This is a genomic window from Eubacterium sp. OM08-24 (assembly GCF_003438075.1).
Taxonomy (GTDB): Bacteria; Bacillota; Clostridia; order Oscillospirales; family Acutalibacteraceae; genus Ruminococcoides.
On record NZ_QSTA01000001.1, the window covers coordinates 230,686 to 288,356 of the forward strand.

The window sequence follows — 57,671 nt, forward strand, 5'->3', positions numbered from 1 at the left end:
TAGTTTAGAAAAACCTTTAGATTTTTGGGCGAATAAAATAATAGAGGCAGCACAAATTGAGAAAAAAGACACATATGATGAAATTGTAGCTTCCGGATTTGATATTAAAAATAATGCAAATAAACTGCAAAACTTTTACACTTCGTTTTGTTATGGAGAATGAAAATGGCAACTTTAACCGTATTTACCCCCTTATATAACAGAATAAATACACTCAAAAGAACTTATGAGAGCTTAAAACGCCAAACATGCAAGGATTTTATTTGGCTTATAGTTGATGATGGTTCAACTGATAATCCATATGATGTAATAAAAAAATGGCTTGAAAAAGATAACGGTTTTGAAATAAAGTATGTTTACAAAGAAAACGGCGGTATGCATACAGCACATAACACAGCTTACGAAAATATTGATACGGAGCTTAATGTTTGTGTAGATTCGGATGATTATATGCCGGATAATGCGGTGCAATTGATTATTGATTGTTGGAATAAAAACAAAAATAAAGGTTATGCCGGTATAATTGCACTCGATTTTGCCGATTCAACAAAAAAAGTAATTGGCAAAGAATTGCCAACTGACAAAGAAAGCACAACCCTTATGGGATATTATAATAACGGTGGCTTTGGTGACAAAAAGTTGATTTACAGAACCGATATAATCAAGGCTACTCCGCCTTATCCTGTTTTTGACAATGAAAAATATGTTGCTCTTGCTTATAAGTATCATTTAATAGATGAAAAATACGAATTGAAAATACTCAACGAATGTGTTTGTATTGTCGATTATCAGATGGACGGTTCGAGCACAAATATGTATAGACAATATGCTCGCAATCCAAAAGGCTTTGCGTTTTGGAGAAAGGAGCAGATGAAACATAGTATAAATATTAAGCAAAAATTCAAAGCCTGTATACACTATGTTTCAAGTTCATTGATTGCTAAAAACAAGCATTTTGTTAAGGAATCGCCTGAAAAGTTTTTAACGGTATTAAGCATTCCTATTGGGTATATTTTAAAGATAATTGTTATGAAAAAATCAAAATCTTCGTATATGAAGGTTGAAGGGATTTAGTGAATGAATGTTTTTGTATATACAACAGTATTAGTATTAATATTGTTTTATATTGGCAGAAAACCGCTTGATAAAAATATTACAATTGAAACCGAAAAGACTAAGATAAGAGATACAAATACATTATTTTTTATTTTAGGAACATTGTTATTAGTGTATGTAACAGGGCAAAGATTTGATTTTGGCGATACTATAGCATATTGGGAAGGCTTTACTAAAGCTATGCCAATTGATGAGTGCATATCCTCCTTTTCAATTGGAAACGAATGGTTGTTTCAGTTTTATATGTCGTTCATACATACTTATATATCTACTGACCCGAGAGTTTTTATTGAAATTACTTCATTAATAACTATTTTCCCTTTAATGTATTTTTTATATAATTATAGCGGTGATTTAAAATTTGCTTTTTATATTTTTATAATGTCCGGCTGTTGGGAACATTCAATGAATGGACTGAGACAGTATTTGGCTACTGCAATAATAGTTGCGGGATTTCAACTTTTAGCGAACAGAAAATGGTATTTGTTTTTACCGTTAGTATTTATTGTTGCTCAAATACATACATCGGCATATATTTTTTTGCTTTTGTATTTTATAACAAATACAGAAGCTTGCGGTAAAATGACAAAATTTATTTTAGCTATTTCAATATTAATTGTAATTACATCCCCATTGACAGGAGGATTTGTTGATAACCTGTTATCGGGATTGGATTATGGTGATAGATATTCCGGACAAGAATGGAATTCCAGCATAAATATCTTCAGAGTATTGGTAAGTGTTGTGCCGATTGTTTTAGCTTTTTTCAATAAAGATCTAATGAAAAATAAATATAAATATTACAACACTGTATTTAATATGGCTCTGTTTTTCACTGTATTTACAATGGCAGGAGTGTTTTCATCTGTGTATGCCAGATTTAATATATATTTCGAAGTATTTTCTGTATTGCTATTGGTATGGAATGTTAACGAGATGGTAGTTAATTCAAAAATTCCGTGGATAAAAAATGCGGCATATATCTGCTATACATTATATTTTATATATCAAATCGTATTTACTTATGGTATGGGATGGCATACTAATTACCAATTTTTTACTAACAGCTATGGACAAGTATCTTGGATATAAATTTTTAAAAGGTGCAGCTTATGAATGAGATTTTTAAATATGATTACTATAGAATGACAGGTAATAGCTATTCTTTTTCTTTTAAAGCTAAATTTAGTTTATTTTTATATCATCAACTTAAATTTATGTATTTATGGAGAAAATTAAAAGTAAAAAATAACTGTATTAACAGAGCAAGATTATATAGATTAACTAAAAAATATGGTTTAGAAATTTCACTGTCAGCCACAATTGGAAAAGGGTTATATTTAGGACATCCATACAATATTACTGTGGCATCAGATGTTATAAGCGGTGATAATGTTAATTTACATAAAGGATGTACTATAGGCAGAGAAAATAGAGGAGATAGATCAGGTGTTCCTAAAATTGGTAATAATGTGTCGGTTGGTATAAATTCTACTATTGTCGGTAAAGTCAATATAGGAAATGATGTTATGATTGCACCAAACAGCTTTATTAATTTTGATGTACCTGATCATTCGGTAGTATTGGGAAATCCTGCAAAAATTCATTCAAAGGAATATGCTACAAAATGTTATGTGAACTTTTTAGTTTAGTGTTTTAATACAAATGGAGAGTAAAATGATACCTAAAAAAATACATTATTGTTGGTTTGGCAGAGGAGAGAAATCAAAAAAAATCAAAAAATGCATTGAAAGTTGGAGAAAATATTGTCCGGACTATGAAATTGTCGAATGGAATGAAGATAACTTTGATGTGTATCAAAACGCTTATACTAAATATTGCTATGATAATAAGAAATATGCGTTTTTGAGCGATTATGCCAGATTGTTGATTGTATATTATGAAGGCGGTATCTATTATGATACTGATGTTGAGGTAATAAAACCAATTAACGATTTATTAAAAAATAAAGCTTTTGTCGGCTTTGAAGTTAATGAATATATTAATACCGGTATTGGCTTTGGAGCAGAGAAAGACAGTTCTGCAATAAAATTAATGATAAACGAATATGATAAACTTTTGGATGGAAAAAGCGGTACAGTAGGTTGTCCTATTTTAAATACAGAAGCTATAAAAAAGTTAGGATTGCAGCTTAATGGAAAAACTCAATATTTAAATGGTATAACCGTATATGCTTCGGACTATTTTAATCCTTATGATGCTCCCACAGGAATATTAGAAAAAACAAGTAATACTTATTCGATTCATTGGTTTTCGGCTTCTTGGATGAGTAAAGGAAAAAGATTAAGATGCGCTGTTATGAAGCCTATACATAGATTGTTATCAAGGGAAAAATAAAAATGAAACCATATATCAGATTTATTGTTAATAAGATAAGATTTTCTTTCATAAAGCTGTTCAAATGTCATGATTTAAAAACTAAGGGATTACAATTATTCTCTTTAAATTCAAAATTTATAATTGATAAAAATTCCTCTGTTTCTTTAGGTGACAGAATTATTAATGACGGAAGATTTACGGCTATTGTCGATGATAATGCAGAACTGTATATTGGTAACAATGTCTATTTTAATGAAGGAAATATGATTAGTGCAAAATCGTTTGTGAAAATCGGTGAAGGCTGTCAGTTTGGTCCGAATGTAAAAATTTTTGATAATAATCATAACTTCAATGCCATAGAAGGTGTTTTGTTAACCCATAATTCATCTCCTATTGAAATAGGCAAGAATTGTTGGATCGGAACTAACTGTGTTATATTAAAAGGCACTCGCATTGGAGATAATTGTGTTATTGCAGCTGGTTGCATAATAAAAGGAACAATTCCTGACAGCTCAATAGTTTCTTCAAATGTTAGTTTAAACATAAAACCTATTGAGGATAGAAAATGAAGAAAAAAATATTGTTTATAATGCCTTCTATGTTTATAGGTGGGGCAGAAAGAAGTCTTTTGGGACTACTTGATTCAATTGATTATAGTTTATATGATGTAGATTTATTTCTGTATAGACATGAAGGAGAATTTTTAAAATATATAAATTACAATGTAAATATTATACCAAATATAAAGAAATATAATACGTTTGATGTTTCAATTAAAAAATTATTACCCGGCAGATTGTTTTTATTTGGCGTTTCAAGAATTTTTGGTAAAATAGCTTTGAAATTCCATTGTATGTTTTCTAAGGAACATGAAGGTGTTTGGATGAATATGCAGTATCTTTCCAAATATCTACAATGGCTGTTACCTGAAATTTCCGGCAACTATGATTGCGCAGTGTCATTCTTAGGTATTCCTGATGTTTTGGTTAATAAAGTTGATTCACGCATTAAAATTTCTTGGAATCATACAGATTATACCGTTATTAATCCTTGCAGGAAATATGATTTAAAAATTTATTCAAAAATTGATTATATTTCAAGTGTTTCGGATGTATGCACAAAGCAATTTCTGCAGGTTTATCCCGATTTAAAGAATAAAGCAATTACATTGGAAAATATACTCAGTAAAAAGTTCTTAACCGAGCAAGCTGATGAAGATGTAAATGATTTTGAGTACAGTGGAATTAAACTTCTGTCAGTAGGTAGATTTAGCGACGCAAAAAACTTTGATAATGTTCCCGAAATTTGCAAATTTATAAGAGAAAAAGGCTTAGATGTTAAATGGTATTTAATCGGATATGGTACAGATGAAGAGCTTATAAAAAGTAAGATTAAAGAGCTTGGCATGGAAGATTATGTAATTGTTCTTGGAAAAAAAATAAATCCATATCCATACATAAAAAATTGTGATTTGTATGTGCAACCGTCGAGGTATGAAGGAAAAGCTGTAACCGTTCGTGAAGCTCAAATGCTTTGCAAACCGGTTGTTATTACAAAATTCGCTACATCATCAAGTCAATTGAAAGACGGTTATGATGGTATTATAGTTCCTATGGATAATCAAGGATGTGCAGATGGCATAGCAAAGTTATTAAATAATAAAGTACTTATGCAGCAGCTTTCTGAAAATTGTGCTGAAAATGATTATTCAAATTCTCAAGAAATAAATAAAATATATGAAATTATTGAAAATAGTTAATTATGTGTTAGGATATTTTTATGAATAAAGTTAAAGTTAGTGTTGTAGTTCCTGTATACAAAGTTGAAAAATATTTAGAGAGATGTGTTAATTCTATTATTAAGCAATCTCTCAGTGAACTTGAAATAATTTTAGTAGATGATGGTTCTCCTGATAATTGCGGAATAATGTGCGATTCATTTGCTGATAAAGATAATAGAATTAAAGTTGTACATAAAGCAAATGGTGGTTTAAGCAGTGCAAGAAATGCAGGCTTGAAGATAGCTACAGGTGAATATATAGGTTTTGTGGACTCTGATGATGATATTGAAACTGATATGTATGAAAAAATGTATAATGCAGCGCTTAAATATAAAGTTGACTTTGTTATGTGCGATTATCAAAGAATTAATAGTAACAGTACTAATTTCAACAAAACACTTGATATTGATTTCGGTTTTTATGATAAAGAAAAAATCAGAAGCGATATTTTTCCTGCGTTGATTATGGGAAGTAATATTGACTATGGACCATTACTTTCGGTTTGCCTTTGTCTATATAAGCGTCAGTTTTTGACTGATAATTCTATTACTTTCGCAAATGATGTAAAATGGTCAGAAGATAATTTGTTTAGTGCTATTGTCGGATATAAATGTAATAGCTTTTATTATTTAAAAACCGAATATTTATATCATTATTATTCCAATCCGGGAACTATCACAACTTCATATAGAGCGGGAGCATGGAATGTTTACTGCAAAATGAATGAGTATTTACATAATTTTTTTGATCAAATTTCTGATTATGATTTTTCTGAACAACTTAAAATCCATATGCTATATTATGCATGTAATTGTTTAGGTATGGCTTCTAAGTTGTCTGAAGAAGATGCTTTATATGAAATGAATATGATATTAAATTCACAAGAGTTAAAAACAGCTTTTAAAAATTTGCACTTATCAGATATTTCCATAAAATTAAGATTTCAATTATATCTAATGAAACATAAGAAAACCAAAGTATTATATAAAATATATAATAAAAAAGGATGAAAAAATGACTTTACTTTCGATTATTATGCCTGTATATAATAAAGAGAAATATATAGAAAGGGCTATACAATCAATTGTTAATCAAACTTTTAAGGATTGGGAATTAATAATTGTAGATGACGGTTCAATAGATAAGTCGCTTAGCTTATGTAAAAAGTATGAAAATGAAAAAATAAAAGTTATAAGTATTGAAAATAACGGTGTTTCTAATGCAAGAAACATTGGTTTGAATATGTCTTGTGGCGATTTTGTAACTTTTATTGATGCTGATGATTATGTAGCAAGTGATTATTTGGAAAATTTGTATCAGCCACAGTATGATTTTATAATTTCAGGTTTATCAAAAGTAAGTAAGAACAGTGAACTGATAGATACAATTAAACCTCTTAACAATGGTGTAATCAAAATAGATGATATATGTAAAAATTTTTATAAAGAACAGATGGACACCGGTATTTATGGATTTGTGGCAGGTAAATGTATTAGAAAAAGTATTATAACTGATAATAGTATTTCATTTGACAAAAGTATAAACTTAGCAGAGGATTATGATTTTTTCCTTAAAATTTATAATAAATTAGATAGTATACTATTTTTAGATTATTCCGGATATTTTTATTTAATCGGTACAGACAATTCCGCCATTGGTATGTCTGATAAAAAAATTGATTTTATAAAGCAAATTGAAATACAAAATAAAACAAGAATTTTTTTGGAAAATCACAACTCTTTTGGAGAAAATGAAAAAAATCTATATATGAAAAGAGTTGCCGGATACATATACACAATATTAATTAATTGTAACTGTAATTCATATAAATCATATTTATCTGATTATAAACGATTAAAAAATACTATCCAAAGAGTTAATCCCAAAGAAGTAAATTCAATATTAATAAAAGTTATTTTATGTTTATATAATAAAAACAAATATAGTCTTATTTTTATCTTATTAAAAATAAGAAGAAAACTGGGTAGATAATATGAAAGTAGTAATGTATGTTCATGGTGGAAGTGAAAACCACGGCTGTGAAGCTATAATAAGATCAACTGCAAGGTTACTTGACTTAGATTCAAAGCAGTCTGTACTTTTATCGTATAATCAATCTGAAGATTTGCATTATGGCTTAGATTCGGTTGTAAGTATTAATCAAGAAATAAATGCTATTAATAAAAAATCGTTTGATTTTATTAAGGCATATTTTATGCAGAAATTTTTTAACAAGCATTATTATGTAGATGCCTTGTTACATAAACTATCAATTAACTCAATTAATAATATGGATTTTGGCTTGTTTGTCGGTGGAGATAATTATTGCTATTCTGATGCTGAAGTTTATCCTGTTGTAAATAAATTAATTAGAAAGAAAGTAAAAAAACTTGTTTTATGGGGTACTTCTGTTGAACCTTCTGTTTTGGAAAAGAGAAGTATAAAAAAAGATATTAAAAAATTTGATTTAATTGTAGCTCGAGAAAGTATATCATACGAGGCTTTAAAAAAAGTTAATTCTCATACATTATTATTACCTGATCCTGCTTTTTTTCTTAACATTGAGAGAACGGAATTACCGAAAAATTTTATAAAGGGCAACACAATAGGTATCAATATTAGTCCGATGATTCTTGAATATGAAAAAAATCAAGGTAAAACTATTGAAAATTATGAATATTTAATTAATTATATCATAGAACAAACAGATTATAATATAGCTTTAATTCCGCATGTTGTATGGGATTCAAATGATGATAGAAAAGTCTTGCGTATGTTATATGATAAAATATCTCGTAAAGATAGAATTTGCATTGTAGATGATCATAATTGTATGCAGCAAAAGTATATTATAAGCCAATGTTCTTACTTTATTGGAGCAAGAACTCATGCGACAATTGCTGCGTATTCCACCTGTGTTCCAACATTAGTAGTTGGATATTCCGTAAAAGCCAAGGGTATTGCAAAGGACTTATTTGGAACATATGAAAACTATGTTATTCCTGTGCAAGAACTAAAAGAACAAAGCGATTTGCTGAATCCTTTTTTATGGTTGAGAAAAAACAGTGAAAGAATTAAAAATGAGCTAAAAAATAAGACCAAAGAGTATTCCGCCCTAAAAAATGAGTATTTGAAAGGATTAGTTAATGATTAAAGCTGAAAAATCAAATTCACTTATAACTGTAATAATACCTGTTTATAATGTAGAAAATAATATTTCTCATTGCATAGAATCAGTATTGAAACAGACTTATAAAAACCTCTAAGTATTAATCATAGATGACGGGTCAACTGATAATAGCTATAACATATGTCAAAAATATGCTGATAAAGACAAGAGAATAAAAGTGATACACCAGACTAATCAAGGTATTGCCACTGTTCGTAATGCAGGAGTTAAATTAGCTAAGGGTGATTATTTATTTTGGATTGACAGTGATGATTATATAAAAGAAAATATAATAGAAAGATTATATGAAAATTTGGTTGCTTATGATGCAGATATTTCTATATGCGATTTTATAAAAGGCAGTGAAATAAATTATATCTTTCCTGAGGAAAATAATTTCACTGTTGAATGTTTTAGTAACCAGCATGGATTAGAACTAATTTATAAAAATGCTCACTATTCATTTATTATGGCTGCCTCTTGGGCTAAGCTTATTAAAAAGGATTTATATAACGGATTACAATATCCTGACGGTAAAATTTTTGAAGATATTTATATGAGTCATCATCTAATTAATAAATGTAAGAAAATTGTATTTACAAATGAAGTGATGTACTATTATTATCAGTGGCCGGAAAGCATTCTCGGAAAACAATTCAGTTATGGAGTATGAGCTTAATTCAAATGCTGCTTTTGAATATAAGACAGTTTTAAATAAATTATATTATGGTGAAACATACCCGCTGAATCGTAAAAAGCTAATTAAGTAAATACATAAAAGTGGCAGAAATACTAATCCATTAAAGATATTTTTTAACTCGGTATTAAGGAGACTGCATAATGAAAGTTAATCAACTTCGTGTGGGTGCGTTACTATCGTACGTCAATCTTGCAATAGGTAGTATTATACCTATGATATATACCCCAATTATGTTAAGAATACTTGGTCAAGCTGAGTATGGCTTATACAGTTTGTCAAACTCTATTGTTGGATATTTATCATTATTGAATTTTGGATTTGGCAGTACAATTATTAGATATATATGTAAGTATAGAGCCGAAGGCAAGAAAGAACAAGTAAGAAGCATATTTGGTTTATTTTTGATAATATACGGGATAGTATCTGTTTTAGTATTTATCGGCGGATTTATATTAATGTTATGTACTGATTCATGTTTTTCTAAGGGTCTTACGCAACAGGAGGTAGATAAACTTAAAATATTGATTGTTATGATGGCATTTAACACAGCCATTGCCTTTCCAATTAGTGTATTTTCATCAATTATTACTGCATATGAAAGATTCATATTTAGAAGAGTTATTGATATTTTTTCTACAGTTTTAGCTCCAGTTGCTAACATTATACTATTATATTGTGGATTTGGCTCAATCGGTATGACATTCTCAGGACTCCTACTTAATTTTATTGCCTGCCCTGTCAATATATACTATTGCTTTAAGGTTTTAAAAATAATACCAAAATTTGTACGATTTGAAAGTGTATTTATTAAAGAACTGCTCGTATTTTCAGTGTACATGTTTATAGGAACTTTGGTAGATATGCTGTTTTGGACCACAGATAAGGTTATTTTAGGTGCGTTGGTAGGAACTGCAGTTGTTGCAATTTATAATGTTGGCTCGACATTTAATAATATATTGATGCAGTTGTCGCAAGCTGTATCCGGTGTAATTGGTCCTAAAATCAATTCAATGGTTACTTTGGATGGAGAAAATACTCAAGCTTTGTCCGAGGTTTTTATTAGAGTCGGAAGATTAGAGTATCTTTTATTGGCATTAGTAGTTTCGAGTTTTATAGCTTTAGGTCACCCATTTTTAATTATGTGGGCAGGTGAAAATTATGGAGAATCTTACTATATAGCACTGGTAACAATGATACCTTTGGTAATTCCGTATATTCAAAATACCGGACTAACAATTGTAATAGCTCAAAATAAGCATAAATTTCGTTCTTTGGTTTATTTAGCAATAGCCATATTAAATGCAGTATCCACATATTTTATAGTACCTTATTTGGGTGGTATCGGAGCTGCACTGTGTTCTTGTGTATCCTATATTTTAGGTCAAGGAATAATAATGAATATATATTATTACAAAGTTACTAAAATCAATATTCCTTTGTTTTGGAAGAATATTTTATGTATGTCATGGATTCCTACACTATTATGTGTAATGACATTTATAGTGTCAAATTTTGTGAATTTTTATTCCTGGAGTGTATTTTTATTTACTGTTTTGATATATGTAGTATTATATTCAGTTGGTAGTTGGTTCTTCTCCATGAATGATTATGAGAAGGATGTTATTCGTGTGCCAATTAATAACCTACTGAATAAATTAAAAAAGCGAAAGGCGTAATTATAATGAAAACAGCTGTAGCCGGAACATGATATGTTGGCTTATCTATTGCCACTTTGCTTGCTCAACACAATGAAGTTATTGCTGTTGATATTATTCACAAAAAAGTTAAACTGATCAATGACATATTATCTCCGATAAAAGATGAATATATTAAAAAATATTTTAAGAAAGAAAACTTAAATCTATATGCTACCTTAGATTATGAAAATGCATACAAGGATGTTGATTTTGTTGTAATAGCAACACCAACAAACTATGATTCTGATAAAAACTATTTTGATACATCAGCTGTTGAAGATGTTATCAAACAAGTAATAAAAATCAAATCTAAAGCTATCATTGTTATTAAATCAACAGTACCTGTTGGTAATACTAAGTATATAAGAGAAAAGTTAGGCTTTGATAATATAACCCTCATCACGGAAAAATGTGGGATAATCAAAAGTAAATATTGAAAAAGAACATAGGAAGCTCCAAAATTGTAGTTGACAAGACAAACAATGGAATTATAAATTCTGATAAAGTACAGGTTTATACAGGCAGCGGTTCTCTTTTTCCTACTCACGCATTGGATTTGGAAGTATTTAATAAAGAAGTAATATTAAATTTATGTCCATATGCTGATGATTTATGGCTTACTTTTATGGCTTATAGAAATAAAACAAAAATTTCTTCTTTGAGTAAATGGAGAAGTTTTCCTATTACAATATACAATACTGAAAAAACAGTTTATGGTATATTAATTCTGAAGGCGGTCAGAATGACAAGCAATGGTCTAATCTTTTAAACCGATATAACAAAGAGGCATTATGAGTTTAGTAAATAAAATAAAATTCTTTAATCAAATTTCATTATCAAAATATATTTATTACAATTATTTTTGCAGTAATGTAAATCGAAAAGGCAATGGTCGTATAATACCCTATAAAGGCGCTGTGGTAGACATTTCAAAAAATGCAGTAATCAACCTTTTTGACGGAGATTTAGAAATAGGTTGTAATAAATTAAAAAAATCAAAGGCAGAAACTTATTTAAGGCTGCGAAGTAACGCTGTTTGGAATGTATTTAAAAGTTGTTGTATTTCATATGGCAGCACAATAGAATTACTTAATGCGGCTACAATTAATTCAAAATATTTTACAGTTAATAGCAATTCTGTGATAGTTATATCTAAACAACTTACTATTGAAAATGATGTAATGATTGGTCGAAATGTTACTGTATATGACAGTGATTTTCATTCAATAAACAATAATACATCTGACAATTATTCATCTCCGATTTATATTGGAAATCATGTTTGGATTGCATCAAACTGTACAGTTTTGAAAGGTGTAAAATTACATGATGGTTGTGTTATTGCTGCAAATTCTATTCTATTAAATGATGTTTATGAAAAACAACTTGTCGGAAATAATATTGAGCAAAAAGTAATTAAAGAAAATATTGAGTGGAAAAGGTAGTTATTTTATGATAAAAAATGTAATAAGAAAAATTGTTTATAGTTTAGGCATAAAAAATTCCTAAACTATCTAAAGTTGAGGAATGTAGAGATAGAGGAGTTAAAATTGGTAACAATGTTGATCTTGTAAATGCTTAAATCGACTTTTGTTTTGGTCATTTAGTCAGTATAGGTGACAATGTTACAATAACAAATTCTGTAGTTTTGGTCCATGATGCAAGCACAAAGAAAGAATTAGGTTATAGCAAGGTTGGTTGTGTGAAAATAGGAAGTAATGTTTTTATTGGTTATGGTTCTATTTTTTCCGTTATAAATTCTTGGATGCTTTGCAAAATAATCCTACAATAATTTTTCCGCAAACAATTTATTTTACAGACGATAAAAATGGTGAAAAAGCCATTAATGATTCATTATCGCATTACAATAGTCATAAAAATCTGTCAATAGTTGCAAGAGAAAAATATTCTTATGAATTGCTAAACAAACTATACCAAGTTCCTAAAAAGTTGTTGGTTCCGGATATTGTTTTATCAACTAATATGCAGGATTATGGAGTAAAAGAAACTAATCGCAACGGTGTTTTGCTAGTGTTTCGCTCTGATTTGGAAAAATCAATGTTAGATAAAGACAGAGAATTTATCAAAGAGTACTTAAATTCGCATAGCCTTAACTATAATGTTACTGATATGCACTCAGAAATAAAAATTGACAAAAACAATAGACTTGAGTGCGTAAGGAATAAAATGCAGGAATTTGTTTCGTCAGAGTTAATTATCACTGATAGACTGCATGGTATGGTTTTTGCGGCAATAACTGAAACTCCGTGTATTGTATTTAGCAATAATCATTATAAAGTTAAGGGAACATATGAATGGATAAAATATTTGCCGTATATTAAATATGTTGAAAATACTGATCAAGCAATAAAATTAATTCCTGAATTATTATCAATGAAAAATTGTAAATTCGATAATAAACCATTATCTAAATACTATGATAAACTTGCAGAGGTAGTAAAAAGAAATGTTAATTAGTGTAATAGTACCGGTATACAAGGTAGAAGAATACATATATCGATGTGTTGACAGTATTTTGGCTCAGTCATTTAAAGATTTTGAACTAATCTTGGTTGATGATGGCTCTCCCGATAATTGTGGCAAAATATGTGACGAGTATGCTCAAAAAGATAAGAGAATAACTGTTATTCATAAAGAAAATGGCGGATTGTCTGATGCAAGAAATACCGGCATAGACTGGGCACTAAAGAACAGTAACAGTAATTGGATTACTTTCATTGATAGTGACGATTGGGTACATACCGATTATCTCAAAAACTTATATAATGCCGTTAAAGAAAATAATGTAGATATTAGTGTATGTGGATATGTCAATACTACGGGTGAAGATGATTTGCATACTAAAAATTCGGAGATAAATACTTTGTTATGCACCCCAGAGGACTTTTTTATTAATAATAATATTAACGCTGTTGTAGCATGGGGAAAACTCTATAAAAAAGTTTATGGAATGACATAAGATACCCATACGGCAAAATTCATGAAGATGAATTTACTACTCATAAACTTTTATTTAAATGTTCTCAAATAGCTTTTGTTGATGCAGTTTTATATTATTACTATACTAATTTCAATGGTATTATGGGCAAAAGATGGACACCAAAGAGATTAGAGGCTTTGGATGCTATTGAAAGCAGAATGTTGTTTTTTAAAGATAACGGATTTGAAAAAGCTTATCAATGGAATGTAAACACATTGGTTATGTTTTATTATGGTAATTATATAAAAATACTAAATAATAATGAAATTCCTAATAAAAAAAGTATCTTAATAATATAAAAAACGCTTTTTAAAAATATTTTACCAATATAAGAATGAAAGTTTTATTGATAAAGACAAACTTGAGTTTGTATTAAATACTTTTTCTCCTTTTTAGATGTAAGATATACGTATATAAAAAGAAATTATTAAAAAAGCAACTTAAATAATAAAGCTATAACCAAAAATGCAACCAAAATCCTCTTTGGTTGCATTTTAATTTGTATTATTAATTCAAGCTATAAAATATTTTAATTTTCTTTCCTACTTAACCTTCCCACAAGCAAGCTGCTGAGGAATGCCGCAAGCAAAATCCATGGGAGGATTCTTGCATCAAAGCAGAGGAGGAGAAGTACGGTTACTGCAAGAGGTTTTCGCATTGTAACTCCAAGGAGTGCGGCGGTGATTACGGCGGCGCAAAATGCGGTGTCAAGTCCCATAAGTAGAGCCACACCAAAGCCGATGCTTACTCCGCAGAAGATGACGGGGAAGAAGTGACCGCCTTTCCAGCCTGACTTTATGCAAACATTTGTAAGAACAAGTTTTAAAAGTCCCGAAAAAATCAGTACCCAAGGCGCAAATTCGCCGATGTTTTTGCTTACCTCGCTTATGCTCTCTTCACCTGAGAACATTACAAGCGGCAGATATGTGCCGCAAATACCGAGAACCAATCCGCCGAGTGTGGTGCTCACAATAATTCCAAAACTGCTCTGAATTTTACCGAAAAATTTTGTGAGCAGTTTTTCTGATATTACAAACAAAAGTCCTGCCAATGTGCCGAGCAGGGCGAGTGGAATACCCCATAATCGCTCGGTATTTGTAATGTCGTATTCGCCTATTCTCGGCAATCCCGTACTGCCGCCAAAGGATTGATTGAGCAGAAATATTGTGCCCGTTGCAAACAACACCGCTACTACATTTGAAATCAGTTTGTTTGTGCGAATATCGGTTGCTGTGTCCTCGGTGTCAAGCTGTTCCTCGTTTGTGGCGGCAAGACCGAAAAGCGGAGCGTAGAAAATCGCCGTCAGAGTTGCGCTGACACCCGTTTGCATAAGTTCGGGAATTTTGCTCTTTGCGTTTTTCATATGACTGCCTGCCCAATAGCAAAGTCCCACGATTACGCCTGTAAGTCCTGCCTCTGGGCCGATACTTCCGCCGAAAAGCAGGGGGATAAGCGCTGAAATGCAGAGCAAGAGCACCTTGTTGTACGGATAAAATTTATCTCGCTTAACCTTTTTCATCACTTCGTCAAGCTCATCGGGTACAGCCTTTGTAATCTTCTGATAAATTCCAAGCAAAATACCACCGATTGTACACACCAAAATCGGATAGTAGGTGAAATTAAAATAAGAGGGTACAGTGTTCCAAATCAAGCCAATGCCAAAGCTCATAAGCCTAAGAAATAGCCAAACTATGCAGGCGATTACCGCACCGCTGAATCCGCAGAAAAGATAGTAGATAAGATTATTTGCAAGCGTATTTTTTTTCATATAATATTTTCCCTTTCCGTAATCAGCTCTTTTTTGCAGTGTTGTAAGTGGCTATTGCGTCTATGTTGTCGAGTATAAATTGCTGAGCGTTGCTGTTGTATAGCACCACCTTGTATGTGCCGTACATACCCAACCGCTCTTGAGTTAATATGCCGAGCTGAGTGCCCTTTTCAGTCGGGAACTTATGATTTTTCCCTTTTTCGTCAGTAATGTATTCGAGAAAATCTATCTCTATGAGCCAATTTGTAATGCTTGTGGTTTTTAAGCCTTTCATTTCATCGGCATCTATCAAAGCGTTAATGTTCTTTGTGATTTCCGTAACAGTAATCGGCTCGTTTGTAAAGGGATAGCTTGCTAATTGCTGAGCGGTAATTGAAAACGGCGCTTTACTGCTTTTCTTTTTAGGAGAACCGGTATTGCCCTCAATAACATTTCTCAAAACATCGGAGATGTAAAACAAGCATCTTGATATGTGTATATTATTTATGGTGTCGCTTTCGGGCACAATTTCATTTGTAACGGGATTGATTCCGTTTGCGAGTTTGTCTAAATATGATTTTGCTTTCAATAGCTTTTGGTTATCGTTCAAGTTTATCACCTACAATGATATGTTTAATAAATTATACCATATTCCACAATAATAATGCAATTATTTCAGAAAAATTATGTTAAAAATTTGGGTAATATGTTATAATATAAGTGATTTTGCGGTAGGAGGGATGATTATGGCATTCAGCGAGCTTATTAAGAATTTTTCAAAAATCAGAGAATACATGAGCCAATTCTTTGTTTATGGCTTTAAAAGCAGGAGCGAATACGACCAAAAGAGTGCAAGAAGTTACGATAACGAGAAACGAAGAATTGAAAGCTGGCTCGGAGATTATATGTGTTTTCGCCAAGGCGCTGACGGGAAAAATGTTTTTATTGCACTTGACAGCAGAAACATTCCCGCAAATCCGCTCTATAAGGCATTTAAGGCAAAGAGTTTTACCGCAAACGATATAAATCTGCATTTTTTAATTCTTGATATTTTAACCGAAAATTCTGAACTTTCCGCAAGTGAAATTACCGACAGACTCTCAGCAGATTACTTCACCCACTTTGAAAACGCCAAAGAACCCGATGTGTCTACCGTACGAAAAAAGCTGAGGGAGTACGAAAAACTCGGTATTCTTACGGCTAAAAAGCAGGGCAATCAATTACTTTACAGCAAAAGCAATAGCGACATTGAGCTTGAGAGCTTCAAGGACGCCATTCAGTTTTACTCTGAAATTTCACCTATGGGCGTTGTCGGCTCATATTTGCTTGACAGATTTGAGAGTACAGACACGATATTTTATTTTAAGCACCACTATATTTTGCATATTCTCGAAAGCGAGGTATTGTATCTGATTTTGCAGGCGATAGGAGAGCAAAGGCAGATTACCGTTGAGAATTTTTCGACAAGAACCAAAAACAAAACCGAGCATACGGTAGTGCCTTTTAAAATTCGTGTTAGCGTTACGAGTGGGCGGAGATATCTGGTGTGCTATCATATCCGTTTCAAAAAGATGATGACTTTTCGACTTGATTCTATAAAAAGTGTTAAGTTAGGCGAGGTGTTCGATGATTATAATTACTTTAAAGAAAAATCAGTGCAGTTTTCCAATCATTTGTGGGGTGTATCCTCAAACGATAACCGAAGTACCGAGCATATTGAAATGGTAATATATGTTGCAAATAACGAAAAATACATAGTTGACAGACTTTACAGAGAAAAACGCAGCGGTACTGTTGCAAGGCTTGACAGCAACCATTACAAATTTACCGCAGATGTTTACGATGTAATGGAGATGACGCCTTGGATACGCAGCTTTTACGGCAGAATTGTCAGTCTTGAAAGCTCAAACAAAGAATTAAAAAACAAAATTATTGATGATGTAAACGATATGGTAAGGCTATACGGAGGTGACGAAAATGCTCTTTAGCGAGATTTACGGCAGTTATTACAATGCAGTTTCAAAGCTGATAGCCTGCGCAGTTGACGGCGATTTAACCGAAGAGAAGATGTATGAAATTGTAGACAAATACGCTTTTGCCGAAAGCGTTGTAAGTATTCCGACTGCCATTAAGAGCTGCGAGTGGAATTTGATTACCGAGGATATGAAAACGCCAATCAAAAATAAACCGAGTATGCCTATTACCCTGCTTGAAAAAAGGTGGCTTAAATCCTTGCTTGATGATCCGAGAGTTAAGCTGTTTGATATAAACGCAAATGCACTTATAGGTATTGAGCCACTGTATAGCAGCGATATGTTCGATTATTACGATAGATTTGCTGACGGTGATGATTACGAAAATCCTGAGTATATCAAGATTTTCAGGCTTATTTTGACGGCAATTCGCAAAAAGCATAAACTGCTTATCCGATTTACTTCTCATAAAGACTTTCAGTATTCGATTAAAGTAATTCCTCATAGACTTGAATATTCCGAAAAGGACGATAAATTCAGATTGATTTGTGTAAATTCGCACCACACCTACACTGTCAACCTGTCGAGGATAACTTCCTGCAAGCTGCTTGAAAAATATAAGCCATTTGAGGATAAAAAAGAAAGATGTGCTACCGGTAAACTTGTACTTGAACTTACTGATGAGAAAAACGCACTCGAAAGGGTAATGCACGAATTTTCTTATCTAAAAAAAGGAACCGAAAGGCTAAGCGATAATAAATACAGAATCAGTCTTGAATACGACAAGGGCGATGGAACGGAAATTCTAATTCGTGTGCTTTCTTTTGGCACAAGGGTAAAGGTGATTTCGCCCCAAAGCCTAATAAATGAGCTGAAAAACAGAATAAACAAGCAAAAAAGTTGCGGACTATTTTAAGTTCGCAACTTTTTTTCCACGATTTTCTAAATTCCGTTTGATATAATAACAGCATAAAAGCTCACACAGCAATTACAGAGAAAATTTATATCACAACATTTAATATGTTATAAAATGAGCTTTGTTAAAGGTACAGTCAGCAATATTTTATAGCTTTGTCAACTTAGTTTTGAATTATCGTACCTTGTATTTTATTTTAAGGAGGGGTTTTCATGTTGAAATACCTAAAAGCTGAAACTAACAAAACATTTACAGAAAACGGAGCAGTTGCCTTTAAGACAACAAATTCCGCCTGTCTTGATTTATTTTCAACAATAGGGGCTATGCGCAACAGCAGAGAAGACTCTGTTTTAAACAGTTTTTACTGCGCATACAGTGAAAACCCCGACTTAGCAATGAAAATACTTTTCTTTGCAAGAGATATTCGTGGAGGACTCGGCGAAAGAAAAGTATTCCGCCTTATTATTAATGACCTTGCAAAAAGGGGAAAAAGCTCGGTTTTAAAAAATCTGAGATATATCGCAGAGTATGGCAGATTTGACGACCTGCTTGTATTGCTTAATACAGATTGCGAGTGCGAGGCGGTTGAACTTATTAAAGCTCAGCTTGAAACCGATATAAAAAATATGAATAGCGGTAATCAGATTTCTCTGCTTGCAAAGTGGATGCCGTCGATTAATGCGAGCAGTAAATCTGCTGTTGCCAATGCCAAAAAATTGGCAAATACTTTAGGCTATACAAAGGAGAAATACAGAAAAACGCTCAGTGCGTTGCGTGCACATCTAAAAATAGCAGAGAATAATCTGAGAACAGAGGACTTTACTTTTGATTATGAAAAATTGCCCTCAAAGGCGCTTTTTAAATACAGATTTGTATTTATGAGAAAAGACCGAGAAAGATACGAGGATTTTATAAATCGTGCAGAAAGCGGAGAGGGAAAGCTGAACGCAAGCACACTTATGCCGTATGAACTATTAGAGCCTTATATCGGCACTTTGTATAATTCTTTGGGAAGAAACGACTTGCCATTGAGTATTTCCGAAACTGAGCAGGCGGCACTCAATGCTACATGGAAATCATTGCCTGATTTTTGCAATGGCGAGAACGCACTTGCAGTAGTGGATACATCAGGCTCAATGTATTGTTATAATAATCCGAGTCCTGCCTCGGTAGCGTTGTCCCTTGGAATTTATTTTGCCGAACATAGCAAGGGAGTATTTAAAAATCATTTCATAGAATTTTCGAAAAATCCACAGCTTATTGAAATAAAAGGAAATACCTTTATAGAAAAGCTGCGATATATACTAAGGTTTTACACAGTTGCAAATACAGACATAGAAAAGGTGTTTGAACTGATACTTAATACAGCTGTAAAATACAATGTTCCACAAAGCGAGCTGCCGTCAAAGCTGTATATAATATCGGATATGGAATTTGATTACTGCGTAAATAACAGAGAAAAAACTAATTTTGAAAATGCAAAGCAAATGTTTGAAGAAAAAGGATATGCTTTGCCGAAGGTGGTTTTTTGGAATGTGGCGAGCAGAAACCTGCATCAGCCTGTTACCATGAATGAGCAGGGCGTTGCTTTGGTATCGGGGTGCAGTCCAAGACTCTTTTCAATGGTGACAAGCGATGACATTAATCCGTATAAGTATATGCTCGAAGTAATAGAGAGCGAGAGATATAAAAACATAGCAGCATAATTAGGTGATAATATGAAAGAAATAACGGGCAAATACAGCACAGCAAAAATATTTACAGATAACGCCGAACAGGTGGCGCTCGACCAAATACAGCAACTTTGCGACCAGCCTTTTGTAAAGGGATGTAAAATACGCATAATGCCCGATGTGCACACAGGAGCAGGCTGCGTAATCGGCTTTACGGCTGATTTAGGCGAAATGGTAATACCGAATATTGCCGGTGTTGACATAGGCTGCGGTATGCTTACCGTTGTGTTGGGAAAGGTTGACATTGACTTTGAAAAGCTCGATAATACAATAAGAGAATATGTGCCTAACGGCAAAAAAACGCACGAGGGCAGAATAGCAAAATTTGCAAAGCTGCAGGATTTGAATTGTTACAGAAGTCTTAAAGATACAAAGCGAATTGAGCGCAGCATAGGCACTCTTGGCGGCGGCAACCATTTTATAGAAATAGATGTTGACGATGAAAACAACAAGTACCTTGTAATTCATACGGGCAGCCGCAACCTCGGCAAGCAGGTGGCAGAGATTTATCAGAAAATGGCATATGATATTCAGCGTGGTATGGATAAGCTGTTTGAGGCGCAAAAGGAATTGATTGAGAGGTACAAGGCAGAGGGCAGAAAAAAGGAAATTCAAAGCGAAATTAAAAAGCTGAAAAAAGAATTTGAGCTTAAAGAAACCGATATTCCGTATGACCTTTGCTATCTGACGGACGAGTACAGGGAGCAGTACCTTTTCGATATGAAAATCTGTCAGGAATTTGCTTGGCTCAACAGAGAGATGATAGCCGATATTATTCTTAAAAGAATGTTTGACAAGGAGCTTTCGGACTTCGAGCATTTTCAGACAGTTCACAATTATATTGACCACGAAAGCAATATAGTTCGCAAAGGCTCGGTGTCGGCTCAAAAGGGTGAAAAGCTGATTATTCCTATAAATATGCGTGACGGTAGCTTGATTTGCATAGGCAAGGGCAATGAGGATTGGAACTGTTCCGCACCGCATGGCGCAGGCAGAGTATTGAGCCGCTCAGCCGCAAATGAAATCCTTTCACTTGATGAATTTAAAAGGGAAATGCAGGGCATTTACTCAACAAGTGTATCAGAACGCACCCTCGACGAATCGCCCATGGCGTACAAAACAAAGGATGAAATCGTAAAAAATATTTCACCCACCGCCGAGATTATTAATCAGATAAAACCGATATACAATTTTAAATCTTCGACATAATAAAACGGTTGCCGTTAATTTGGCAACCGTTTTTCTGTTATTTTTTCTTGATGCAATTCTTAAAGCATTTTTTATCAAACGCAGGGTTGAATGCGTAGAAATTCTTTTCATCGAGCTTGTCGGTCATAAGCCGCAGGTTTTCGCCAAATCTTTGGTAATGCACAATCTCTCGCTCACGCAAAAATCTGATTGGGTCTTTTACATCGTAGTCATCACAAAATCGCAAAATATTATCATAAGTCGTCCTCGCTTTTTGTTCGGCTGCCATATTTTCATGGAGGTCAGTTATTGTGTCGCCCTTAACCTGCATAGATGCGGCTGTGTAAGGCACACCTGCCGCCGCCTGCGGATATACTCCCGTTGTGTGGTCAACAAAATAATCCTCAAACCCCTGCTTTTTTATCTCATCTTCCGTCAGGTCTTTTGTAAGCTGATAAACAATAGCGCCAATCATTTCAAGGTGGTTCAGCTCTTCTGTGCCAATGTCAGTAAGCGTTGCTTTTAGCTCCGGCAGCGGCATAGTAAACCGCTGGCTCAAATACCTCAAAGACGCCCCCAACTCCCCATCGGGTCCACCATACTGGCTTATTATAATTTTTGCGAGCTTTGCGTTTGTTTGTTTTATATTTACGGGATATTGCAGCTTTTTTTCGTATACAAACATTACAAATCCTCCTCGTTATCCCAAGGCCATGGATTCTTTACCCACTGCCATTTATTTGCAGAGTTTGACTCCTTGCGCAAAGGGCCGTATTTTTCTTCGTATTCCTCAACAAGCGGCAGCAGCTTTTCTTTACATTCCTTAATTTGCGATAGCACCTGCTGGTCATATGGGTGGGTGTCAAGAAAAATCTGTAAATCCAAAATTGCAAATTGATATGTCGATATTTTCTTTAAAAGAATTTCCCTCTCAGTCATTTTTACCACCGCCGCATTTCTTGCCATAGAATGGCTTGTTTAATTCAGGAAAGATAGTGCCCGAATCAAGCGCCTGAACAGGCGAGTAGGTCTTTGGATTGCTCTCCTGAAACGGCACGAATGCCATAGCAGGCGGTGTCTTTTCGGGAAACTTAGGTGTGGTGTATCTTGAAATCATTGTATTGATAATATCCATAATATTCTCCTTTCCGAGCTTGTTTACTCAGTAACATATTATGCAGTCATACAAAATCAGTACCAAATTTCCCTGTCGCCTTGAATTATTGCCGAATTTTTGATAAAGTATATATGGATAGATAAAGAAAGGAAGATTTTATGGGTTGCGTTTATTTTGTCAGGCATGGCGAAACCGTATGGAATGTTGAGAATAAAATTTGCGGTGCTACGGATATTGATTTAACGGATAAAGGTCACGAGCAGGCTGTGGAAACGGGCAAAAGAATATTGGCGGAAAATATTAAGGCAGATAAAATTCTTTACTCGCCGCTTGTGAGAGCCAAAAAGACGGCACTGCATATATCTGAAATTACAGGTATTACTGCTTTTGAAGAACCAAGGCTTAAGGAACAGAATTTCGGCAGATTTGAGGGCACACCACGAGATGGCGAAGAATTCAGAGTTGCCAAAGGCGAGTTCATTTGCCGATACAGCGGCGGCGAATCTATGCTGCACCTTGCGCAGAGAATTTACAATTTGCTTGACGATGTTAAGGCAAGCGGAGAAACTTGCATTTTAGTGGCGCACAACGGAATTGCAAGGGTGGTTAATTCTTATTTTAATGAAATGACCAATGACGAATACGCAAACTTCGGAGTGAAAAATTGCGCCGTTTTAAAATATGAGTTTGACTGATTACCGGGGGCAGCTTTATTTTGGAGAGGGTTAGGAAAAAGGAAATTGATTTTGGCAGGGATAAAATTCTCGGCATATTGCTAAGGCTTGCACCTCCTGTTATGCTCGCTCAGCTTATTCAGGCGCTTTATAATATAATCGACAGCTTTTTCATTGGCAATTACTCCGAATCGGGTTTGACGGCATTGTCAATTATTTATCCGATTCAGCTGTTGATGATTGCGCTTGCGGTTGGTACTGGTGTCGGTATAAACACGCTTATGGCGCATTTTCTCGGTGTTGACAATAAGCACAAAAGCGATGAAACTGCAGGTGTAGGCAACTTTCTTGCCTTTGCAATGTGGTTTATATTTGCACTCGTGTGTTGGTATATAATGCCGTTCTATGCGAGCATTTCAACCGATTCGCAGGAGATTATAGACGAAGTAATTGTGTATGGCAGAATAGTCTGCGTGTTCAGCTTTGGATTGTTTTTTGAGAGCATATGGACAAAGGTAATGCAGGCAACGGGCAATATGAAAATACCGATGATTGCTCAGATTGTGGGCGCTGTGGTGAATATTGCACTCGATCCACTGCTTATATTCGGTATGGGATTTTTCCCTGAAATGGGCATTGCAGGCGCTGCCACTGCAACGGTGGTAGCGCAAATTGCGGCGGCATTAATCGTAATGAAAAACGGCTGTAAGCGTTCGCCAAAATTTTCAGCATATAAGGAATACATAAGACGAATTTATCATTTAGGCTTTCCGAATATTCTTATGCAGTCGGCATACACATTGTATATATTCGGCTTAAACCTTATATTAAAGGGATTTTCAGACCAAGCGGTTACGGCACTCGGACTTTACTACAAGTGGCAGACGATATTTTTTATACCGCTCGGAGCAATGCAGACCTGCATTGTGCCTGTTATCAGCTTTAATTACAGTGCAGGAAATAGAGAAAGGTGCAGCAAAACTCTGAAAGATGCCGTCTTGCTCGGAATGGCGCTAATGCTAATCGGTGTGTTGTGCTTTGAAATAATGCCTGCCTCTCTTATGGGCACATTTTCAAAGGACAGCGAAGTAATACGAATCGGCGCATATGCACTCAGAGTGATTGCCTTTTCATTTGTGCCTATGGTGACCTCGCTGATTTTTCCTGTGTTCTTTCAGGCTATCGGCTCGGCGTTTAAAAGTTCGGCTCTTACTGTGCTGAGGACTGTTGTGCTGTTTGTGCCGCTCGGTTGGGTGCTTGCACATTTCGGACTTGATGCCTTTTGGTTCACTTTTCCTATAACCGAGGTTATCACTACAACCGTTGGATTTATTATGTATAAAAAGAGCGGATTTGGCAAAAGACTCGTGCGGCGAGAGCAGTAAATTTCTTACAAATTACACAAATTGTAATTTTGTTGTTATTGACAAATTTCACATTATGTGGTATCATTAAGACAAATATAATCTTACAAGGAGTATGATTTTCTATGAAAAGAATTAAGACTATTGAAACTCGTGACCTTAAGAAAAGCGTAAAGACAGGCGGTTGCGGCGAATGTCAGACATCTTGTCAGTCAGCTTGCAAAACATCTTGCGGCGTTGCTAATCAGCAGTGCGAGAAGTGCCTCAGCGAGAAATAATTTAGCTGTGCAGTTTTGCATTAAAAAGGATTTTCAGCCGTTTCGCCTTTTGGAGAACGGCTTTCCTTTTGTCTATAAATCAGTTTTGGAGAAAATATATGATACACCAGTATAAGTTAAACGGATATAATATTGTGCTCGATGTTTTCAGCGGCAGCGTTCATTGCGTTGATGACCTTGCGTATGATGTTATTGAAATGTACGAAAATTCCGATAAAGAAAATATAATCAAGGCTATGCTTGAAAAGTACAAGGATAACCCTGAGATTACAGCGGATGAAATTTCTGATTGCTATGATGATGTAACAGAATTAAAGGACAGCGGAAAGCTATTTACAACCGATAAATACGCAGACCTTGCCTTTGATTTTAAAAAGAGAAATACGGTTATAAAGGCGTTGTGCCTGCACATTGCCCATACCTGTAACCTCAACTGCGAATATTGCTTTGCAAGTCAGGGCAAATACCATGGTGACAGAGCCTTAATGAGCTTTGAAGTGGGCAAGAGAGCCATTGATTTTCTTATTGAAAATTCAGGCAGCAGAGTGAACCTTGAGGTTGACTTTTTCGGCGGCGAACCGCTTATGAACTTTGATGTGGTTAAGCGGATTGTGGCTTACGCAAGAAGTATTGAAAAGGAAAAGAATAAGAATTTCCGTTTTACTCTCACAACAAACGGTATGCTTGTTGACGATGATGTAATCGAGTTTGCCAATAAGGAATGTCACAATGTTGTACTCAGCCTTGACGGCAGAAAAGAGGTGCACGATCACCTCAGAAAGACTGTAAACGGCAAGGGCAGCTACGATATTATTGTACCTAAGTTCCAGGAATTTGTTAAAAAGCGTGGCAATAAGGGCTATTATGTGCGTGGCACTTATACCCACAACAATACAGACTTTACAAACGATATTTTCCATATGGCAGACCTCGGCTTTACCGAGCTTTCTATGGAGCCTGTTGTTTGCTCGCCGAATGATCCGTATGCGCTTACATATGATGATTTACCTGTTCTTTTTGAGCAGTACGAAATTCTTGCAAAGGAAATGCTCAAGAGGGAAAAAGAGGGCAGACCGCTCACTTTCTATCACTATATGATTGACCTTACAGGCGGCCCGTGCATTTATAAGAGAATTTCAGGCTGTGGCTCGGGTACTGAGTATATGGCTGTTACTCCATGGGGTGAGTTATATCCTTGTCATCAGTTTGTAGGTGACCCTAAGTACAGTCTTGGAAACATTTATGAAGGTGTTACAAATACTGCTATTCAGGATGAGTTTAAACTTTGCAATGCGTACGCAAGACCGAATTGTAAGGATTGTTGGGCAAAGCTTTATTGCAGCGGCGGCTGTGCTGCAAACGCATACCATGCCACAGGCTCAATTACAGGCATTTATGAATATGGCTGTGAGCTGTTTAAAAAGCGTATGGAATGTGCAATTATGATGAAAGTTGCCGAAGCAGAGCTTTAATACAATAAATTCAGCGGTATGGGTTTTCTCATACCGCTTTTTAATTAAACTGGTAAATTAATAAACAATTCAGAAATATGACATCCAAATCCATTTGATATTTTTAAACACATATCAACGGTTACATTATATTCGCCTCTTTCTATTCTACCGTAATAGGCTCTACTAATTCCGCAAATTTCTGAAAATTCTTCTTGAGTATATCCTCTTGAAATTCTAATCTTTTTTATTTCATTTCCTAAGTAATAATTTATTAAATTTTTATTTTTCATACTTACCTCAAAACGTCATATATAGCGTTGAATTGTGTGTGCTAATGTTATATTATTATATTGTTGATGATAGAGAGATCTATGTATCATTCATAAAATTTATATTTTAATTGAAAGGAAAATTAATTATGAGCACTGAATTGAATTTTAAAGTTGAAAGTTTTAGAAAGATTCCAAATCCATTTCAAAACAAAGATTTGGTTAAAAAAGCGGATGAATTTTATCCACAAATGTATTTTGCAATTTGCGATGTTAAGGATTTGCCAGACAATATACCTATGGCTACTAATCCAAGAGAACAAAAAATGGGTACATCAGTTGCAAAAAAAATTATGGAATCATTGCTAAAAACTTCAGAACCTGATTTTTATTTACTTAACAGAGGTTTAGTTATCTCCGCTAAAGATGTACATTATGATAATAATAGTGGTATGTTAAAAGTTGTTTTTCAAGATTTAGATGTTCATGGTAATATTGATGGCGGTCATACTTATAAAGCTATTTTAAAAAAGCGTGAGCAAATAGACTACGGACAGCAGTTCGTAAAAATTGAATTATTAACAGGAGTTGAAGATATTTTTCAATCATTAGCTGCGGCAAGAAATACTTCAACACAAGTTCAAGATAAATCTATTGCTGAACTTGAAAATAGATTTAAATTTATAAAAGATGCTATTAGAAATGAAACTTTTAAAGATAATGTTTATTTTAGAGAAAATGATAAAGGTGATATAGATGTTGCCGATATTATCTCTATTCTCACACTGTTCAATATTTCTAAATATCCAGATCAAAATTCTTTTCCAATTGTATCTTATAATGGTAAGAAAAAATGTATAGATTATTATATTGATGACCATAAAAAATATGGCGAAACTGTTAAAAACCCTTATTATAGATTAAAAAATATCATGACAGATTTATTTAAGCTTTATGATATGATTGAAACTAAAATGGTTGATTATTACAAGCAAAAATACACATCTGGGCGCTACGGTTCTGTAAAAGGTGTAACATCAGCAAAAAAAGATACAAAGTTTAAATCAAAATTTTATAAAAAAGAAATGGATTATCAAACTCCAACAGGTTTTTTATATCCAATTCTTGGTTCTTTTAGAGCCTTGATTGTACAAGATGATAATGGGTATTATAAATGGGCTGCTAATCCATTTGATTTTCTTGATAGATTGGGAAGTGAATTAGTAGAAACTACAATTGAAAGAAGTAGAACACTTGGAAATAGTCCTCAAGCTGTTGGTAAAGATAGTGGTAATTGGAAAACCTTATACATTACTGTTGAATTGGAATTACGAAGATCATTGTAATTATATCAAATTTTTAATTTATTGTACAGTATATATACATATATCTTGTTATGATTTAGGCGGTATGGGATTTCTCATACCGCTTTTTATGGTGATTTTATAAATGAACAGGATAATTGATTTTTTAAAGAAAGAAATTGTACTCAGCGTTTCGTTCGTGCTTGCGCTGATTTCAATGTTCTTTGTGCCGCCGAGTGAAAAATATTTTGATTACATAGATTTTTGCACACTCGGACTTTTGTTTTCGCTTATGACAATAATGGCAGGTCTAAACAAAATGGGAATTTTCCGACTGCTTGCGAAAAATTTGCTGAATAAGGCAAAAACAATGCGTGGTGTTACACTTTTGCTTGTTTTATTGTGCTTTTTCAGCTCAATGCTGATTACTAATGATGTCGCATTGATAACATTTGTGCCTTTTTCGGTTGTGCTTTTAAAACTTGCGAATAAGCAAAACAGAATGATATTTGTGGTAACGCTTGAAACAATAGCGGCAAACCTCGGCAGTATGCTCACACCGATTGGCAATCCGCAAAATCTATATTTGTTTTCGGCATACAATATGAGTATTTCAGATTTCTTTTATACGATTGCTCCGTACGCAATGCTTTCATTAGGCTTGCTTGTAATTTTTTCGCTGTTTTCTGATAAATCGGAACTTGCAAATTTAGGCGACAGGGAAGAAGTTATCTTTGACAAAAGGCTTTTGACAATGTATGCCGTTCTTTTTGCAATAGCACTGCTAAGCGTATTCAGAGTGCTGAACTACATTGTATTGCTTGCGGCTGTAATAGTATTTGTGCTTATATTTGACAGAAAGGTGCTTTTAAAGGTGGATTACAGCCTCCTGTTTACCTTTGTGTTCCTTTTTATATTCATAGGAAATCTCGGAAATATAGCGCAGATAAACAGCTGGCTTTCTGAGATAGTAGGCGGAAACGAGGTAGTAGTAGGGGTGCTTGCAAGTCAGGTGTTCTCAAATGTTCCTGCCGCAATTTTGCTTTCAGGCTTTACATGCAATGCCGCCGCTTTAATGATAGGCGTAAATATAGGCGGACTCGGCACATTGATTGCATCTATGGCGAGTTTAATTTCGTTTAAATTTATTCAAAAGGAAAGCGTAAGCATTGCAAAATACCTTGGTGTGTTTACATTGCTTAATGTGGTATTTTTAGCAGCAAATCTCGCTTTGTGGGTTGTTGTTAAATAATGCAAGCACCGACAAAACATAAAATTTAGGTCAACCCTTTTTAAAGGGTTGCAGGTTTGGGCATTGCCCATAAAATGATAAAAACGAACTTATTTTAAATAAAAATAAAAAGTTTAAATTATATCATAGAATAACTAAACTTTAGATTTTTCAAAACTTTAGGAGTAAATAAAAGTTAAGACTAATGGGTGGCAGAGAGCGAGAAAGTTACACTTGAGTTTCAGTAGAGAAAATATACTTTAAAGGACGCAATAGTTTTCAGTTGTGGCTAATTTGCCCTTTAAAAGTGGCAAATTAGTAGTTTTAGTAGCGTAGCTTTTCTCCTTAGTTGCTTTCGCTTTTAAAGGCTTTCGCTATTATTTTTCAGCCACCAAACGGCAAGCCGTTTGGCTATCGTTAGATTGCGTAAAGAGAAAGCATTTGTTGGCGTTGCCCACACCCACAACCTTTGAAAAGGTTGACCAAACTTTTAACTTCGGGCGGAAAGTTTGAAATTTAACTTACTTTGTTTCCCGACCGATAATCCGTTAAACCATAATTTACCCCAACTTTTTATAAAGAACCAATTTTTCCTTAGTTAGTTGGCTGACTTTTAATTTAATATTCCTGCCTTATCGCAGCAAAAACCCCCACTCCGATTACTCAGAGTGGGGGTTTTATTAAGCATTAGCTGCTTTTGCTTGTTTTTCTTTTTCAGCCTGAGCTTTTTTAAGCTTAGTTCTCTTAATAACCTTAAGACGGCTGAATTCTTCTCTTTCCTTTTCATCAAGAGCATCGGAAATAAACTTTACGGTTTCTTCAAATTTAGGAATCATAATGTTTTTAAGAGCGTTGGCTCTTTTCTGAGTTTTCTTGATTGATACTGCAAGTCGGTAAACACTGTTTTCTATCTCGGCAAGCTCGGCGGTAAGATACTTAACCTCTGAAAACTTTTCGTAGGTCTTATCTATACCGGAGTTTGTAAGTCGCAGTCCGTAGTGCAGGTAGGTCTGAGGTTTTTTCTCATCTATGGTGAGAATAGGGATTTCTACACCCATTACACTTCTTGAATCAAGTTTTAATGAGTCTTCCTCAGGAATCGTGTTTGAAAGGTCATCGCAAAAGCCGTTTGTTACATTGGCAGTCTGAAGTGCTATGTAAGCCTCTTCATATGCGTTGTCAATCTTTTCCTGAATTGCATTGGCGTGGTCAATAAGCGTCATCATCTCTCTTATGAGAATGTTACGCTTACGGTCAAGCAGTTCATAGCCGTTTTTGGCAAGAGCAAGCGACTTTTTGGTGTTCATCAGATTACCTTTTGTAGGTACAGCCTGTACAGCCATAAATGCTCAGCACTCCTTTCTGACGGTTTATTTCTCAACATAATATTTGTCAAGAATCTGATCGTCAACACGGTCAAGTTCAGATCTTGGCAGAGTAGAAAGCAACTCCCAACCAAGGTCAAGGCTCTGTTCGATACTTCTGTTTTCATTGAATCCCTGATTAACAAACTTTGATTCAAACAGTCTGCCAAATTCAATGTACTTTTTGTCGATAGGGGAAAGCTCCTCCTCACCGATAACAGATGCAAGTGAACGAGCGTCAATTACCTTTGCATATGACGCAAAGAGCTGGTTTGCAAGCGCCTGATGGTCGCCTCTTGTGTAGCCTTCACCGATACCGTCCTTCATAAGACGGGAAAGTGACGGCAATACGCTTACAGGTGGGTAAAGTCCCTGTCCCTGTAATGAACGGTCAAGTACAATCTGACCCTCTGTAATGTAACCGGTAAGGTCAGGAATTGGGTGAGTAATATCATCATTAGGCATTGTAAGAATAGGAATCTGAGTAACAGAACCGTTCTTGCCCTTAATCATACCTGCACGCTCATAAAGTGAAGCAAGGTCTGAGTAAAGATAACCAGGATAACCTTTTCTTGCAGGAATTTCACCCTTTGATGATGAGAACTCACGAAGTGCCTCGGCGTATGAGGTCATATCTGTCATAATAACAAGAACATGCATCTCAAGCTCAAAGGCAAGGTACTCGGCAATAGTAAGAGCACATCTTGGTGTAAGTGTTCTCTCGATGATTGGGTCGTTAGAAAGGTTTAAGAGCATTACAACTCTTGAAAGTACGCCGCTTTCCTCAAAGCTCTTTCTGAAGTATTCGGCAACATCCTTCTGAACACCCATTGCGGCGAATACAACGCAGAAGTTGTTTGCGTTTGCACCGCTGATTTTTGCCTGACGAACAATCTGTACCGCAAGGTCGTTGTGCTTCATACCTGTACCTGAAAAGATAGGAAGTTTCTGACCTCTGATAAGTGTCATAAGTGTATCAATGGTAGAAATACCTGTGTTGATGTAGTTCTTAGGATAAATTCTTGAAACAGGGTTGATAGGAGTGCCGTTAATGTTAGCACGCTTTACAGGGAAAATATCTCCGAGTCCGTCAATAGGTCTGCCTGCACCGTCAAGTACACGACCGATGATTTCAGGAGAAAGAGGCATTTCCATTGGGTGACCTGTAAGTCTTGTCCTTGTATTTGTAAGGCTGATTCTTCTTGTGCCCTCAAATACCTGAACAACAATCTTTTCGCCCTCAATCTGTACGACACGGCCCTGTCTTACTGTGCCGTTTTCAAGGCGGATATCAACAATTTCCTCGTTGGAAACGCCTTTTACTCCGTCAAGAACTATGAGTGAGCCGTTAATTTCTTTAACGCCGACATAATCTATAATCATTGTGCGTTTCCTCCTTACATAATTGAGTCAAGCTTTTCGTCAATTTCTTTGATATATTCATCAAAAAGCTCAGGCTTACTGTTAGGAATATCGTATTTCATCTTTGTGAGCTTATCAAACAAACCAAGTTCAATTACCTTTGAAATAGGGATTTCCTTTGCAACAACCTTCTTAGCCTTGTCATAAAGGTGAAGAATTGTTTTCATCATAAGTTTCTGCTTTTCAAGCGGAACATATGTATCGTCAGCGTGGAAAGCATTTTGCTGTAAGAAACCTACACGAACAACTCTTGCTGCCTCAATTACGAGCTTTTGGTCATCAGGAAGTACATCCGAACCAATGAGCTTTACGATTTCCATAAGCGAGCTTTCTTCCTGAAGAAGTGCACTGATTCTGTTACGATACTCTATAAAGTCCTTGCCAAGGTTTTCCTCAAACCAAGGGTCAAGGTCATTGAAATATTCGCTGTAACTGTTCATCCAGTTGATAGCAGGATAATGTCTTGAATAAGCAAGCGACTTATCAAGTGCCCAGAAACAACGGGTAAATCTCTTTGTATTCTGAGTAACAGGCTCAGAGAAGTCTGAACCCTGCGGAGAAACCGCACCGATAAGTGTTACAGAACCCTCTCCGCCTGAGAGAACTTCTGCACGACCGCCACGCTCATAGAACTCGGCAAGTCTTGACGGCAAGTAAGCCGGGAAACCTTCCTCGGCAGGCATTTCCTCAAGTCGGCCTGAAATTTCACGAAGAGCCTCTGCCCAACGAGATGTTGAGTCAGCCATCATAGCTACATGGTAGCCCATATCTCTGTAATACTCGCCAAGTGTAATGCCTGTGTAAATAGACGCCTCACGAGCGGCAACAGGCATATTTGATGTGTTGGCAATAAGTACAGTTCTGTCTGTCATAGGACGTTGTGACTTAGGGTCAATAAGCTCAGAAAATTCTTCGAGTACCTGGCTCATCTCGTTGCCACGCTCACCGCAGCCTACATAAATAATAATATCAGCGTCGCACCATTTTGCGAGCTGGTGCTGTGTCATAGTTTTACCTGTACCGAAACCGCCAGGAATTGCGGCTGTACCGCCCTTAGCAATAGGGAAGAGAGAGTCAATAACTCTCTGACCTGTAATAAGCGGAATAGATGACGCAAGTCTGTCCTTTACAGGACGAGCAGTTCTGATAGGCCATTTCTGGCAAAGTGTAAGGTTGTGCTCAACACCGTTATCATCTTTAATAACAACAATTGTGTCAAAAAGTTTGTACTGACCGTCAGGCATAACCTTAGTTACAACGCCTGAAAGCTCAGGGTGAACCATAAGTCTGTGTTCAATGATTGGTGTTTCGGGGAGTGTAGCATAAATCTGACCGCCCTCAAGTCTGTCGCCGACTTTAACTTTGATTGTAACATTCCAGAGCTTTTTGTCATCAAGAGAAGATACCGATGCACCTCTGTCGATGAAAGCGCCTGCCTGTTCCTCAATAGCCTTAAGAGGACGCTCAATTCCGTCAAAAATATTATCAATTATTCCCGGTCCGAGAAGTACATTCATAGGTGCGCCTGTACCTGTAACGATATCTCCCGGCTTAAGACCGGTTGTTTCTTCATATACCTGAATTGTGGTAAAATCAGAAGTTATACCGATTACCTCGCCAACAAGGTTTTGGTCACCTACATGTACCATTTCCATCATTTCAAAGCAATCAGCATCTTTTACGGTAACAACAGGTCCGTTAATTCCATAAATAACATTATTTTCCATTTGTATTACCATCTTCTTTCGGATAAAATCAAGAAGGTCAATTAGTTAAGAACGCTCAGACCTGAGTTCTCAATAAACCATTCTCTCTGTGCAGAGAGCTTTGTGTCGAGTGTTTCATCGGCAACAATTCTCATTGACTTACAGTAGCCTTTAAGTCCGCCTATTTTAATGGAATTGTCTGTAACAAGCTCAGCCATTCCATGAAATACAGATAGGATTTCTGTTGAATATTTCATATCCTTTTCGTTGATATACACAACGCAACGGTTATCTTCAAAAAGCTCTGCAATCTGTCTTGCACTATCAACAAGTTTTAATTTATATTCTTTTGTTTCAGTGTATTTATTTAGCTTTTGTGCAGCCATTTCAAATACTTCGTCAGTCATTTTTGCTCTTTCTCTAAAGAGTTTTTTCTGACTTTCCTGAACAAGTCTGGCAAGTTTGCTTGTTTCTACATACTTTTTAGCCTCAAGCTGTTGCTGTATGTATTTTTCACTGTCACGCTTGCCGTTTTCTTCGGCTTTCTTGAGCTTTTCTTCCTTTAAAAGCTCAACTTCAGTATTGGCAATAGACTTTTGTTCTTCGGTATATCTTTGTATAGCTTGCAAAAAGTTATCAGTTTTTGTGGTATTTTCCATATTAATAACCTCTCAGCTCATTCAGAGTTTTACGCCGATAGCGTCCTGAACATATTTTGTGATACTGTCTTTGGTGCGTCCGTTGCCATGGCGGTCGGGGATTTCTACAATCAAAGGCTTTTTACGGTTGAGCTTTAGGTCATAGATAAGGTCAGGGCAGAGAGAAACAAGAGTTTCTGTCATAAGAATAACAGCCACATCTTCTCTCTCCATAGCCTTAGTAAGCTCTCGTGTAACCTCTTCTTCCGTATGAACAACTACACCGTCAATACCTGCAAAACGCATACCCATTTTTGTATCAACATTATCGCTTATAAGAAAAAATTTCATTTTTCGTCATATCCTTTATTTCTTCAATTAGCTGAAGAGAATCAAGATTGAGATAAGCATACCGTAAAGGGCAACACCTTCACCAAGAGCAACGAAGATAATTGCTTTACCAAATGCCTTAGGATCTTCGCTTGTTGCGCCGATAGCTGCAGGAGCTGCGTTACCTACGGCAATACCACCACCGATACATGAAAGACCAACTGCGATAGCTGCGCCGATATATGCAAAGCTCTTAGATGACTGCTGAGCAACCTGTACTGCCTCTGAAACTGTATTTGCATCTGCTGCGCCTGCTACGATTGGGCAGAGAAGGCAAATTGCAAATACTGCTGCGAATGAAGCAATCTGCATTAAAACTGTTTTCTTTCTGTTGTGACCTTTTTCATAAGCCTTTACAGCTACAATTACTGATGCTACAAGAAATACAACAGGGAGTGCCAACATAACTAAATTTAAGATGCTCATAATGATTTACCTCCAAAAAATAAATAAACAATAAAATATATAATTAAATTTTATCTGAAATAAAATTTAACCGTTTTGTGTAAGTTTTAGCTTGACAGGCTCGTATGGTCTGCCTTCGCCGGAATAGAAACGGCTGAAAAGCTCATAGTATTCAAGTCTTAATACCTGAATTGCAACAAGGAGAGCCTCAAGTACCATTACTATAACATTACCTACTACAACAATTGGCCAGTAGGCAATAGGGCCTGCGGTTTCTGCAAGAACAAATACAACCATCATCATACCTGCGTGCACAAGAACGAATGCGCCTACACGCAAAAAGCTCATTGTATTTGTTACATAGCTCAAAAGAACTTCTATTGATTCAAAAATATTTTCAACAATGTAGTCCTTCCAGCTTTCGGGTTTCCAGTCAGGTTCTCTGTTTACCAATCCGCCAAGCGGTTCGGCAAAGAAAATTAAGATAAACGGAATTACAATCAGGCAAATAATGTAAGGAGCGCTGAATACAGGGAGTCCAAACAAAAGCTGACCTGCAATGCCGAATACTATTGCACTGTAAAAAATTATACCTGCTACACCGCTAGTGCTGAACAATGCTCTGCCGTAGTCCTTTTGACGAATTGATGTGTAAACATTAAGACACATTGCAATAATCAAGAGGAACACACCGATTCCGATAGCCACAAGAATAATCTTGGTTGCCATTTCGGAGCTCATAACCTCAATCGGCTTTTCTTCAAGTCCGAAGAGAGCCTTATACATTGGGTCGAGCAAATGCTCAAATCCGAACACACTGCCGAACACAAGTCCGAAGAATGCAGATGAAATACCGCATGGTGCAAGTATTTTACCGATTGCCATCTTTTTGATTTTATACATTAATATACCTACAATGGTAAGGCAGATACCCTGACCTACATCGGCAAACATAATACCGAATATAATAATGTAAGTAATCGCTACAAAAAGTGACGGGTCAATTTCGTTGTATTTTGGCACGCCGTACATTGAGGTGTAGAACTCAAACGGTCGTGCAAGGAAACAGTTTTTAAGTTTTACAGGCGGAGATTTTTTAATCTCGTTCTTTGCGTCTGAAAATTCAACTGTAACACTTCTATGCTTGCAAAGTCGTTTTTTAAGCGGTTTTGCAAATTCGGTCGGCACCCAGCCTACAATGATAAAGCTCTTGTTGTACTGCAAAGCCTTTGTTCTGATGGTTGAGTACATTGAAAGCTCCTCAAGCTTTGACAAATATTTTAAAATTCTTTCTCTGTTCATTGAAAGATAATCGTCAATACGCTTTTCGGTATCCTTGTAAACATCCTCAAGGTGGGGAATAAGTGCCGTAAGTTTTTTCATATGCAGAGTTGGCGTTGAATTAACACCGATTATGTCACATCTCTCAAAGAAAAGACTTGAAAAAACTCTGTCAATTTCTTCTGTCTTATCAGCCGGAGCAAGATAAACGCCCCAATAATAAGCCTTATCTTCCGTACATACCGAAAAATCAATATAAGGATCGTCCTTATAGTTTTCGAGTTTTACATAGCTGTCTTTAGGAAGTCTGCCGAATCTTGCATTTACATATTTAAGCTCAAGCAGCTTTTCTATTTCAATGTCAAGTCCGACAAAGTGCTTGGTTTCGTCAAGGTTTTGCTTAGCCTCAAGCAACTGCTCGGCGGCAAAATCTCTGTCTTCGACAAGCTCGTTTAGTTCATCGCAAATCTTATTGCAAAACAATTTAATATCCTGATAGGTAGGGTTGAAATTGCTTACATCGACAAGCGGAAACTGTCTTTTTGTAAGTCCTAACGACGCCTTGAGGTTAGTGAGATGTTCGGCATAGATATTTTTTGTCTGAAGATGCGAAAAGCCTTGGGTGTTGTTGTAAAAAACAGACACTTCATCGGGGTGAAATACACCCGACTCACCCAATACGGTAATTACATCGTCAATCTCATCCATAAAGCCGATTATATTAACAGCTTGCATGGTTGATACAGCCAAATAAAATCACCTCTTTGTTAGTGGTACTGCTTACTTATACAATAAGCAGGGACTGTATTTTTTTAGAATCAAGTTTGTATCGTGTACCTTCAATCAAGGTTATGATATTCATAAGCTCGGTTTCGGCAACGAACATATATGAAATCATTACAACAGAAGGGTTGTTTGAGAAATACATATTCTTTCTTGCAAGCTTGTATTTAACTCTCGGGCTGATGTCACTTGCGTAAACATAACCGATTTGCTCAATCATCTTGCCTGTGTGGGTTTCCTGCATTACTGAGAAAACTTCTCCGGAGGATTCCGCACTGCACATTCTGTCAATGATTTTTTCGCTGATACCTGAGAAAGGGTAGAGCAGATTACTTTTTATTTGCTCAGGTGAAAGGTTATAGTATTTTTTAAGTCTTAACACACGAGAGAAGTTGTTGTAATCATTAATTACTGTAAAAAGCTCCATAAGCTCTCTTCTTTCAGTGCCTTTGGTCTTGCTTTTTATAACCTTTTTAAGATTTGAGAAAACAAAAGTATAAAGGTCGTTTTCAATATCCGAAATCGGCAAAAGATTATTTTCATCAGGCTGATACTTGGTGAAAATCTGCGCATACTTTGTGTTGCTTAAAACAGAGAGAAACTCATCATAGTTTCTTGCAAGCGCAAGTTTTTGCAGGTCAATCTCTGTGTGCTTTGAAAAATATGTCGGATACTGATAAATAAATTTTTCAGTTGATGAAGTATTCAGCAAAGTGAGAAAGCGCATTATCTGCTCTATCTCGGTTCTGCTTATAACATATGCTGAAAAGCCGGTGCTCATTTGTGAATCGTATCTGCAAAGCGAGTCAAACTCATAGAAAAGATGCTGCCTTAAAAGCACCTCAAGTCTGCCACGGTGAACATCACGCTCATTTACATCACGCAATGCCTCCGCATAGTGAGTATAAGACTTCAGGTAAGACATAACCTCTGCCACACTGTTTGAGTTAAGCAGGTTGTTGTAGTCCTTTTCGGTGAGCCTTTTGCCAAACTTTGCTCTTGCCTTTGTAAGCACCGCAAACGAAGTGGAAGACACAGCTTTCGCACCTCCTTTAAAATAATATGCTTAATAAATGGATAGTTATCCGATTGTACGCTTAGCAATTTCATCTGACCATTTGTCAGCGTTTGCCTCGAAATCAGACTTAAGTTTAATTAAAACAGATTTATGTTTCTGACGGGTATCCTGCCACTGATGACGGATATCTTTGTCAATATAAGCACTCTGTCGCTCAATGGTTTCTTCAGCTTTTGACATATAGGAATCATAGATTACCTTTGCCTGAGCGTCGATTTCCTTAGCAAGAGCTTCTTTGTTTTTCTGATTTTCTTCATCGAAGGCTTTTGCCTCGGCGTCTGCCTCAACAATCTGTTTAATCATATCCTTCAAAAAATCACCCCCTGAGTTTAGTTCTTGAGAGCCTGAAGCGGTGCAGGAATTCTTCCTCCTCTGTTGATAAATTCGGCAGGCGAGCCTTTTCTGAGCGGCATTACAGGGCCATAGCCGAGAAGTCCGCCAAAGTTAAGAGTTTCGCCGGCTTTCTTACCAATAGCAGGAATAAGTCTGACAGCGGTTGTCTTAGTGTTTACCATACCGATAGCTGCTTCGTCTGCAATAATAGCAGAGATAACCTCGGCACTTGTGTCACCCGGTACAATAATCATATCAAGACCAACTGAGCAAACGGCTGTCATAGCCTCAAGCTTAGTTATGTCAAGATATCCGTTTTCAGCCGCATAAATCATACCTGCATCCTCAGACACCGGAATAAAAGCACCGCTGAGTCCGCCAACATGTGACGAGGCCATTACGCCGCCTTTTTTAACAGCATCGTTGAGGAGAGCAAGAGCAGCAGTTGTGCCGTGACATCCGCATACTTCAAGTCCCATTTCTTCAAGAATATGTGCAACACTATCGCCGACTGCCGGTGTAGGTGCAAGTGAAAGGTCAACGATACCAAAAGGTACGCAAAGTCTTTTGCTTGCCTCTTTAGCAACAAGCTGACCCATTCTTGTGATTTTAAATGCGGTTTTCTTAACCATATCGGCGATTTCGGCAATATTTTTGCCTTCGCCGCCCTTAGCAAGAGCAGCTCTTACTACGCCGGGGCCTGAAACACCGACATTAATAACTGTGTCGGCCTCGCCGACACCATGGAAAGCTCCTGCCATAAACGGGTTATCCTCAGGAGCGTTACAGAATACTACAAGCTTTGCCGCACCGATACAATCACGGTCTGCGGTAGCCTGTGCAGCCTCTACCACTGTTTTACCCATCATTTTAACTGCGTCCATATTGATACCGGCTTTTGTTGAACCGATATTAACCGAAGAGCATACAAAATCGGTTGTGGCAAGTGCCTCCGGAATACTCTCTATAAGCGCATAGTCACCGCTTGCAAAACCTTTTTGAACAAGTGCAGAGTAACCGCCGATGAAGTTTACGCCGAGTTCCTTAGCAGCCTTGTCGAGTGCGTGAGCAAATTTTACAACCTTTTTGCTCTGACACGGTGCAGCCACCATTGCGATAGGTGTAACAGAAATTCTTTTATTTATAATAGGAATACCGTACTCCTTTTGGATATCCTCGCCTGTTTTAACGAGGTCCTTAGCAGAACGGCAGATTTTGTCATAAACCTTAGTGCAGGCTTTATCAATATCATCATCAATACAGTCTAAAAGTGAAATGCCCATTGTAATTGTTCTTACATCGAGATTTTCGTTATCAATCATATTGATAGTTTCAAGTATATCTTTTGTTTCGAGCATAGGTGTTTATCCTTTCAATACATATTTAAGGGCAAATTAAATTCTGTGCATACTATTGAAAATATCTTCGTGCATTACATGAATCTTAGTAGCAGTAGCCTCTCCGACTGCGTCAAGGTCAGTTCTGAGCTTTTCAAAATCAATCTTTTCCTCGTTGAATTCAATAAGCATAACCATTGCAAACATATCCTGAAGAACGCTCTGTGTTACCTCAACGATATTTGCGTCGTCGGCAGCGCAGGTAGCTGATACCTTTGCAAGTATTCCGACTGTGTCCTTACCGATTACTGTAATAATAGCTTTCATAAGTTACCTCCGTGTTTTGCAAGAAACGAATTTTATTCTTGCAAAAGTATTGTATGATTGTTTTATATCACTACCCTATTATATAACTAAAACCCGATAAAGTAAAGCCTTATATTGCATAAATTTGGCGAATATGGTATTATTTATTACGGAGGGCTGATAGCTATGATTTTATGTGATGTTCACACCCATTCAAACAATTCATTTGACGCAGAAAGCTCGGTTGAAGAAATGTGTAATTCTGCCGTAAATAAGGGATTTTACGCAATAGCAATAACCGACCATTGCGAAGCACCTTTTATGAAGTTCGGCTATAATGAAGAATTTGGAGATTTTAACGAGAAAATCCCGATGTCTTATTTGCAGACAAAAAAAGCTCAGGCAAAATACAGACAAAAAATCAAGGTTTTATGCGGAATAGAGCTCGGTGAGCCTATGCACGATCCGGAATGTACCGAAAAAGCACTTTCTTTTGGCGATTTTGACTTTGTTTTAGCATCTTTGCACAATTTAAAAAATATGGAAGATTTCTATTTTATCGACTTTAATAATTGTAATATTTCCGAAATTTTGAAACTATACTTTAATGAACTTGCAGAAACAGCGACCTTCAGTGACTTTGACAGCCTTGCTCATCTTACATATCCTTTAAGATATATTTTTGAAACAACAGGCGAATATCCCGACCTGACGCCGTATCAGGATGTAATTGATGATATTTACAAAACGCTGATTTCAAATAAAAAAGCGCTTGAGATAAATACCTCGGGTTTGTTTAAACCAATCGGAAGAACCTTGCCCGATGAATTTCAGCTCAGGCGTTATTATGAACTTGGCGGCAGGATGATTACTCTCGGAAGTGACGCACACACAAGCAGTGCAGTCGGCAACGGAATAGAGGAGGGCATAAGACTTGCGTACAAATGCGGTTTTAGGTCTTATACAATTTTTGAAAAGCGTAAGCCGGTTTCAATTCCGATAGATATCAATTAAACTATATCGTATATTTTAATAGATATTGTGTTGTTTATCATATTATAACGCAAGTTAAAAATATTTCAAGCACTAATTTTAGCTATGGTGTGTATTAATAGACACAAAGTAAATAAAATTCTAATAAATGCCGTAAAAACAAATAAAAAACAGACATTTCTCAAAAGTTGGAAATGTCTGTTATATTTTAGCTTAAAAGATTAAATTTTAATTATAAAGTTTTAGCAAGCTCTTTTATGTATTCTCTGAGCTGGTCTTTTGTTTCGGGGTGTTCAAGACCTACTTCGATTTGTGCCTGAAGAATACCGAACTTGTTGCCCATATCGTATCTTCTGCCCTCGAACTCAACGGCAGTCATACCCTCGGTAATTGCAATTTCACGCATTGCGTCTGTAAGCTGAATTTCACCGCCTGCACCCGGCTTTGTTCTCTCAAGAATTTCAAAAATCTCGGCAGGGAGTACGCATCTGTCTATGATAGAGTAGAGCGAAAGCACCTCCTCAGGTGTCTGCGGCTTTTCTTTCATATCTGTGCATTTGAATACATTATCATGAATATGCTCTACCTTGAGTGAGCCGTACTTGTGAATGTCTTTAGCGTCAACCTTTTTAACGCCGACAACACCATTGCCAAACTCGCCGTAGTGTTCAATTAGCTGACCGATAGCCGGCTTTTCACCAATAATTGCGCCGTCACCGAAAAGTACCGCAAACGGCTCGTTGCCTACAAATGACTTTGCCTTTAATATTGCGTGTCCCAAGCCTTTCATTTCCTTTTGGCGAATGAAAGTGATGTTGGCAAGATTGGAAATCTCTCTTACTGTCTTGAGAAATTCGAGTTTGCCGCTTTTTTCAAGGTTTGCCTCAAGTTCTGGAGATGCGTCAAAGTGGTCTTCAATAATGCCCTTTCCTCTGTTTGTAACAATGAGAATATCAGTGATACCTGCCGCAACAGCCTCTTCAACTATATACTGAATTGTTGGCTTGTCAACGATAGGCAGCATTTCTTTAGGCATTGATTTTGTTGCAGGAAGAACTCGTGTGCCAAGTCCTGCCGCCGGAATAACTGCTTTTGTGATCTTCATATTATCCTCCGAAAATTTGTATTAAACGAACAGTGGCATATAGATGATTGCCAGAAATACAAATGTTGCCACAACTGCCATGGCAAGGTTTACACCACCCTTGTTTTCTATCTGCTCGTTGATTGTAGATTTTGTTTTGAGTGATTCCTCTTCTGATTCTTTGTCAAAACTTGCTGCGTATTTTTTGATTGAAGAAATCTTCTTTATGCAGTGCTTGTAGTACATTCTGTTGGTTCTGAATCCGCAGATAAGCATAACGGCTAATCTGATTGCCCCGAGAATGTAGGGGATAGAAAAGTAAAAAATATTTGTAGATGACATACCGCTGAACAAATCACTGAAATTTGCACCGCTGTATGTTCCCTGCAGTAATGCGCTGTAATTATCAATATAAATGTTGTAAGCCTCTGTATATTCAGGTGTTGACTGAATAATTAAAGTGCCGGCAAGCAGAGCGATTACAATTACCGATACAAAAATGCCGATTGCATACATTTTTCTGTAAAGCATATAAGCGCCCGGCAAAATAGCCGATACAAAGCTGAAACGGGATTTATTGGTTCTCATAATCGAGCCGAAAACACGCATAAAATAATTTGTGTTTTTTCCAACAAATTTTGAAACCTCGCCTGCGGTAACATCATCGGCGATTTTTTCATCGGCCTTAAAGCCTGCCATCGGGTCAAAAGCTATAAAAGGTATGCCGCCGTTTTGCTGAGGCTGACCAAAAGGAAAACCGTTTGCCTCAGGCGGTACATTTGTGTTGTTTGCGGAATTATTGCTTTGATTGTTATCCTTTAGTAAAGGAGCGCCGCAGTGCTCGCAGTAAAACAAGGTGCTGTCATTTGGATGACCGCATACCTGACAAATCACTTCAGACTCGCAGTCGGCATTTTCGTCGCCGCTGTTATCTGAATTATTGCTTTCCTGAAAATTTTCAAAAGAAAAATCTTCTGAGTGTTTATCGTTATAGCAGCACTTTCCTTCTTTTTCCCAACATTCTCTATGGTGCGGTGCGCCGCAATCGGGACAAACTACTATATCATCGCTCTCTTTGAACTGCTTGTTGCAAACAGGGCATTTATATTTATAAAAATCCATAATTGCCTCCGGGTATTTTTATACAATCTAATTATAACAAATAATCTTATTAAATGCAACTAAAATTTGCTTTAATTATTTTATTTTGATGTGCGATTTGTGAATATTATTATTTGTTTGCAAAAGGAATATATTTATATATAAAACATTGTATTAAATTGTTGATTATGATATAATAAAGATGATTAGTGACTTTAAGCAAGGAGGATTGCTTGTGAATGACAAAATAACATTTCAAGTGGAAACCTTTGGTGCAATGAATCTTGCAATGCAGCAAAACTATGTTCCGCTTGTACGAAATATATTGATAAAAAATAACAGTGACGAGGAAATTAAAAATGTGATTTTAAAAATTTCCTTTGAGCCTGAATTTGCAAAGGAATATACCCATACGGTAGATGTTCTGCCTGCGCATACCGAGGTGGATGTAAGTCCCGTAAAAATTGTGCTGTCAACTGAATTTTTATTTTCTCTTACCGAAAGAATGGTAGCTCAGCTGAGTGTTGAGCTTTGGTGCGATGACGAGCTTATCAGCAGTGACTCCACAAATATAGATCTGCTTGCGTTCGACCAGTGGACAGGCTGTTTCCTTATGCCTGAGCTGATAGCGGCATTTGTTACGCCAAACCACCCGACAGTATCTAATATGCTGTCAAAAGCAAGCGAGTATATGGCAAAGTGGGGCAAACGCCCTAAGATTACAGGCTATCTTACAAGAAGTGCAGATGAGGTAAAGGTACAGATGGCGGCTATTTATGCGGCTTTGCAGTCACAAAATATTGTATACAACAATGTTCCGCCGAGCTACGAAAGATTAGGTCAGCGTGTGCGGCTTCCGTATTCCGTAATTGAGAACAGGCAGGGAACTTGCCTTGACCTTGCGGTTACATATGCCTCTTGTCTTGAGGCGGCAGGACTTTTCCCTTTAATAATGATAAAAAAAGGTCACGCATACTGCGGCTGTCGCCTTGAAGAGGAAACCTTTGCCGATTGCGTGATTGATGATTATTCGGCTATCGATAAGCGCACAGTCAGCGGAAACGAAGATATTTTGCTTGTTGAGTGTACTGATTTTACGGCAAGCAAGAATGTTGATTTTGACAAAGCCGTAAAGCATGGCAAAGACAATCTCCTTGATTCGGGCAGCTTTATTTGCGCTGTTGATGTAAGGCGCTCAAGGGCGGGCGGTCTTAGACCTATTCCGCAGAGAATAGCCAACAATCAATTTCAGGGCAGTGCAGGCTCGGATACTCCTATGCCCGATTATCAGGCAACAGCACCTCAGGCACTCAACAGGTCGCAAATAGGAGTAATAGATTACGAGGAAGGCTCACTTTCAAGAGTTCAAATGTGGGAGCGAAAGCTGCTTGATTTCAGCTTAAGAAATTCACTTTTGAATTTCAAGATTACTAAGACCGCTTTGCCGCTTTTAACTTATGACCTCGCCTTGCTTGAGGATAGCCTTTCGGACGGAACTTCATTTGCAATCAGAGAGCTGCCGAGCGAATGGACAAGGTCGCTTAGAGATGCAAGACTGTATGAGATTGAAAACGAAAACGACCTTGCAACCAATATTGCAAGGGAAGAATTTAAAAGCAAGCGAATTTGCGCCGTAATGCACGCAGAAGAGCTTGAAAAATCACTTAAAAATATTTACAGAACCACAAAAACAAGTCTTGAGGAAAACGGCTCAAATACCCTTTTCCTTGCACTCGGATTTTTGAAGTGGTATGAAAGCGACATTTCTGAAAAGCCACGCTATGCGCCGCTTATTATGATTCCTGTCGAGCTTGTGAAAAGCTCACACAACAAAGGCTATGTTTTAAGGAGCAGACAGGAAGAAACACAGATTAATGTTACATTAATAGAGTATTTGAGGCAGATATTCGAACTTAAAGTGCCGAGCCTTGACCCACTTCCCGAGGACGAGCATGGCACAGACATTCCGCTCGTTTTCAATACAATACGCAACTGTATTCTTGACAAAAAGCGTTGGAATGTTGTAGATACAGCCTGCCTCGGTCAGTTTTCGTTCGGTCAGTTTGTAATGTGGAATGACCTGAGAAATCGTGCTGATGAGCTGAAACAAAACAAGGTTGTGTCGGGACTTATAGACAAGAAAATTATTGTTGAGCACGAAGAAAATCCGCTCAAGGTTACAGACCTTGACGAACGCATTGCGCCCGATGATTTGGCTATTCCGCTTAGCGCTGACTCATCACAGATGCTCGCCATTGCAGAGGCGGCAAAGGGCAAGAGTTTTGTACTTCACGGCCCTCCGGGAACAGGTAAATCGCAGACCATTACAAACCTTATTGCAAATGCGCTTTATCATGGCAAGTCTGTACTTTTTGTTGCGGAAAAAATGGCGGCTCTCAATGTAGTTCAGCACAGACTTGAAAATATAGGACTTGCACCGTTCTGCCTTGAACTTCACTCCAACAAGGCAAGCAAGAGCAGTGTGCTTTCTCAGCTTGAAAAAAGTCTTGAGGTAGGCAGAATCAAGCACCCCGAAAAATACAAGGCATCGGCAGACAGACTAAAAGCTATGCGTGCAGATATGAACGGTGTAATTGACGGACTTCACAAAAAGCACGACAGCAATATTTCAGTTTATGACGCAATAGAGCAGTATGAAAGCTATGCGGATTTTAAAAGTAAAGTAATTATTCCGCAGGAGCTTGTGAGCAGTATAACCGAAGATAAAATAGATTTGCTTTCATCGTATATCACAGGCTATGCAAATTCGGTTGACGCAGTGGGTGATATCGTAAATAATCCGCTTAAAGATATTTCTCTTACGGAATATTCTATACCGCTCAGAGAGCAGATTTACTCTCAATCGCTTAGCTTGCTTAATCTTTACAGCAACGCAAAAGCAAGCATTGATAAAATCTCTGACGGCCTAAATCTTAATTATAATTACAGCGAAAAGAATATTGCAGACCTTTTAAATCTTTGCAAGACCTTGCTTATAAATTCTGCCTTTTCTCCCACACTTATTCTTGACAGCAACTACAACGCTTTGGTTCAAAAGCTCAATGCACACTACAATAATACTTGTGCCGAGAATAACGAAAGCCAAGAGCTTGAAAAGGTATTTACAAGCGGCATATATCAGTTTAACTCGCTTCAGGCACTCAACGATTGGAACGCCGCACAGTCGAGTTGGATTTTGAGCCGAATTTCAAAGCAGAAAAAACTGTTGAAAGATATTTCGCAGTATTGCATTATTCCTAATGCCGTTACCAAGGAAAATATTACCGAGTGGTATCAGCGACTTATCAGCTTTAATAAATTGCATAGCGATAATGTAAAAAGCGCTAACGAGCTTTGCTTTATTTTAAACGAATTGGGCGCTGATTTTAAAAATGCTATTGATAAAACCAATGCTGTTTACAATGCGCTTATGCCTTATAATGATTACGAAAAGAGGGCAATACTGTCATCTGTTTCAAGAGTTAATCTTTCACAGCTTAGTTTTGACGCAGGTTGTGTTGAAAATTATTTGCTGAAGTGGAAAGTTTTTGCCGATACGGTAAAGGTTAATTTACACGATGCACAGAACGCAGACCTTTTCAAAGAGTCGAATAACATACTTGAAAATCTAAGCCAAAATATTGACAAACTCTATGCTGTTACCGAGTATAACGCAAACAGGGAAAAGCTCAGAAACGAAAACCTTGAGTGCATTTGCAACGCTGTTGAGAGCGGTGTTCTTGATAAATCGGACGCAGTAAGCGCATTTAAGTGTAATATTTACTATGCCCTTGCGCTTAAATATATTTCGTCTGACGAAAGCCTAAGCACATTCAGAAGTAACAGCTTTGAGCAGACAATAAAGGAATACCATTCATTAATAGACGAGTATTCTCAGCTTACTGTTCAGGAGCTTGTGGCAACCTTGTCGGCGCAAGTGCCTGTATCGGGTTCGGCAGGCGCATCATCTTCCGAACTTGGTTTACTTAAAAGAGCCATTAAGAGCAACGGCAGGGCAATATCTATAAGAAAGCTGTTTAATGAAATTCCGGCATTGCTGCGCAGACTTTGCCCGTGTATGCTTATGAGCCCGATTTCGGTTGCTCAGTATATTGACCCGTCATTCCCTAAGTTTGACCTTGTAGTATTTGACGAGGCGTCACAGCTGCCTACAAGCGAGGCGGTAGGTACTATTGCAAGGGGCGAAAATGTGGTAGTAGTCGGAGATCCAAACCAGCTGCCACCTACAAGTTTCTTTAAGTCGAACCGCATTGATGAAGAAAATATTGAAAACGAGGATCTCGAAAGTCTGCTTGATGATTGTCTTTCTATTTCTATGCCGCAAATGTACCTCAAATGGCATTATCGTTCTCGCCACGAAAGCCTTATTGCATACAGCAATATTAAGTATTATGACAATAAACTTTATACCTTCCCGTCACCAAACGACAGGGTATCGGCAGTTAAGCTGATACACATTGACGGCTATTACGATAAGGGCGGCACTAAGCAGAACAAGGCAGAGGCAGAGGCTGTTGTAAACGAGATTATCCGCAGACTTTCAGACGAAGAGCTGCGCACAAAGAGCATAGGTGTTGTTACATTCAATGTTATTCAGCAGAATTTAATTGAAGATATGCTCGCAGATGAATTTTCAAAGCACCCCGAACTTGAAAAATTCGACAGCGAGTCGGCGGAGCCTGTATTTGTTAAAAACCTTGAAAATGTGCAGGGCGATGAGCGAGATATAATTCTTTTCTCTGTCGGATACGGCCCTGATAAAAACGGCAAGGTTTCTATGAATTTCGGCCCTCTAAATCGTGACGGCGGCTGGCGCAGACTTAATGTAGCAATTTCAAGAGCAAGGTACGAAATGATAGTTTATTCAACCCTTACTCCTGAGCAGATTGATTTGTCACGCACAAGGGCGCTCGGTGTTGAGGGACTTAAAGGCTTTTTGAAATTCGCAGGTCAAAACAGAAATAGAGCCGTTTCAGACGGTACGGTTTCATCAACTGCCAACAACAGTGTAATTACTGAAATCGCAGCGGCAATCGAAAAGCTCGGCTATAAAGTAAACTGCAATATCGGCTGTTCGGAATATAAGATAGACATTGGCATTGTAGATCCCGAAAATTCCGGCAACTATTTGCTCGGCATACTTGCCGACGGCGAAAACTGCAAAAATTCCGCAACTTCAAAGGACAGATTTGTTTTACAGCCCGATGTGCTTGCAGGTCTTGGCTGGAAAATTATGCGTGTTTGGACTCTCGACTGGCTTGATAATTCCGCTCGTGTTATCGACAAAATAAAGTCGGAAATCGAAAATGCCGTTGCCGATAAAAATACTAAGCACGAAGTCGGCGAACAGAACAAAGCCAAAACCTTTGAGTTTGAAAAACTCGACACCTCTTCATTTGAAAACTGCAGAATGAGAAAGTACGAAGATGTGAATATACCGATTCTAGGCAATTCAGACAGCTTTTATGCGGCATCGTCAGAGGTGGATATTCAAAAGCTGATGTTCAAAATCATTTCCGCACAAGCACCTATAAGCAAAAAATCCTTGTATAAAAGCGTGCTTTCAGCCTACGGAATTTCTCGCTCGGGCAATAGGGCAGAGGCAATCCTCGACAGAGTTCTCGGCAGAATAATGCACTTTGAAACCTCAGACAACGGCGTGCTTTTCGTATGGCAGCCTGAACAGAAACCCGAGGAATACGATATTTACAGGGTATCTGAGCAAACCGAAAACAAGCGCAGCATAGATGATATTTCTTCAAACGAAATATTAAATGCCTCAAAAGATGTGCTTTGCGAGCAGGGGTGTATGAATAAAACCGACCTTATAAAAGAAACCTCTAAGAAGTTTGGCTTTAACCGTACAGGCAATTTGATTGATATAACAATCGGATATGCTGTTGACAGCGCAATTACCAAGGGCGAATTGAGCGCTATGCCGGACGGAAAAATTACGGATAAAACATAATTATATTGCGATAGGGGAATTATAATGCCTGATAATACAGAAAATATTTTTCAGCAAAATCTTAATGAAAAAGCGCCGCAACCGGGCACAGTATTTTTTATTCATTTATTGTTTGAAGAAAAATGCGAAATGCCGCAGCAAACGGAAATTAATAAAATAATGGAAAGGCATCTTGGAAAGACCGAATGTTTTTCTTATGATAAAGCATCGGCAAGCTTTATTCCAAAAAATTATATAGCGCATTTTAAAGTCGCTGATGTTAATCCGCAGCTTATAATTACCGAATGTACGGAAATTAAAAAGCCGCTTTTAAATGATTTTGAAATAGCACAGTTAAACGATTGTCCAAACGCAAGTGAAATTCTGAAAGAGTGTAAGTATCAAGTATTGGGAATGGATATGTTGGCAGCCGGCCTTGACTATAAAGAAAGAGCAAATATGTCTGTTGAATTTATCGAGGCTCTCGCTGAGATTTTCCCTGACTGCAAGGCTTTTGTTTTCGATAATTCACACAAAATGTTATCAAGAGAAAGTATTGTTGCCTGTAATCTTCCTGTGGAGCAAAGGTTTATTTATTATGCTGTCAATGTAAGATTTTTTAACATTGAGGGAACTGACGATATGATAGTAGATTCTGTGGGAATGAGCACTTTGTGGCTTCCTGATGTTCAGTATCATTTTAATACCTTAAATCCAAACAGTGTTGTATATCACGCATATAGTGTTCTTTGCTATATTTATGATAACGAATGTCCGATAAAAAGCGGTGACTGCGTAGACGGACTTGAAAACGATGAAATGAGTAAAAATGTTCAATGGAATGTTCAGTATGAAGAATCGTTAATTCAGCCTGTCAGAGAAGTTCTTGATGTTAATGTGGGAAAATATGCGTCAGGAAACAGAGAATAAATTATTTATGTAATTGTCCCTTATTATAAAAAACAGTTTACATTTATCGGCTGATTTGTTATAATAAAATAGTATGTAAAATAGTAATCTGATTTTTAGAGCTATATATCAAATTAAGACAGGAATGGTATATTTTATGGTACAATTTGAGGAATTATTGTTAAAGGTTCAGGCACTTAAACCTGAAATTGACGATTTGTCAGACGCTCTCGGTATGAAAGGTATGCTTTCTGAAATTCAGCAGCTTGAGCTTAAGGCAACCGAACCGGGCTTTTGGGACGATGTAGAAAAATCTCAAAAAGTTTTACAGCGTACAGGCACACTTAAAGGTAAGGTTGAGGCTTACGAGGCTTTGGTGGCTAAGTATGAAGATACCTGCGCTTTGATTGAACTTGCAAATGAGGAAGAGGATCTTTCGCTTCTTGAAGAGGCAGAGAGCGAGGCAGAAGGAGTAAAGGCAAGCCTTGAAAAGCAAAGACTTCAAACTCTCCTTACTGGCGAGTACGATAAAAACAACGCTATTTTGACTTTCCACGCAGGTTCGGGCGGTACAGAGGCTCAGGACTGGGCGGAAATGCTTTACAGAATGTACAACCGCTGGGCAGATGCTCATGGCTTTAAGGTTAAGGAAGTTGACTATCTTGACGGCGATGAGGCAGGACTTAAAAGCGCCGTTCTCCTTATTGAGGGCGAAAACGCTTACGGCTACTTAAAGAGCGAGGCAGGCGTTCACCGTCTTGTAAGAGTTTCTCCGTTTGACTCTCAGGGCAGAAGACACACAAGTTTTGCATCCCTTGAGGTTATGCCTGAAATGGACGATAACATAGAAGTAAACATTGCTCCTGAGGATATTAAGATGGATGTTTATCGTGCGAGCGGTGCAGGCGGACAGAAAGTCAACAAGACTTCATCTGCCGTTCGTCTTACTCATATTCCGACAGGTATTGTTGTAGCAAGCCAGGTTGAAAGAAGTCAGTATCAGAACAGAGATGTGGCTATGAAAATGCTTGTTTCAAAACTTATGGAAATCAAAGAAAGAGAACACCTTGACAAAATTGAGGACATCAAGGGTGTTCAAAAGGAAATTACATGGGGCAGTCAGATCCGCAGCTATGTATTTATGCCATATACAATGGTTAAAGACCACCGTACTTCGTACGAAACAGGTAATATTCAGGCTGTAATGGATGGCGATATTGACGGCTTTATTAACGCATATCTCAAATGTGCAAGTCTTGGCACATTACAGAAATAATCATTAAAGAGGTTGATTTAAAGTGAAATATTTGGTAATGCTTTGTGACGGTATGGCTGATGAGCCAAACGAGGCACTCGGTAATTCCACACCTATGGAAAAGGCAAATAAGCCTTGTATGGACAGCCTTGCCGCAAAAGCAGAGGTTGGTATTGTAAAGACTGTTGCCGAGGGTTTAAAGCCCGGCAGCGATGTTGCAAACCTCTCTGTTCTCGGTTATGAGCCTGCTGTATATTACAGCGGTCGTTCTCCGCTTGAGGCTGCAAGTATCGGTATAGATTTAAAGGATACAGATGTTACTCTCAGATGTAACCTTGTTACACTTTCAGACGAAGAGGATTACGAGAAAAAGACAATTCTCGACTATTGTGCTGACGATATTTCTTCAGAAGAGGCAAAAATTCTCATTGAGTATATTCAGGAAAAACTCGGCAATGATAAGTTCCGTTTTTATCCCGGTGTATCGTATCGTCATTGCCTTGTTTGGAGCAACGGCAATCCGCATCCGGGTGTGCTCACACCTCCGCATGACATTACAGGCAAGGTAATTACCGATTACATTCCAAAGGGCGAGGCTGTTGATGAGCTTTATGACCTTATGAAAAAGAGCTATGACCTTTTAAAGGATCACCCTGTTAATAAGGCGAGAATTGCAAGAGGCAAGCGCCCTGCCAACTCAATTTGGCTTTGGGGCGAGGGCACAAAGCCTTTGCTTGATAATTTCAGCGAGAAATTCGGCAAAAAGGGCAGTATGATTTCTGCCGTTGACCTCTTAAAGGGAATTGCAATCTGCGCAGGAATGAACAGCGTTGATGTTGAGGGCGCAACAGGTTATCTCGACACAAACTTTGACGGCAAGTGCAAGGCGGCTATCGAGGAGTTTAAAAAGGGTGCAGACCTCGTATATATTCATGTTGAAGCTCCTGACGAATGTGGCCATCGTGGTGAAATTGAAAACAAGGTAAAAGCTATTGAAATGATTGACGAGCATATCCTCGCTCCTGTTGTAGAATTTTTGAGAGGCTACGATGATTTTGCGGTTTTGGTATGCCCTGATCACCCAACACCGCTTTCTATCCGCACACATACCTCCACTCCTGTACCGTACCTCATTTATGACAGCAAAAATGAGATTGACAGCGGTGTAAAGGTTTTCTGCGAGAAAGAGGCAAGAGAAACAGGCAACTACATTGAAAAAGGCTTTACAATGATGAATTATTTTCTTACAAAATAATTTTTCGTCTACATAATTCATTAAAAAATTTACATCCTCACATTTATAATTGAGTTAATCAATAAAATGTGAGGATGTTTTTATGCGTGAATTTATTTTAATTGTTACTGCCGTTATTATAATTGCACTTGTAGCCGTAGTGTTTGCAATAATGTATATTAACCATAATAAAAAGAGCGGAAAGGCACATAAGCCGACCGTTATTTATTACAAGGCAAAGGACAGCGAGAGGGAAGATAAGACCTCCGAAACACAAATAAATGATTAGTTCTCGGCAAATACTTTTTCGGATATTTCCAAAAGCTCGGAAAATGTATGAATTATGTATTTTGGATTTTCTGTATTGCCAAATCCGTATTCGGCAAACACAAAAGGTACATTTGCATCTTTAGAGGCTATCTGATCGCCGATAGTGTCGCCAACATAGAAAGCAGAATCAATGCCGTTTCTTTTGATTACAAGGCTGATATTTTCGCCCTTGGTGAGCTGAGTTCTGCCCGACATTTCAAAGTCAGAAAAATATTTTTCGAGCTTGTGGGCCTTTAAAAATGATTCGATATAACCGCACTGACAGTTGCTGATTATGCCGAGAAAATACTTTTCGGAAAGCGCTCTAAGCACTTCCTCAAGATTTTCGTATAAATGACCGCCTGATTTCTCAAGATACGGAACTTCAACGGCGCAGCATTCTTTTATAATGTTTATGCCGTTTTCCTCGCTAAGCTCAGGGAGCATAATGCTTGCAATCTGCTCAATGGTTTTGCCCATATAGCTGTTCATTTCGTCAAGTGTAATCTGCTTTGTGGTTTCGGGGTGATTTTTAAGTACCTCGTTCCAAATCGGAAGAATAACATCACTTGTGTGCCATAATGTGCCGTCTAAATCAAATAAAATTGCTTTTTTCATAAAAATTACTCCTGATTAATTGTGTTGATATATTTTTAAAATTATTACAAAAGTCATAGTTTGATGATTTTTGTATCAAAATGTTTTGGTAAGCTATTCGATTAAAAATCATATTTGCTTACAGTTTTGTAGTGTTTAATAGTAAATTAAAAACAGATGATTAAAAGGATATAGTTACAAATAAAAGCGTATTTATCAGCTTATCAAAATGAAATTTATATTATCACTTGTTTTTACCTTTTTTGGAAAAAATAAGACTACCTAATATACCAAAAGATATACCAAAGCATATTCCAACTCCAATTCCTGCCATACTGTTTAATACATTAACAAAAACAATGCTCCAAAGTATTGCCATTACTACCCCAATTATTATTCCTATAAGCAAACTTTTACCTTTCATAAGTTTTATCCTCCGAATCTCGATTTATAGAATTTTTTATAGTGTACAATGTGCAGATATATTGAAAGTGGCTGAGTTTAGATATAAGCAAAATACCTGCCTCGTTTGTTGCGGCTTGTTCATAGTAAAAAATCATCAACGCTCTCGCTAAGAGTTCTTTTAAATCAAAGTTTTCCTTGTAAAGCGCCGTAAACGGCGACACCTCATCCGTTATTTTCTTGCGAAAATCCGTCATCGCTTGCCGGTAAAATAAAAAACAGATTAACAAAAGTTAATCTGTTTTTTATGGTGCGAGTGACGGGACTTGAACCCGTACGTCGTGAAACACACGCCCCTCAAACGTGCCTGTCTGCCTATTCCAGCACACTCGCAAATATTGTCTGTCGACAACGATATATATTTTATCACCATACACCGAATTTGTCAAGCGTTTTTTGAAAATATTTTAATGTTTGTAATAAACTCTAAATTGCAAAATCAGATTACTCAGCCTGATTTCGTTTATGGGTAGAAAAAGTAATTTTTGTCTTATGTAAATTAAAATAGTTGTAGCAAGGGAGTGGAATTTGCTACAACCATTTTTTTATATCCGAAGACCAATTTTAAGTAATCTTTATTTTATTAATATTATAGCTGCAATTTAAATTCTTTATAGTCATCCAATCGCAAGAGAATAGGCTCATTGCCGTAAGCAGCTCCGCAATCAATATCAATCCAAGTGCTTGTTTTTATAATTTTGCCTTTATATTCTTCACCGTAACTAAATGTCGGAGTGTGACCGAAAACTGTTGTAATATCGTCATAATATTTATCATCAAGTTCAGGCCGCGCCCATAATAAGTCATCTGATGAGTAATCTCTGATTTTTTTGTTTTTATTGAAATTATTAAAACCTGAATGAACAAGAATAAAATCTTTTTCGCTTGCGGTAACCGCTTCGTAAAGCGGACAGTCACGAAGATAATCAAGTATGTCTTGTTGTGTATTTTTCGGCAAATTACGAAGAGCTTTCAGAGTTGCATTTCCACCGTTTAACATATAGTTATTAAGCAATTCGATTTTTTCACTGCTTATAGCATTAATGCTGTCCTCAGTTATTTCGTCAAAAACAAAATCACATGACAGCAACATTGCTTCGTGGTTGCCAAGTATTAATTGAACATTAACCTGTTCAAGCAGCCAAAGCAAAATTTCCACTCCGCCGTCGCCGTTTCTGTCAATAATATCACCAAGTATGTAAAGAAAATCATCACTGCTAAAAGTTGCTTTTTTAAGCAACTTTTTCAGCTTTTCAAGCGGATAGCCATGTAGGTCTGATATTACATAAGTCATAGTTTTTCCTCTTTTATGTTGATCTCAGGGTTAGTTTCTTTTATTTTGTCAAAGATTTCTTTTATAATTTTTAAATCATTAGCAAAATGATCGTAAAGAAAAAATGAATTAAATTCTTTTGAATAAAATAAGCAATTATTATAGAAAGTTATACAATCATTATCTTCTTTATATCTCATATGACATTTGCTATTGAATTTTTTGCATTTAATAAATCCGTTTGTTAAATGTAAATCTTCAGCTTTATTTTCATCAATTTTATAATAACTATTCAAGTTAAGATATTCTTTATAATTATATTTGCTGTTTTGTAATATGTCAAATAATTCATCGGGCGAAATTATTTGAATATTATTAGCTTTATTTTTATTTGCTTTTTTGTTTAACTCCTTAACTTGCTCGTTATTCCATATTCCTGAAAAGATATATATTTTTTCAAAATCATTTTCGTTATAATACTCTTCTATTTTAATTTCTTCTTGATTTTTAACTTGGCAAGTAATTGCCTTTCTGTTAGGCGATTTGAAAAAGAACTCGTATTTTTGTTCGTTAATTTTACAGCTTGACGGCATAAGTAAATAATTCTGCTCTTTGTTTTCTTCAACAATATAAAGCGACACTAAATCTTCAAGTTGTTTGTAATGAAGACTTCTTGCAAAATTGTTTTTAGTAAGTATTAGTTTTGGTATATCTGATTTGGACTTTTCTCTTTTGATGTATGCCTCAATTATTAAGAATTTTAATCTATACCTATCAATCCTTTGAATGGTTTGATGTTGCTGTTGTGACATTCTGCCTATGAGTTCGTAGGGCAAGTCATCTTGAGTTTTAAATTCTAACCACTTTTCAACATGACAACCCCATGACAAATGTTTGTACTCGCTTTCATCATCTTTATGTAAATATTGCGCCTTTTTTTTAACCTTTCCTATGTAATAATGAGCATTCCTCGCACGCATTACTGCATAATCGCCTTGCTTGATTCTTTTATAATCTTCTAATGCTTTTTTAGGACTTGTATTTCCTTTAGCAATTTTATAAGCACCCAAATATCCTTTATAATTATCTTCGTCACAATCGGCATATTCTAACATTTCACCGAAATTTTTATTGAAGAAATTTTTATTTAGTTCCCAGCCCATAGCAAATATATTGTTTTTTATACAAAACTCTTGGTGAGGAAGTACTTTTTCATTTGATTTTTCATCTTTCTCAAAAGGCATTTGATATACAATCCAACAATTAATATCTGATAAATTATAAAAATTTATATTCTGCATAAACGATCTCCTTTTATATTAATATAGCATAAGTTTTAGTTAAATCCTTTTATTCGTACATTTCAGCATATTTAAATATCTTGTCTACATTATACATATTTTGCCTGTACTATACAATAGATTATGCACTATTAAGTACATAAATCCTCAAATAGTCAAAAAATTATTAGCGTCCTGCTTTGTTTGGGCGTAGTCCTGCCACCGTTTGCCGGTGAAATAAAAAAAACAGATTAACAAAAAAGTTAATCTGTTTTTTATGGTACGAGTGTTCATAACGGATTTATGAAAAATTCAGGTTTTAACGGCAGTTGCACACATTTCTCGCTCGCACTTTTGTGGTTTATTCAATTTCTTCCTATAATGTGAATGTAAATTTAAGTTAAGGAGAAAATGACTATGAGAAATCCCAAATATCACATTTACTTAACGCCCGATGAGCGGCGTACGGTAATCAACAGCCTGATTGATTTGAGGAACGACCCCATCTCACGGGGCAAATATACCGATGTCATTGACGAGCTGTTAATCAAGTTCACGAAAGCTAAAATAAGGAAGATTAAGTTCAAGGAGGTCTGAATTATGGCGACAAAGATTACATACACACAGCAGGGAGATTATTTGCTACCTGATTTGAAGTTGCCTGAGCAGCCAAAGGTTGAGATCGGTATTTGGGGCAAACGGCATTTGCGGTATATTGAAAAATATCATCCAATCATTTTCACTAACCTTCTGACAAGCTGCAAACTTACATCTTATCTTGCCGACATTGACAAGCAGGCGGAAGATATGTTCTTTCGGTTAGTAAAACAATTTGCCGAAAAGGAAGGAGTTACCGAACAGCTCAAAGCAGACAACCAAATGCTGTGGGTTGCGAGAATGAACAACATCCGCAACCGTGCAATGGAAATCGTTAATTCAGAGTTGATTTACACTTAACCTGCAAAGCCACCAATAGGGGTTAACTCCTATTGGCGGCTTGCTATTGCCAATTATCTGGTTTTTTTGAAATTGGATAACATATGTTATTAGAAAACGTTAAAGATGTTACGTTCTTACTTGACCCTATGTATTATCCGTACTCTGAACGAGAG

General features: G+C 36.6%; 57 protein-coding genes, 1 tRNA gene and 3 pseudogenes (1 of these 61 running past the window's edge). 36 read left to right on the forward strand and 25 right to left on the reverse strand.

Features of this window, described 5'->3' with window-relative positions:
* From DXC23_RS01195 to DXC23_RS12330, 18 genes and pseudogenes are all read left to right on the forward strand, one after another.
* Positions 1–163: the end of a glycosyltransferase family 1 protein gene (locus DXC23_RS01195; protein ID WP_117704391.1), read on the forward strand. The gene continues 929 nt to the left of window position 1, outside the view; the window shows 163 of its 1,092 coding nt (coding positions 930–1,092); the start codon falls outside the window, past its left edge; its stop codon occupies positions 161–163.
* Between the two features lie 2 nt (positions 164–165).
* The gene (locus tag DXC23_RS01200; RefSeq protein WP_117704392.1) at positions 166–1,074 is read left to right on the forward strand and encodes a glycosyltransferase family 2 protein; all 909 of its coding nucleotides are present in this window, start codon (positions 166–168) and stop codon (positions 1,072–1,074) included.
* A gap of 3 nt (positions 1,075–1,077) precedes the next feature.
* Complete coding sequence (locus DXC23_RS01205) at positions 1,078–2,208, forward strand: EpsG family protein (protein ID WP_117704393.1); 1,131 nt, start codon at positions 1,078–1,080, stop codon at positions 2,206–2,208.
* A 20-nt stretch (positions 2,209–2,228) separates the two neighbouring features.
* Positions 2,229–2,768: a serine acetyltransferase gene (locus DXC23_RS01210; RefSeq protein ID WP_242997366.1), complete on the forward strand. Its 540-nt coding sequence runs from the start codon at positions 2,229–2,231 to the stop codon at positions 2,766–2,768.
* Between the two features lie 25 nt (positions 2,769–2,793).
* Positions 2,794–3,474 (forward strand): glycosyltransferase, encoded by a 681-nt coding sequence (locus DXC23_RS01215; RefSeq protein ID WP_117704394.1) that lies wholly within the window; start codon positions 2,794–2,796, stop codon positions 3,472–3,474.
* Positions 3,475–3,476: 2 nt separating this feature from the next.
* Positions 3,477–4,025 (forward strand): acyltransferase, encoded by a 549-nt coding sequence (locus DXC23_RS01220; RefSeq protein ID WP_117704395.1) that lies wholly within the window; start codon positions 3,477–3,479, stop codon positions 4,023–4,025.
* Positions 4,022–5,215 carry a glycosyltransferase gene (locus DXC23_RS01225; RefSeq protein ID WP_117704396.1) on the forward strand — a complete coding sequence of 398 codons (1,194 nt, stop codon included), beginning with the start codon at positions 4,022–4,024 and terminating at the stop codon, positions 5,213–5,215. Before DXC23_RS01220 ends, DXC23_RS01225 begins: the two co-directional genes overlap by 4 nt.
* Positions 5,216–5,235: 20 nt before the next feature.
* Positions 5,236–6,246 carry a glycosyltransferase gene (locus DXC23_RS01230; RefSeq protein ID WP_117704397.1) on the forward strand — a complete coding sequence of 337 codons (1,011 nt, stop codon included), beginning with the start codon at positions 5,236–5,238 and terminating at the stop codon, positions 6,244–6,246.
* A 4-nt stretch (positions 6,247–6,250) separates the two neighbouring features.
* Positions 6,251–7,228: a glycosyltransferase family 2 protein gene (locus DXC23_RS01235; RefSeq protein WP_117704398.1), complete on the forward strand. Its 978-nt coding sequence runs from the start codon at positions 6,251–6,253 to the stop codon at positions 7,226–7,228.
* A 1-nt stretch (position 7,229) separates the two neighbouring features.
* Positions 7,230–8,390, forward strand: a complete 1,161-nt coding sequence (locus DXC23_RS01240) for a polysaccharide pyruvyl transferase family protein (protein ID WP_117704399.1) — start codon at positions 7,230–7,232, stop codon at positions 8,388–8,390.
* A pseudogene (locus DXC23_RS01245) lies at positions 8,383–9,078 on the forward strand (glycosyltransferase family 2 protein). Before DXC23_RS01240 ends, DXC23_RS01245 begins: the two are co-directional and overlap by 8 nt.
* Before the next feature lie 167 nt (positions 9,079–9,245).
* Positions 9,246–10,781 (forward strand): oligosaccharide flippase family protein, encoded by a 1,536-nt coding sequence (locus DXC23_RS01250; RefSeq protein ID WP_117704400.1) that lies wholly within the window; start codon positions 9,246–9,248, stop codon positions 10,779–10,781.
* Positions 10,782–10,786: 5 nt separating this feature from the next.
* Positions 10,787–11,194: pseudogene (locus DXC23_RS01255) on the forward strand (UDP-glucose 6-dehydrogenase); the annotation flags it as partial.
* Positions 11,195–11,235: 41 nt separating this feature from the next.
* Positions 11,236–11,571, forward strand: a complete 336-nt coding sequence (locus DXC23_RS01260; protein ID WP_117704401.1) for a hypothetical protein — start codon at positions 11,236–11,238, stop codon at positions 11,569–11,571.
* 22 nt (positions 11,572–11,593) lie between these two features.
* The gene (locus tag DXC23_RS01265) at positions 11,594–12,247 is read left to right on the forward strand and encodes an acyltransferase (RefSeq protein ID WP_117704402.1); all 654 of its coding nucleotides are present in this window, start codon (positions 11,594–11,596) and stop codon (positions 12,245–12,247) included.
* A 295-nt stretch (positions 12,248–12,542) separates the two neighbouring features.
* Positions 12,543–13,280 (forward strand): annotated as a pseudogene (locus tag DXC23_RS01270) (polysaccharide pyruvyl transferase family protein); the annotation flags it as partial.
* On the forward strand, positions 13,270–13,782 hold the full coding sequence (locus DXC23_RS01275) for a glycosyltransferase family 2 protein (RefSeq protein WP_117704404.1): 513 nt from the start codon (positions 13,270–13,272) through the stop codon (positions 13,780–13,782). The pseudogene DXC23_RS01270 and the gene DXC23_RS01275, both read left to right, overlap by 11 nt.
* Before the next feature lie 158 nt (positions 13,783–13,940).
* On the forward strand, positions 13,941–14,102 hold the full coding sequence (locus tag DXC23_RS12330) for a hypothetical protein (RefSeq protein WP_158552394.1): 162 nt from the start codon (positions 13,941–13,943) through the stop codon (positions 14,100–14,102).
* A 230-nt stretch (positions 14,103–14,332) separates the two neighbouring features.
* Here DXC23_RS12330 and DXC23_RS01280 read toward each other — a convergent pair whose 3' ends face one another.
* Both DXC23_RS01280 and DXC23_RS01285 read right to left on the reverse strand, forming a co-directional pair.
* Positions 14,333–15,571 carry a chloride channel protein gene (locus DXC23_RS01280; RefSeq protein ID WP_117704405.1) on the reverse strand — a complete coding sequence of 413 codons (1,239 nt, stop codon included), beginning with the start codon at positions 15,569–15,571 and terminating at the stop codon, positions 14,333–14,335.
* Positions 15,572–15,593: 22 nt separating this feature from the next.
* Positions 15,594–16,160 (reverse strand): hypothetical protein, encoded by a 567-nt coding sequence (locus tag DXC23_RS01285; RefSeq protein ID WP_117704406.1) that lies wholly within the window; start codon positions 16,158–16,160, stop codon positions 15,594–15,596.
* Between the two features lie 136 nt (positions 16,161–16,296).
* Between DXC23_RS01285 and DXC23_RS01290 the strand changes: the two genes are divergently transcribed.
* The 4 genes from DXC23_RS01290 to DXC23_RS01305 all read left to right on the forward strand — a co-directional run bounded on the left by DXC23_RS01290 (position 16,297) and on the right by DXC23_RS01305 (position 21,381).
* A complete protein-coding gene (locus DXC23_RS01290; RefSeq protein ID WP_117704407.1) occupies positions 16,297–17,538 on the forward strand; it encodes a WYL domain-containing protein in 1,242 nt (413 codons plus the stop codon).
* A complete protein-coding gene (locus tag DXC23_RS01295) occupies positions 17,528–18,439 on the forward strand; it encodes a WYL domain-containing protein (protein WP_117704408.1) in 912 nt (303 codons plus the stop codon). Before DXC23_RS01290 ends, DXC23_RS01295 begins: the two co-directional genes overlap by 11 nt.
* A 212-nt stretch (positions 18,440–18,651) precedes the next feature.
* Positions 18,652–20,145 (forward strand): DUF2828 family protein, encoded by a 1,494-nt coding sequence (locus DXC23_RS01300; RefSeq protein WP_117704409.1) that lies wholly within the window; start codon positions 18,652–18,654, stop codon positions 20,143–20,145.
* 12 nt (positions 20,146–20,157) lie between these two features.
* Positions 20,158–21,381 (forward strand): RtcB family protein, encoded by a 1,224-nt coding sequence (locus tag DXC23_RS01305; protein ID WP_117704410.1) that lies wholly within the window; start codon positions 20,158–20,160, stop codon positions 21,379–21,381.
* Positions 21,382–21,418: 37 nt separating this feature from the next.
* On the opposite strand, the gene DXC23_RS01310 is transcribed toward DXC23_RS01305, so the two are convergent.
* The 3 genes from DXC23_RS01310 to DXC23_RS01320 are packed head-to-tail and all read right to left on the reverse strand — an operon-like array spanning position 21,419 to position 22,495.
* Positions 21,419–22,045, reverse strand: coding sequence for a manganese catalase family protein (locus DXC23_RS01310; RefSeq protein WP_117704411.1), 627 nt, complete (start codon positions 22,043–22,045; stop codon positions 21,419–21,421).
* On the reverse strand, positions 22,045–22,299 hold the full coding sequence (locus DXC23_RS01315) for a spore coat protein CotJB (RefSeq protein WP_158552395.1): 255 nt from the start codon (positions 22,297–22,299) through the stop codon (positions 22,045–22,047). Before DXC23_RS01315 ends, DXC23_RS01310 begins: the two co-directional genes overlap by 1 nt.
* Positions 22,292–22,495 (reverse strand): spore coat associated protein CotJA, encoded by a 204-nt coding sequence (locus DXC23_RS01320; protein WP_117704413.1) that lies wholly within the window; start codon positions 22,493–22,495, stop codon positions 22,292–22,294. Before DXC23_RS01320 ends, DXC23_RS01315 begins: the two co-directional genes overlap by 8 nt.
* Positions 22,496–22,635: 140 nt before the next feature.
* Between DXC23_RS01320 and DXC23_RS01325 the strand changes: the two genes are divergently transcribed.
* The 4 genes from DXC23_RS01325 (at position 22,636) to scfB (ending at position 26,265) form a co-directional block, all read left to right on the forward strand.
* Positions 22,636–23,172, forward strand: coding sequence for a histidine phosphatase family protein (locus DXC23_RS01325; protein ID WP_117704414.1), 537 nt, complete (start codon positions 22,636–22,638; stop codon positions 23,170–23,172).
* A 20-nt stretch (positions 23,173–23,192) separates the two neighbouring features.
* Complete coding sequence (locus DXC23_RS01330; RefSeq protein ID WP_242997370.1) at positions 23,193–24,536, forward strand: MATE family efflux transporter; 1,344 nt, start codon at positions 23,193–23,195, stop codon at positions 24,534–24,536.
* 104 nt (positions 24,537–24,640) lie between these two features.
* The gene (gene scfA / locus DXC23_RS01335) at positions 24,641–24,793 is read left to right on the forward strand and encodes a six-cysteine ranthipeptide SCIFF (protein ID WP_022234662.1); all 153 of its coding nucleotides are present in this window, start codon (positions 24,641–24,643) and stop codon (positions 24,791–24,793) included.
* Positions 24,794–24,891: 98 nt separating this feature from the next.
* Positions 24,892–26,265 carry a thioether cross-link-forming SCIFF peptide maturase gene (gene scfB / locus DXC23_RS01340; protein WP_117704415.1) on the forward strand — a complete coding sequence of 458 codons (1,374 nt, stop codon included), beginning with the start codon at positions 24,892–24,894 and terminating at the stop codon, positions 26,263–26,265.
* Positions 26,266–26,309: 44 nt separating this feature from the next.
* Here the strand turns inward: scfB and DXC23_RS01345 are convergent, their stop codons facing one another.
* Positions 26,310–26,537, reverse strand: a complete 228-nt coding sequence (locus DXC23_RS01345; RefSeq protein ID WP_117704416.1) for a helix-turn-helix transcriptional regulator — start codon at positions 26,535–26,537, stop codon at positions 26,310–26,312.
* A 128-nt stretch (positions 26,538–26,665) separates the two neighbouring features.
* On the opposite strand from DXC23_RS01345, the gene DXC23_RS01350 reads away from it, so the two are divergent.
* On the forward strand, positions 26,666–27,862 hold the full coding sequence (locus DXC23_RS01350; RefSeq protein WP_117704417.1) for an AIPR family protein: 1,197 nt from the start codon (positions 26,666–26,668) through the stop codon (positions 27,860–27,862).
* 103 nt (positions 27,863–27,965) lie between these two features.
* Positions 27,966–29,072, forward strand: a complete 1,107-nt coding sequence (locus tag DXC23_RS01355; RefSeq protein ID WP_117704418.1) for an SLC13 family permease — start codon at positions 27,966–27,968, stop codon at positions 29,070–29,072.
* A gap of 659 nt (positions 29,073–29,731) precedes the next feature.
* Here DXC23_RS01355 and DXC23_RS01360 read toward each other — a convergent pair.
* From DXC23_RS01360 to DXC23_RS01410, 11 genes are all read right to left on the reverse strand, one after another.
* A complete protein-coding gene (locus tag DXC23_RS01360; RefSeq protein WP_117704419.1) occupies positions 29,732–30,394 on the reverse strand; it encodes a V-type ATP synthase subunit D in 663 nt (220 codons plus the stop codon).
* A gap of 27 nt (positions 30,395–30,421) precedes the next feature.
* Positions 30,422–31,798, reverse strand: coding sequence for a V-type ATP synthase subunit B (locus DXC23_RS01365; RefSeq protein WP_117704420.1), 1,377 nt, complete (start codon positions 31,796–31,798; stop codon positions 30,422–30,424).
* Between the two features lie 14 nt (positions 31,799–31,812).
* Positions 31,813–33,564: a V-type ATP synthase subunit A gene (locus DXC23_RS01370; RefSeq protein WP_117704421.1), complete on the reverse strand. Its 1,752-nt coding sequence runs from the start codon at positions 33,562–33,564 to the stop codon at positions 31,813–31,815.
* A 41-nt stretch (positions 33,565–33,605) separates the two neighbouring features.
* Complete coding sequence (locus DXC23_RS01375; RefSeq protein WP_117704422.1) at positions 33,606–34,202, reverse strand: hypothetical protein; 597 nt, start codon at positions 34,200–34,202, stop codon at positions 33,606–33,608.
* Positions 34,203–34,223: 21 nt separating this feature from the next.
* Entirely contained in the window at positions 34,224–34,532 is a 309-nt protein-coding gene (locus DXC23_RS01380; RefSeq protein WP_117704423.1) for a V-type ATP synthase subunit F, read from the reverse strand.
* A 27-nt stretch (positions 34,533–34,559) separates the two neighbouring features.
* The gene (locus DXC23_RS01385) at positions 34,560–34,997 is read right to left on the reverse strand and encodes an ATP synthase subunit C (RefSeq protein WP_117704424.1); all 438 of its coding nucleotides are present in this window, start codon (positions 34,995–34,997) and stop codon (positions 34,560–34,562) included.
* 66 nt (positions 34,998–35,063) lie between these two features.
* The gene (locus tag DXC23_RS01390; RefSeq protein WP_117704425.1) at positions 35,064–37,007 is read right to left on the reverse strand and encodes a V-type ATPase 116kDa subunit family protein; all 1,944 of its coding nucleotides are present in this window, start codon (positions 37,005–37,007) and stop codon (positions 35,064–35,066) included.
* Between the two features lie 34 nt (positions 37,008–37,041).
* Positions 37,042–38,076 carry a V-type ATPase subunit gene (locus DXC23_RS01395; protein WP_117704426.1) on the reverse strand — a complete coding sequence of 345 codons (1,035 nt, stop codon included), beginning with the start codon at positions 38,074–38,076 and terminating at the stop codon, positions 37,042–37,044.
* Positions 38,077–38,121: 45 nt separating this feature from the next.
* Positions 38,122–38,430, reverse strand: a complete 309-nt coding sequence (locus tag DXC23_RS01400; protein ID WP_117704427.1) for a hypothetical protein — start codon at positions 38,428–38,430, stop codon at positions 38,122–38,124.
* A 17-nt stretch (positions 38,431–38,447) separates the two neighbouring features.
* Complete coding sequence (locus tag DXC23_RS01405) at positions 38,448–39,809, reverse strand: PFL family protein (protein WP_117704428.1); 1,362 nt, start codon at positions 39,807–39,809, stop codon at positions 38,448–38,450.
* A gap of 36 nt (positions 39,810–39,845) precedes the next feature.
* A complete protein-coding gene (locus tag DXC23_RS01410) occupies positions 39,846–40,115 on the reverse strand; it encodes an ACT domain-containing protein (protein WP_117704429.1) in 270 nt (89 codons plus the stop codon).
* A gap of 165 nt (positions 40,116–40,280) precedes the next feature.
* Here DXC23_RS01410 and DXC23_RS01415 point away from each other — a divergent pair, with 165 nt between their 5' ends.
* Positions 40,281–41,108 (forward strand): histidinol-phosphatase HisJ family protein, encoded by an 828-nt coding sequence (locus tag DXC23_RS01415; RefSeq protein WP_117704430.1) that lies wholly within the window; start codon positions 40,281–40,283, stop codon positions 41,106–41,108.
* Positions 41,109–41,319: 211 nt separating this feature from the next.
* Here the strand turns inward: DXC23_RS01415 and galU are convergent, their stop codons facing one another.
* Both galU and DXC23_RS01425 read right to left on the reverse strand, forming a co-directional pair.
* Positions 41,320–42,192 carry a UTP--glucose-1-phosphate uridylyltransferase GalU gene (gene galU, locus DXC23_RS01420; protein WP_117704431.1) on the reverse strand — a complete coding sequence of 291 codons (873 nt, stop codon included), beginning with the start codon at positions 42,190–42,192 and terminating at the stop codon, positions 41,320–41,322.
* A gap of 21 nt (positions 42,193–42,213) precedes the next feature.
* Entirely contained in the window at positions 42,214–43,293 is a 1,080-nt protein-coding gene (locus DXC23_RS01425; protein WP_117704432.1) for an RING finger protein, read from the reverse strand.
* A gap of 214 nt (positions 43,294–43,507) precedes the next feature.
* On the opposite strand from DXC23_RS01425, the gene DXC23_RS01430 reads away from it, so the two are divergent.
* The 5 genes from DXC23_RS01430 (at position 43,508) to DXC23_RS01450 (ending at position 52,927) form a co-directional block, all read left to right on the forward strand.
* Positions 43,508–49,261: a DUF3320 domain-containing protein gene (locus DXC23_RS01430; RefSeq protein ID WP_242997372.1), complete on the forward strand. Its 5,754-nt coding sequence runs from the start codon at positions 43,508–43,510 to the stop codon at positions 49,259–49,261.
* A 24-nt stretch (positions 49,262–49,285) separates the two neighbouring features.
* Positions 49,286–50,170 (forward strand): DUF4261 domain-containing protein, encoded by an 885-nt coding sequence (locus DXC23_RS01435; RefSeq protein WP_117704433.1) that lies wholly within the window; start codon positions 49,286–49,288, stop codon positions 50,168–50,170.
* 136 nt (positions 50,171–50,306) lie between these two features.
* Entirely contained in the window at positions 50,307–51,425 is a 1,119-nt protein-coding gene (prfB, locus tag DXC23_RS01440) for a peptide chain release factor 2 (RefSeq protein ID WP_117704434.1), read from the forward strand.
* Positions 51,426–51,447: 22 nt separating this feature from the next.
* Positions 51,448–52,659 carry a cofactor-independent phosphoglycerate mutase gene (locus tag DXC23_RS01445; protein WP_117704435.1) on the forward strand — a complete coding sequence of 404 codons (1,212 nt, stop codon included), beginning with the start codon at positions 51,448–51,450 and terminating at the stop codon, positions 52,657–52,659.
* An 82-nt stretch (positions 52,660–52,741) separates the two neighbouring features.
* Positions 52,742–52,927 (forward strand): hypothetical protein, encoded by a 186-nt coding sequence (locus DXC23_RS01450; protein WP_117704436.1) that lies wholly within the window; start codon positions 52,742–52,744, stop codon positions 52,925–52,927.
* Here DXC23_RS01450 and DXC23_RS01455 read toward each other — a convergent pair.
* From DXC23_RS01455 to DXC23_RS01480, 6 genes are all read right to left on the reverse strand, one after another.
* Complete coding sequence (locus DXC23_RS01455; RefSeq protein WP_117704437.1) at positions 52,924–53,565, reverse strand: HAD family hydrolase; 642 nt, start codon at positions 53,563–53,565, stop codon at positions 52,924–52,926. The genes DXC23_RS01450 and DXC23_RS01455 overlap by 4 nt on opposite strands.
* A 223-nt stretch (positions 53,566–53,788) precedes the next feature.
* Positions 53,789–53,968: a hypothetical protein gene (locus DXC23_RS01460; protein WP_117704438.1), complete on the reverse strand. Its 180-nt coding sequence runs from the start codon at positions 53,966–53,968 to the stop codon at positions 53,789–53,791.
* Positions 53,958–54,203, reverse strand: coding sequence for a hypothetical protein (locus DXC23_RS01465; RefSeq protein ID WP_117704439.1), 246 nt, complete (start codon positions 54,201–54,203; stop codon positions 53,958–53,960). Before DXC23_RS01465 ends, DXC23_RS01460 begins: the two co-directional genes overlap by 11 nt.
* 51 nt (positions 54,204–54,254) lie before the next feature.
* Positions 54,255–54,339, reverse strand: a tRNA-Leu gene (locus DXC23_RS01470).
* 256 nt (positions 54,340–54,595) lie between these two features.
* Entirely contained in the window at positions 54,596–55,300 is a 705-nt protein-coding gene (locus DXC23_RS01475; protein WP_117704440.1) for a metallophosphoesterase, read from the reverse strand.
* On the reverse strand, positions 55,297–56,580 hold the full coding sequence (locus DXC23_RS01480) for a hypothetical protein (RefSeq protein ID WP_117704441.1): 1,284 nt from the start codon (positions 56,578–56,580) through the stop codon (positions 55,297–55,299). The genes DXC23_RS01475 and DXC23_RS01480 overlap by 4 nt, the downstream gene beginning before the upstream one ends.
* A gap of 396 nt (positions 56,581–56,976) precedes the next feature.
* On the opposite strand from DXC23_RS01480, the gene DXC23_RS01485 reads away from it, so the two are divergent.
* Together DXC23_RS01485 and DXC23_RS01490 are read left to right on the forward strand one after the other, a co-directional pair.
* A complete protein-coding gene (locus DXC23_RS01485; RefSeq protein WP_117704442.1) occupies positions 56,977–57,156 on the forward strand; it encodes a hypothetical protein in 180 nt (59 codons plus the stop codon).
* 3 nt (positions 57,157–57,159) lie between these two features.
* The gene (locus DXC23_RS01490; RefSeq protein WP_117704443.1) at positions 57,160–57,516 is read left to right on the forward strand and encodes a TnpV protein; all 357 of its coding nucleotides are present in this window, start codon (positions 57,160–57,162) and stop codon (positions 57,514–57,516) included.
* Positions 57,517–57,671: the final 155 nt, after the last annotated feature.

Coding starts and splice junctions, on each gene's coding strand:
- DXC23_RS01200 (WP_117704392.1), top strand. CDS start 166: ATGGCAACTTTAACCGTATTTACCCCCTTATATAACAGAATAAATACA.
- DXC23_RS01450 (WP_117704436.1), top strand. CDS start 52,742: ATGCGTGAATTTATTTTAATTGTTACTGCCGTTATTATAATTGCACTT.
- DXC23_RS01485 (WP_117704442.1), top strand. CDS start 56,977: ATGAGAAATCCCAAATATCACATTTACTTAACGCCCGATGAGCGGCGT.
- DXC23_RS01355 (WP_117704418.1), top strand. CDS start 27,966: ATGAACAGGATAATTGATTTTTTAAAGAAAGAAATTGTACTCAGCGTT.
- DXC23_RS01345 (WP_117704416.1), bottom strand. CDS start 26,537: ATGAAAAATAAAAATTTAATAAATTATTACTTAGGAAATGAAATAAAA.
- DXC23_RS01385 (WP_117704424.1), bottom strand. CDS start 34,997: ATGAGCATCTTAAATTTAGTTATGTTGGCACTCCCTGTTGTATTTCTT.
- DXC23_RS01455 (WP_117704437.1), bottom strand. CDS start 53,565: ATGAAAAAAGCAATTTTATTTGATTTAGACGGCACATTATGGCACACA.
- DXC23_RS01325 (WP_117704414.1), top strand. CDS start 22,636: ATGGGTTGCGTTTATTTTGTCAGGCATGGCGAAACCGTATGGAATGTT.
- DXC23_RS01305 (WP_117704410.1), top strand. CDS start 20,158: ATGAAAGAAATAACGGGCAAATACAGCACAGCAAAAATATTTACAGAT.
- DXC23_RS01405 (WP_117704428.1), bottom strand. CDS start 39,809: ATGCTCGAAACAAAAGATATACTTGAAACTATCAATATGATTGATAAC.
- DXC23_RS01465 (WP_117704439.1), bottom strand. CDS start 54,203: ATGACGGATTTTCGCAAGAAAATAACGGATGAGGTGTCGCCGTTTACG.
- DXC23_RS01360 (WP_117704419.1), bottom strand. CDS start 30,394: ATGGCTGTACAGGCTGTACCTACAAAAGGTAATCTGATGAACACCAAA.
- DXC23_RS01250 (WP_117704400.1), top strand. CDS start 9,246: ATGAAAGTTAATCAACTTCGTGTGGGTGCGTTACTATCGTACGTCAAT.
- DXC23_RS01435 (WP_117704433.1), top strand. CDS start 49,286: ATGCCTGATAATACAGAAAATATTTTTCAGCAAAATCTTAATGAAAAA.
- DXC23_RS01235 (WP_117704398.1), top strand. CDS start 6,251: ATGACTTTACTTTCGATTATTATGCCTGTATATAATAAAGAGAAATAT.
- scfB (WP_117704415.1), top strand. CDS start 24,892: ATGATACACCAGTATAAGTTAAACGGATATAATATTGTGCTCGATGTT.
- DXC23_RS01240 (WP_117704399.1), top strand. CDS start 7,230: ATGAAAGTAGTAATGTATGTTCATGGTGGAAGTGAAAACCACGGCTGT.
- DXC23_RS01370 (WP_117704421.1), bottom strand. CDS start 33,564: ATGGAAAATAATGTTATTTATGGAATTAACGGACCTGTTGTTACCGTA.
- DXC23_RS01410 (WP_117704429.1), bottom strand. CDS start 40,115: ATGAAAGCTATTATTACAGTAATCGGTAAGGACACAGTCGGAATACTT.
- scfA (WP_022234662.1), top strand. CDS start 24,641: ATGAAAAGAATTAAGACTATTGAAACTCGTGACCTTAAGAAAAGCGTA.
- DXC23_RS01310 (WP_117704411.1), bottom strand. CDS start 22,045: ATGTTTGTATACGAAAAAAAGCTGCAATATCCCGTAAATATAAAACAA.
- DXC23_RS01380 (WP_117704423.1), bottom strand. CDS start 34,532: ATGAAATTTTTTCTTATAAGCGATAATGTTGATACAAAAATGGGTATG.
- DXC23_RS01300 (WP_117704409.1), top strand. CDS start 18,652: ATGTTGAAATACCTAAAAGCTGAAACTAACAAAACATTTACAGAAAAC.
- DXC23_RS01220 (WP_117704395.1), top strand. CDS start 3,477: ATGAAACCATATATCAGATTTATTGTTAATAAGATAAGATTTTCTTTC.
- DXC23_RS01230 (WP_117704397.1), top strand. CDS start 5,236: ATGAATAAAGTTAAAGTTAGTGTTGTAGTTCCTGTATACAAAGTTGAA.
- DXC23_RS01210 (WP_242997366.1), top strand. CDS start 2,229: ATGAATGAGATTTTTAAATATGATTACTATAGAATGACAGGTAATAGC.
- DXC23_RS01480 (WP_117704441.1), bottom strand. CDS start 56,580: ATGCAGAATATAAATTTTTATAATTTATCAGATATTAATTGTTGGATT.
- DXC23_RS01490 (WP_117704443.1), top strand. CDS start 57,160: ATGGCGACAAAGATTACATACACACAGCAGGGAGATTATTTGCTACCT.
- prfB (WP_117704434.1), top strand. CDS start 50,307: ATGGTACAATTTGAGGAATTATTGTTAAAGGTTCAGGCACTTAAACCT.
- DXC23_RS01265 (WP_117704402.1), top strand. CDS start 11,594: ATGAGTTTAGTAAATAAAATAAAATTCTTTAATCAAATTTCATTATCA.
- DXC23_RS01350 (WP_117704417.1), top strand. CDS start 26,666: ATGAGCACTGAATTGAATTTTAAAGTTGAAAGTTTTAGAAAGATTCCA.
- DXC23_RS01375 (WP_117704422.1), bottom strand. CDS start 34,202: ATGGAAAATACCACAAAAACTGATAACTTTTTGCAAGCTATACAAAGA.
- DXC23_RS01315 (WP_158552395.1), bottom strand. CDS start 22,299: ATGACTGAGAGGGAAATTCTTTTAAAGAAAATATCGACATATCAATTT.
- DXC23_RS01365 (WP_117704420.1), bottom strand. CDS start 31,798: ATGATTATAGATTATGTCGGCGTTAAAGAAATTAACGGCTCACTCATA.
- DXC23_RS01290 (WP_117704407.1), top strand. CDS start 16,297: ATGGCATTCAGCGAGCTTATTAAGAATTTTTCAAAAATCAGAGAATAC.
- DXC23_RS01320 (WP_117704413.1), bottom strand. CDS start 22,495: ATGGATATTATCAATACAATGATTTCAAGATACACCACACCTAAGTTT.
- DXC23_RS01275 (WP_117704404.1), top strand. CDS start 13,270: ATGTTAATTAGTGTAATAGTACCGGTATACAAGGTAGAAGAATACATA.
- DXC23_RS01215 (WP_117704394.1), top strand. CDS start 2,794: ATGATACCTAAAAAAATACATTATTGTTGGTTTGGCAGAGGAGAGAAA.
- DXC23_RS01475 (WP_117704440.1), bottom strand. CDS start 55,300: ATGACTTATGTAATATCAGACCTACATGGCTATCCGCTTGAAAAGCTG.
- DXC23_RS01295 (WP_117704408.1), top strand. CDS start 17,528: ATGCTCTTTAGCGAGATTTACGGCAGTTATTACAATGCAGTTTCAAAG.
- DXC23_RS01415 (WP_117704430.1), top strand. CDS start 40,281: ATGATTTTATGTGATGTTCACACCCATTCAAACAATTCATTTGACGCA.
- DXC23_RS01425 (WP_117704432.1), bottom strand. CDS start 43,293: ATGGATTTTTATAAATATAAATGCCCTGTTTGCAACAAGCAGTTCAAA.
- galU (WP_117704431.1), bottom strand. CDS start 42,192: ATGAAGATCACAAAAGCAGTTATTCCGGCGGCAGGACTTGGCACACGA.
- DXC23_RS01280 (WP_117704405.1), bottom strand. CDS start 15,571: ATGAAAAAAAATACGCTTGCAAATAATCTTATCTACTATCTTTTCTGC.
- DXC23_RS01460 (WP_117704438.1), bottom strand. CDS start 53,968: ATGAAAGGTAAAAGTTTGCTTATAGGAATAATAATTGGGGTAGTAATG.
- DXC23_RS01205 (WP_117704393.1), top strand. CDS start 1,078: ATGAATGTTTTTGTATATACAACAGTATTAGTATTAATATTGTTTTAT.
- DXC23_RS01225 (WP_117704396.1), top strand. CDS start 4,022: ATGAAGAAAAAAATATTGTTTATAATGCCTTCTATGTTTATAGGTGGG.